General features: G+C 70.1%; 28 protein-coding genes and 1 pseudogene (2 of these 29 cut by a window edge). 14 read left to right on the top strand and 15 right to left on the bottom strand.

Annotated features, from left to right (window positions below; all coding sequences use genetic code 11):
- From OG730_RS42215 to OG730_RS42205, 3 genes are all read left to right on the top strand, one after another.
- A protein-coding gene (locus OG730_RS42215; protein ID WP_327309649.1) for a helicase-like domain-containing protein crosses the window boundary here: on the top strand, window positions 1–15,198 show its 3' portion. 11,262 nt of this gene lie to the left of the window's left edge; 15,198 of the gene's 26,460 nt are visible here — the last part of the coding sequence; the start codon falls outside the window, past its left edge; its stop codon occupies window positions 15,196–15,198.
- A 1,709-nt stretch (window positions 15,199–16,907) separates the two neighbouring features.
- Window positions 16,908–29,780 (top strand): toprim domain-containing protein, encoded by a 12,873-nt coding sequence (locus OG730_RS42210; RefSeq protein WP_327309648.1) that lies wholly within the window; start codon window positions 16,908–16,910, stop codon window positions 29,778–29,780.
- Window positions 29,781–29,792: 12 nt separating this feature from the next.
- Complete coding sequence (locus OG730_RS42205) at window positions 29,793–32,069, top strand: hypothetical protein (protein WP_327309647.1); 2,277 nt, start codon at window positions 29,793–29,795, stop codon at window positions 32,067–32,069.
- 317 nt (window positions 32,070–32,386) lie between these two features.
- Here OG730_RS42205 and OG730_RS42200 read toward each other — a convergent pair whose 3' ends face one another.
- The gene (locus OG730_RS42200) at window positions 32,387–33,697 is read right to left on the bottom strand and encodes a UDP-N-acetylglucosamine 1-carboxyvinyltransferase (protein WP_327309646.1); all 1,311 of its coding nucleotides are present in this window, start codon (window positions 33,695–33,697) and stop codon (window positions 32,387–32,389) included.
- Window positions 33,698–33,806: 109 nt separating this feature from the next.
- The gene (locus tag OG730_RS42195; RefSeq protein WP_327309881.1) at window positions 33,807–34,700 is read right to left on the bottom strand and encodes an NAD-dependent epimerase/dehydratase family protein; all 894 of its coding nucleotides are present in this window, start codon (window positions 34,698–34,700) and stop codon (window positions 33,807–33,809) included.
- 228 nt (window positions 34,701–34,928) lie between these two features.
- Between OG730_RS42195 and OG730_RS42190 the strand changes: the two genes are divergently transcribed.
- Window positions 34,929–36,215 (top strand): helix-turn-helix domain-containing protein, encoded by a 1,287-nt coding sequence (locus OG730_RS42190; RefSeq protein WP_327309645.1) that lies wholly within the window; start codon window positions 34,929–34,931, stop codon window positions 36,213–36,215.
- Between the two features lie 45 nt (window positions 36,216–36,260).
- On the opposite strand, the gene OG730_RS42185 is transcribed toward OG730_RS42190, so the two are convergent.
- Together OG730_RS42185 and OG730_RS44415 are read right to left on the bottom strand one after the other, a co-directional pair.
- Entirely contained in the window at window positions 36,261–36,743 is a 483-nt protein-coding gene (locus tag OG730_RS42185; RefSeq protein ID WP_327309644.1) for an NUDIX hydrolase, read from the bottom strand.
- Window positions 36,744–36,752: 9 nt separating this feature from the next.
- The gene (locus OG730_RS44415; protein WP_442815243.1) at window positions 36,753–37,274 is read right to left on the bottom strand and encodes a hypothetical protein; all 522 of its coding nucleotides are present in this window, start codon (window positions 37,272–37,274) and stop codon (window positions 36,753–36,755) included.
- A gap of 280 nt (window positions 37,275–37,554) precedes the next feature.
- Between OG730_RS44415 and OG730_RS42175 the strand changes: the two genes are divergently transcribed.
- Window positions 37,555–37,878 (top strand): DUF6087 family protein, encoded by a 324-nt coding sequence (locus OG730_RS42175; RefSeq protein ID WP_327309643.1) that lies wholly within the window; start codon window positions 37,555–37,557, stop codon window positions 37,876–37,878.
- Window positions 37,879–38,166: 288 nt separating this feature from the next.
- On the opposite strand, the gene OG730_RS42170 is transcribed toward OG730_RS42175, so the two are convergent.
- Window positions 38,167–38,922, bottom strand: a complete 756-nt coding sequence (locus tag OG730_RS42170; protein ID WP_327309642.1) for a DUF6875 domain-containing protein — start codon at window positions 38,920–38,922, stop codon at window positions 38,167–38,169.
- 158 nt (window positions 38,923–39,080) lie between these two features.
- The gene (locus OG730_RS42165) at window positions 39,081–39,338 is read right to left on the bottom strand and encodes a hypothetical protein (protein WP_327309641.1); all 258 of its coding nucleotides are present in this window, start codon (window positions 39,336–39,338) and stop codon (window positions 39,081–39,083) included.
- Window positions 39,339–39,727: 389 nt separating this feature from the next.
- Between OG730_RS42165 and OG730_RS42160 the strand changes: the two genes are divergently transcribed.
- Entirely contained in the window at window positions 39,728–39,970 is a 243-nt protein-coding gene (locus OG730_RS42160) for a hypothetical protein (RefSeq protein WP_327309880.1), read from the top strand.
- Between the two features lie 261 nt (window positions 39,971–40,231).
- Here OG730_RS42160 and OG730_RS42155 read toward each other — a convergent pair.
- From OG730_RS42155 to OG730_RS42115, 9 genes and pseudogenes are all read right to left on the bottom strand, one after another.
- Window positions 40,232–40,609, bottom strand: a pseudogene (locus tag OG730_RS42155) (PIG-L deacetylase family protein); the annotation flags it as partial.
- A gap of 17 nt (window positions 40,610–40,626) precedes the next feature.
- The gene (locus OG730_RS42150; protein WP_327309640.1) at window positions 40,627–41,487 is read right to left on the bottom strand and encodes a hypothetical protein; all 861 of its coding nucleotides are present in this window, start codon (window positions 41,485–41,487) and stop codon (window positions 40,627–40,629) included.
- A gap of 2 nt (window positions 41,488–41,489) precedes the next feature.
- Window positions 41,490–43,862, bottom strand: a complete 2,373-nt coding sequence (gene fxlM, locus OG730_RS42145) for a methyltransferase, FxLD system (RefSeq protein ID WP_327309639.1) — start codon at window positions 43,860–43,862, stop codon at window positions 41,490–41,492.
- 32 nt (window positions 43,863–43,894) lie between these two features.
- Window positions 43,895–44,158 (bottom strand): hypothetical protein, encoded by a 264-nt coding sequence (locus OG730_RS42140; protein ID WP_327309638.1) that lies wholly within the window; start codon window positions 44,156–44,158, stop codon window positions 43,895–43,897.
- Window positions 44,159–44,163: 5 nt separating this feature from the next.
- Window positions 44,164–45,633: an NUDIX hydrolase gene (locus tag OG730_RS42135; RefSeq protein ID WP_327309637.1), complete on the bottom strand. Its 1,470-nt coding sequence runs from the start codon at window positions 45,631–45,633 to the stop codon at window positions 44,164–44,166.
- 689 nt (window positions 45,634–46,322) lie between these two features.
- Window positions 46,323–46,862 (bottom strand): NUDIX domain-containing protein, encoded by a 540-nt coding sequence (locus tag OG730_RS42130; protein ID WP_327309636.1) that lies wholly within the window; start codon window positions 46,860–46,862, stop codon window positions 46,323–46,325.
- Between the two features lie 82 nt (window positions 46,863–46,944).
- A complete protein-coding gene (locus OG730_RS42125) occupies window positions 46,945–48,078 on the bottom strand; it encodes a YhaZ family DNA alkylation repair protein (protein WP_327309875.1) in 1,134 nt (377 codons plus the stop codon).
- 9 nt (window positions 48,079–48,087) lie between these two features.
- Window positions 48,088–49,005 (bottom strand): TauD/TfdA dioxygenase family protein, encoded by a 918-nt coding sequence (locus OG730_RS42120; protein ID WP_327309874.1) that lies wholly within the window; start codon window positions 49,003–49,005, stop codon window positions 48,088–48,090.
- A gap of 28 nt (window positions 49,006–49,033) precedes the next feature.
- Window positions 49,034–49,927 (bottom strand): amino acid--tRNA ligase-related protein, encoded by an 894-nt coding sequence (locus tag OG730_RS42115; protein WP_327309873.1) that lies wholly within the window; start codon window positions 49,925–49,927, stop codon window positions 49,034–49,036.
- A gap of 437 nt (window positions 49,928–50,364) precedes the next feature.
- Here OG730_RS42115 and OG730_RS42110 point away from each other — a divergent pair, with 437 nt between their 5' ends.
- The 8 genes from OG730_RS42110 to OG730_RS42075 form a co-directional block, all read left to right on the top strand.
- Window positions 50,365–50,505, top strand: coding sequence for a hypothetical protein (locus OG730_RS42110; RefSeq protein WP_327309872.1), 141 nt, complete (start codon window positions 50,365–50,367; stop codon window positions 50,503–50,505).
- 114 nt (window positions 50,506–50,619) lie between these two features.
- Complete coding sequence (locus OG730_RS42105; RefSeq protein ID WP_327309871.1) at window positions 50,620–51,696, top strand: fatty acid desaturase family protein; 1,077 nt, start codon at window positions 50,620–50,622, stop codon at window positions 51,694–51,696.
- A 108-nt stretch (window positions 51,697–51,804) separates the two neighbouring features.
- Window positions 51,805–52,938, top strand: a complete 1,134-nt coding sequence (locus OG730_RS42100) for an inosamine-phosphate amidinotransferase 1 (protein WP_327309870.1) — start codon at window positions 51,805–51,807, stop codon at window positions 52,936–52,938.
- 71 nt (window positions 52,939–53,009) lie between these two features.
- Window positions 53,010–54,293: a hypothetical protein gene (locus OG730_RS42095; protein WP_327309869.1), complete on the top strand. Its 1,284-nt coding sequence runs from the start codon at window positions 53,010–53,012 to the stop codon at window positions 54,291–54,293.
- Window positions 54,290–55,147, top strand: coding sequence for a DUF3865 domain-containing protein (locus OG730_RS42090; protein WP_327309868.1), 858 nt, complete (start codon window positions 54,290–54,292; stop codon window positions 55,145–55,147). Before OG730_RS42095 ends, OG730_RS42090 begins: the two co-directional genes overlap by 4 nt.
- Window positions 55,147–55,560, top strand: a complete 414-nt coding sequence (locus OG730_RS42085) for a GFA family protein (protein WP_327309867.1) — start codon at window positions 55,147–55,149, stop codon at window positions 55,558–55,560. Before OG730_RS42090 ends, OG730_RS42085 begins: the two co-directional genes overlap by 1 nt.
- A 126-nt stretch (window positions 55,561–55,686) precedes the next feature.
- Window positions 55,687–56,559 (top strand): dimethylarginine dimethylaminohydrolase family protein, encoded by an 873-nt coding sequence (locus OG730_RS42080; RefSeq protein WP_327309866.1) that lies wholly within the window; start codon window positions 55,687–55,689, stop codon window positions 56,557–56,559.
- A gap of 111 nt (window positions 56,560–56,670) precedes the next feature.
- On the top strand, window positions 56,671–57,671 hold the 5' portion of the coding sequence (locus OG730_RS42075) for a cation:proton antiporter (RefSeq protein ID WP_327309865.1). Its footprint extends 280 nt past the window's final position; 1,001 of the gene's 1,281 nt are visible here — the first part of the coding sequence; its start codon is at window positions 56,671–56,673; the stop codon falls past the right edge of the window.

The following is a 57,671-nucleotide window of genomic DNA, read 5'->3' as shown; positions in this document are numbered from 1 at the left end:
GACGAGGAGAGTGGCGCGCTCCGCCTCGCTGTCGGTGACGACCAGCTGCTCCTGGAGCCGGTCGGCGCGAACGAGTCGGCCGCGGCCTCGGGTCGGCGCAACCCGCCCGGGGTGACACTTCAGGAACTCGGCGAAGCCGTTGAGGCCATCAGCGGACCCATCACCACTCCGGAGGAGGCACGAGCGCTCGAACAGGCTCTGGAAGCGCTCCTCACGGCCACCCTGGCCCATCTGGGCAGCCACTTCGCCGACCCGCAGCACTTCCAGGCGACCCGGGACCGGCTTGCGGGGATCCGCGGCGTGGATGGATGGCAGGAGCAGGCCGCGCACGCCGAACGCCTGGCCGACACCGCCCGCGCGGTGCGCCGGGAGCTGGAGGACACGCTCGGCCGTCCCCGCACCCGCCACGCCGCAGTCCCCGCCCACCACGCACTGACGCTGCTCGCGGATGCCGCCGACTCCGTCAGCGAGAAGCTGCTCCCGAACGTTCCTCTGGCACGGGCCGGCATGCAGTACTCCGACGAATCGTTCCTCCGCGATCAGAGGCAGATCAGCGCGCTCGCGTACCTGTCCCAGCACCTCACCGCAGATGCCGAGCCGGCCGAGGAGACCCGCCTGCTGGCAGAGGCACTGCGGATCCGCGACGAGCACTATGCGGTCGGTGACTTCGCTGGTGAGCTGAACCGCCACCGCCTCCTCGCCGTCGCAGCCCAAGGTCTCGCCACTGCCGCCGAAGGCAACCGAGCCGAGTGGGCGCAGGCCCTGCACGACGCCGTCAGGCACCACACCGACCGGCTCGCCCGCCATCTGGCCTGGACGACGACCGACGGGGCAACCCGCCCGGCCCGCGTCCCCCACAAGCCCGCACCCGCGCCGTCCGCCCCCGCGGCCCAGACGCAGACAGCTGCCGCGCAGCGTGAGCTCCTCGGCCTGGTCCGCCAGGTGGTCGCGGAGTCCGACAACCCGTACCGGGTCGGTCTGGCCACTGTCGTCCTGGCCGCACTGCTCGACGCCGAGACGCGCAACGTCGCCTACAGCGACCACGCCACACTCCGCGCCTTCGCCGATGAGGCGCTCGACTTCGCGGACTCCCGCCGCCGCAACCGCGACGCGGGGGGCGCAGAAATCGCAGCGGTAGCGCACATGGCCCGCAGCCACGCGGAGAACCTCGCCGAGCTCGCCGAGGCCTCCAGCACGCTCGGGCCCGCCGTCCCGTACGACGGGCAGGAGACGGCCGCTACCGCGCGCACGGCCGCGCCGTCTGCGGCCAGCTCCGACGCGTCCGGACAGGACTCCGCGGGGGCGGGCGAAGCCCAGGGCCCGAGCGGCGATGCCGGTGTGCCCGCGGCTGGCGGGAACGGCGGGAGGGACCACACGCCGCCCCCGGCGCCGGGAGGAAACGACGAACCCGAGCAGCCCCAGGACGGCCCTGCGCCGGCCTTCACCCAGCGACGCCACATCCGTGAGCCACGGCGTGCTCTCAGCGAAGCGGTCCGCCGCTTGACCCAGGCCGCCTACTTCCGGCAGCGCTCTGACAGCCCGGGCGCCGAGGCCGAGGTGCGGACGGCTCTCGCCGCCTACTCCCGCGCGTCTCTGGAGCAGCCGCTCGCCTTCCATGACGCGGTCGAGGAGCTCACCACAGCACTGCGTGCCCTCGGCGGCGCCTGGCCGCTCCAGGACGTGCCGAAGGACGCCGCCCAGGCGCTGTCCGCAGCGGTCGGTGCGGCAGGCGAACTGCGAGACCGCTGGCTGGCCACCGCTGCGTCCGCAGCGTGGGAGGACCTCTTCGAGGGCACGCCCCGCCCCGCACTCAACTCCCAAGGAGAGGCTGCCTCCCAGAACACCCCTGCGCGCGCCGAGACCCTTGCGGCGGGCCTGCCGGGGATGCGCCTGACCGAGCTGCACGCTGTCATCCAGGAGAGCGTCGTCGGCTGGGGGGCGGACGGACAGCCGAATGCCGCCTCCAGCCCGCTCACCGCGTTCGTCCGCCTCATGGACGATCCCGCGCAGTGGCAGGCCTGGCAGGACGAACTCGTCGCGTCCGGACGAGGCTTGTGGCTCGGTGGACCTCGCCGCGCCGAAGCCCTTCGTGACGTGGAGCGGATCGACCCGGCGCCCGAGGGAATCCAGATCAGCACGAACGGGACCGCCCAGCGGCCCGCGATGAAGGCCGTGATCCGCTGGGCGGAGGTGCCCGCATGGATCGCCCTCGGCCTCACGGAAGGCCGCCGCGGGGAGCTGCTCGCCGCGGCGGCGGCCATGGAGGGCACCGCGCCCGGCACCCCTGAGCACCAGGAAGCCGGGGAGCGCCTGGACCGGGCGTCCCTTGAGGTGTGGAAGGCCATGAAGGCCGACGGCACCCCCATTGCCACGGCACTCGCCGCCGCGTGGAACCGCTACACGGCAACGCCGGCGCAGGAATCGGACTCGCTGTTCGACCTGCCTGCGGCGGAACCCGAGGGCGGCGCCTTCCCCAACGCCGCGCAGTGGACCCGTTCCACCAACGACGTCATCACCACGGCCTGGGACGCCATCGCCCACCCGCACTGGCCCGCTACCGGACAGACCCAGGCTCTCATCGAGGCCTTCGCCGCCTTCCGCTCCGCCACCACCCCGCACGACACCGTCTACTCGAGCCTCCTGCTCAAGCAGGCCGCTGAAAACGCAGGCCTCGCCGGAACGCTCCCTCCCCAACTCCAAATCATCATGGCCGCGTTCACGCGGGCAGCGGCCCGGCATGCGGACCGGATGGCCGCCACCGCATGGGGCGAACAGTGGGCCCGCGTGTTCCCCAGCTCCATCGCACTTTGGCGCGAGGACCCGTTCCTGATGCCGCGCCTGGGCTACCCCGACCCCCGGGGCCTGTCCCCGACGGCCCAGTCTCCTGAGCCGCTCGGCGAGTCCGAGGCGGGCGGCTTCGAGCCCGTCGCGACTCCCGACGGCCAGCCCGCCTACAGCGTGGACTCGGCGCCCGGCTTCCGGCTCATGGCCGAACCCTCGATCTGGCACGGACCGGCCTACACCCTGCACGCGCCCGATGACCAAGTCATCGCCACCCTCGTCGAAGAGGGCGGCGGCTGGCACACGGTGATGGGCGACACCCTGCCCGGCCAATCAGCCGACCAGGTGACCGTGCTGCCCACACAGCGCCGCGGCCACGGCAACCTCCAGGCGGCAGTGCTCAATGCCCTACGCGTATGGACGCTCGACGGCGGTCAGCCCAACCCCTGGCCCGCCACCTACCTCGACCGCGTCAGCCTCCTGCAGGCCTTCGCCGACCTGCGAGGATTTCCCGACGCCCTGCGCGCAGCGGGCCGCCGTGCATGGCCCCTGTCCTTCGAGAACCAGCCCGCTCTGGCACGCGTGCTGGACGGACTGGAGCAGCTCGATACCGGCGACCGGAACAGCCCGGAGGACACCCGGACCCAGGACCAGGCCGACGCGCTCGAGCGGCTCCTGCCCGACCTGGTGTCCCTGCGTCGGCACCTCGACCAGTCGGGTCAGTCCTCGTCCGATCTTCACGCCCTGGTCACCGTACTGGCCGGACACGCCAACGAGATGCCCGCCCGGCTTCGCGCGACGGCCGCCACGGCCCCGACCCAGCAGACCGTTCCCGCACCGGCAGCCCCTGCCCCGCAGGAGGAGGCGGCCGCCGAGGAGGCGCAGCAGAGCCCGACTCCCACCGACGAGGCTGAGGCCCCGATCGCGGAGGGCGCCGAGTGGGCGCCGGAGTTCTCGGTGCCCGCTACGGTCACCCAGCTGTGGAACACCGCCAAGGCCCGCGGATGGACCATGACCCGCGAGACCCAGGGCACCGGGTACAGCCAGAACCTCGTCGTGGACGTCGAAGCAGAAACCGACCGCGGCCGGTGGGCCTTCACACTGCGCTGGAGCATCCGCGGGGGTCGGTTCTCCGCGGACAAGATGCGCTCCCAGGCCCGGTGGGCGGACGGCCGCGCAGGCAAGCGCGGCGGGACGGTGCACCCCACCATCACCGAAGTACTGAACGTCATGAACCAGTACCCCGCCGTCGCAGAGGCCACCGAGCCCGAAGCGGCAGCCACGGGCACCGAGACCGTTCCCGGCGCCGCCGAGCAGCTGACGGCAGACACGGCGGTCGCGGCCGGGGAGACCAACGAGACCGCGCAGCAGGCAGCAGAGAGCACCGAAAGCGTTGCTCTGGAAGCCGACGAGCCGGCAGCCCCGCAGCAGTCTCCGAACGACGCGACTGAGATCCCGGGGATGCCCGGCTACTGGTGGCGGATGGATCCGCCCAGGGAGTACGACCCCTACTCCGACATGGCTCGCGACGACTCCGAGCGCATCACCGTGGGCCTGGGCGCAGACGTCATCGGCTACGGCAACAGCCCGTTCCGGAACAAGGTCAACTGGACGATTTCCGTCGGCGGGAACTACCAGCCGGGCGGGAGGACGGCGTCAGGCAGCGCCGCGCTCATCGCCGAACGCCACCAGGCCCTGCAGGAGGCCACACAGCAGACGGGTCCCCGACCTGCCGAGCAGGTCTGGATCTGGCACGAGACCACCGCCGGCGGCCGCACCCACGTCTACGGCGTCCAGGACTCGGACAGCGACGTCCTGGCTGAGCTGCGCGCCCACAACTTCAAGAAGGCACCCTCTCACGGAGCCTACGTCCAGGCCAGCAACGTCTCACCCGAGCAGCGCGCCTACCAGACGGGCCAATTCGTCCGCGGCATGCTTAGGTACAACCGCAGTGTCGCAGTCCACTACACCCAGGACGGCGGGGCGCCGGCCGATCCCACTCTGCCCGAGCTTGGTCTGGAGCAGCGCCAGGACCTCGACAGGCTCACCCGCACGACGGGGGGCCGGGAGTGGAGCCCGGTCGAGTTCAAGATCGGCGACCACGTTCTCCTCGCCGGTGACGCCTCTTGGTGGCAGCCCGTCACCGAACTGCACACCAACGACCTCAGCACCGGACTCCACACCAAGCCCTACGGTGCGATCCTGGCTCTGCGGCGCGGCCACGACCTGATCACCGCCGCCGACCCCGTCGGCGAGATCACCACAGCCAGGCCCGGTACGAGCCTCATTCGGGATGCGTCCACCGACATCCTCGACGCTGAAGCCGCCAAGCTGGACCTTCCCCTCGCTGACGAGGCGCACCGCCCGTTCGTCGAAGCGCGCAGCGCGCAGATCGAAGAGGCCCGCGAACGCCGCGCGGGCAAGCTCGCCGCGAGGGAGAGGCTGCGGCTTACCCTCCAGTCGCTTCACACCGACACCGCTGAGCTCAAGCGTCTCGGCGGGAAGCTGCTGTCCAACGAGTGGGGTGAACCGCTCGGAGCGCTCTTCAACAATGACAAGCGGTCTGAGCCCATCGAGGTGAAGCCCAAGAGCCGGAAGTGGTTCGTCGTCGACCTTGACGGCCGCGTCATCGTGGCAAGGGAGACCAAGTCCGCGGCGGAAGGCGACGCCATCCGCTTCGAAGACCGACTTCACGAGATCGCGCCCGTCGGCTGGCGTCGCGGCGCATGGGCGCAGGTCGGGCGAGGCTCCAGCATCCGCGTGCCCGAAGCAGGGGGCAGGGCTCTGACCGCTGAGACGTGGTCGCCTGCCTTCACCGTGGAGCGCGTGGAACGGCTCGCCGACGGCTCCGTGGTCATCGACGGCGCCCGCGACGGGGACGCAGTGACGTACCGGTTGAGCGCAGGTATGGCCGTAGCCGGCCCGCTGCGGGAAGCCGTCGGCCATCTGGCGCTTCCCCCGGAGGCCATCGTCACCCGGATCGCCCGTCCTGCACTCCGCGAGGCTCTGGCGCGACCGCACACCATGGTGCAGATCCCCATGTTCGGGTACGCGACTCTCCATTCCGCGATCAAGGCGGTGAGGGACGCCAGCGACGCGATCCGGAGTCGGCCCACACCTCTGGCGAAGCTGCGTGAACAGGTCGCCAGCGCGCGGAAGGCCTTGCTGTCTCTGGCCGAAGTGGCCGATCGAGACGGCCTGGAGGAGATCGCCAGTCGAGCCCGCACATCTGCGGATCTCACGGACTACTGGTATCAGCAGCTCGCGGACATCGACGCTGCGGCGGCGCGGCTGTCTGCGGTGACCGTGATCTACCCCGAGGTGACCGACAGCCAGGAACTCGAGGGCGCGGCCGCACTGACACAGGCCGCAGCAGCAGTTACCCCCGTGTCCGACGACCGGCAAGAGGCAGCGGCCGGTCGCCCGTGGACGCAGATGAGCCCTGAGGACTTCGACAGCGAGGCTGCCCCCGCCGCGCAGGAACCGACCGCTCAGGCGTCCGGCCAGATGGCGATCGACGCTCAAGGGGCCATCAGCGACAACACCCCGCCCGCAGGGGCGCCGACCGAGCTCTCGGACTACGATGCGCTCCTTCTGGGAGGACGTGCCCGCGCGGAGGGACTAGCGGCCCGGGCGTCACTTGCCGAGCACACTTCCGACGGCCCGGCCGTCACGCGGGTCCTGCTGGACGGCGAGCAGATCGGAGCCGTCACAGCTCGCCCGGACGGCAGCTACATCGCCACCGGCATCGACGGTGCATCCCGCCGCGAGCCATTCGAGTCCAAGGTCGGCGCTGCCGCTGCCGTCGTCGAGGACTTCGACATCCGTGAAGCCAACCGCGAGGAGCAAGCAGGGCTCACGCCGCAGGCCGCCGCCCTGGAACAGCAAGCCCTCACCCCGCCCGAAGAACTGCCCGCAGACGCTCAGCCGCTGCCCGACCGGCCGGGCTACCACCAGGCCATCGGCCATGAGCACACCGTGGTCTACGGGCCCGACAACGCGGTAGTAGGACAGGTCGAGAACCGGGCATTCGGCCAAGGCAAGCACCGCACCACCTACGCCGACCAGCCCGTCACCCCGCGCGACACCGTCGCCCGCTCCGTGGACCACCTCGCAGACATACACGCCACGCTCAACGGGCCGACCAAGAACTTCGAGCACCGGAAGGTGTGGATCGAACACCACCCCGACCACACACGAGTGTGGGGGGTCAGCCACGAGCACCGCTTCCTGGTCTTCGCCCTGGAAGTCGCCGGCGGGCCGCGGGGCTTCAACCGCCAGAAGACGTCACCCGACCCCCGGTCGGGCCTGTACTGCCACACCATGCCGGCCAACATGAGCCTCAAGACTCGAACGCAGCGGGTGGAGGCGCTGCGGGCTCTGGCCGCCGGCCGGGGACGCGAGCTGCCCGTCTTCGAGAGCCGAACGGCCCGCGAAGAGGCTGACGGTGTGACCGAGACACCCATGGTCGCGCCGGTCAACGCGGCTCTGCGGTTCACGGCGATTCCCCAGATCGGATCCGGTGAGCCCTTCACCCAGACCAGGGACGTGCTGGGTCTGCTCGGTGAGCTCCGCAGCGAGTACAACCGCGGCCTGCGCTACAGCCCTGAGTGGCAGCGCATGCTGTCGGCGACCCCCGACGGGCGAGCTGACGCCCGCCGGCTGGAGGCCGCCCTGGAGTCGGTGCGCGACCAAGGTCTCTTTGCGGTGGTGCAGCCCACCACCGTGGCGCTGGCCCTCGAACTCGCCAGAGCGACGACCGCCGTCCAGGACCGGCTTCTCGCGGAGGGCGAGCGCACCCTGCACGGCAGGGTCGCGAACATCGGGTTGCTGGCGACACAGCTCGCCGAACGGACCGTCGCGACCGTACAGCTCCCCGATACATGGCAGACCGTCTTCAAAACGACCGTGGCGGACGACAGCCCGCTGAGCGACTACCAGCGGGTCCGGGCCATCGCCAAGCTCCACTGGTGGACGGTGACCGGCTCGGGCTTCGAGACCATCGAAGGGACCCATGCCGCTCAGGGCTTCATGAACGTGCAGCGGATCATGCTCAACGAGCTGCCTGAGACCGTTGACAGCTTCCAGGAGGCGGGCCAGCGCCTGGACACTCTCCTGGCGGCGGTGTCATCCCTCCACCAGGTACTTCGCGACCTGCCTGCCCACTCTCACCCGGACATCGAGGCCGCCCTCCGCGAGATGTCGACCCAGGCACGCCTGGCCATCAACAACCTCCGCACGACCAGCCCCGCCACCCGCAGGGCCAAGCCGGACGACGCCATAACGGCCACCGAACGGCAGGCTCCGGAGGCACCGACTCAGGAGCAGGGACGCGGTCCCAACGACGACGTCCAGGACGCGGGGGTGGACTCTCAAGGCCGACCGCGAACCTACGAGCGGGTCCCGCTCGCCGGCGGGGGCTGGGAGATCTTCCTCTTCCAGGCCTCCGGAGGATCCTCGCTGTGCACGCTCACGCAGGACACCGACGGGTTCCGAGCCCAGTACAGCGGCGTGGAAGGAAGGGGGTCTACGTGGCGGGAGGCGGTGGCCGCCTACGTTGACGCGCAGCAGGTAGCGAACGAGCTTCGTGCTGGCGCAACGCCACAGCCACTGGACGTTACGGCTCCGGTGAATCGGGAAGCAGAGGCCGAGCAGCGCGAGGCCGACAACCTGACACCGAGGGTTGTGTTGCCTGCCGCGGCAGAGGGCGCGCCCTCGGACGACGAGTGGGCTGCCATCGACACCGCCGCCCGCGCGCAGGAGGCCTTCGCACCCACCCGGCAGCAGGAACTCATCTACGAGGCCACGGCCGGCCGAGGGCTCGATGTCGCTGTTCAGGCCCGCGCTGGCACGGGGAAGACCACGACCCTGAAGGGCATCGCCCGGCGCATGCCGGGCAAGCGGATCGTCTACCTCGCGTTCGGCCGGGCTGTAGCCGATGAGGCCAAGCAGGCGAAGGCCAAGGGCGAGTTCCCGCGCAACGTAGAGCCGATGACCGCCAATGCCATGGCCATGCGTGCGGTCGGGGACCCGTTCAAGCACCGCATGCCCAACGATGAGAAGGACAACCGCTACAAGCGGCAGCCGCCCGCCGAGGTGGCCAACCTCTTCGGAGTCCCGGACCTCAAGGTCGGGAAGGGTCGACTGCGCCGCGAACAGGGCGCCTACCGGGCGCGCGGCCTCGTCGACGCCTGGTGCCTGTCGAACGATGCCGAGATGGGTCCTGAGCACGTTGAGCTCGCGGACTGGATGGTCGAGGAGGGCTGGACCCAGAAGCAGCTGTTCGGTGTGCTCAAGCCGTGGGCCGAGCAGATGTGGGCCGACATCACCAACCCGGCAGGCCGCCTCACCTACTCGCACGACTACATCGTCAAGCAGTGGGCCCTCGCGGGCTACGCCATCGACGCGGACGTGATCTTCTTCGACGAGGCACAGGACATCAACCCCGTGATGGACGGGGTTGTGCGGGCCGCCTCCGCCTCCGGGGTTCAGACCATCGTGGTCGGCGACTCCGCCCAGGCCATCTACGGCTTCCGCGGGGCCGAGGACTCCCTCCAGAACTTCCCCGTCGATGTCACCCTGCCTCTGACCGAGTCCCACCGATTCGGCCCCGCAGTCGCCGACATCGCCAACCGGTTCCTGCACCTTGCTGGCGAGCGCCCCGACCTTGTCGGCACCGAGCGCCAGGCCTCTCGTCTCGACAAACTGCAGGTTGCGGACGCCGTCTTGGTGCGCACGAACGCCGACGTGGTAGCGGAGACACTCGCTGCACTCGACGCCGGGAAGCGAGTCGCCGTCATCGGCGGCCTGGACGACATCGCGAAGATCGTCAGGGCCGCCCGGGATCTCCAGGAGGGCAAGAAGACCTTCCACCAGGACCTTGCCGGATTCGCCACCTGGGACGAAGTCGTCAACTTCGTGGAGGAGCACAAGAAGGCCGCGGGCAGCTTCCGCACCCTCGTGCGCCTGATCGACGACGACGAGAGCGGCAAGCTCGACCGGCTCATCGCAGCGGCAGGCCTGCTTTCCCAGCGCATCCAGATCACCCGGGAAGAGGGGAGTCTCTACCTCTACGGCACCGACTGGGAAGACCTCGAGCTGCGCGATTGGCTCAAGGAGCGGCGACGCAACGGCTTCGGGAAGTTCTACTACGACAAGCCGAACACCCGCTGGCGCTTCGATCCGTCCTGGCGCAGCCACCAGGGGGTCGACCTTGATGACGTCGAGGCAGCTGTCCGCGCCTTCATCGGCGACATGGACGCCGATCTCCAGGCGGACTACAGCGACGAACCCGGAGAGATCGTCGGCCAGCACGCGTCGCCTGACGTGGTCATCGCCACGGCGCACAAGAGCAAGGGCCTGCAGTGGCAATCCGTACGCATCGCCGGCGACTGGAGGACCCCCGATTACGTAGACGGCCGCATCGACCCGGAGACCATCCCCGAGCCGGAAGAACTCCGCCTTCAGTACGTCACCGTCACCCGCGCCCAGGAGGTCCTCGACGCCGGACCCCTCAGCTACATCTTCGACGCGGTGCCCGACGAGGACCTCGCCCGCGCGCTGCCGCCCGGACACTCCCTCGTACCCGCGCCGCGCCCCACCGCCGTCACACCGTCCGCCCCTGCAGCAGATGCTGCCGCGGCGACCCCTGCGAGCCCGGATACACCGCCGGCTCAGGAGACCTTCAAGGTAGTCAAGCCCGCGGAGGCCAAGGCGCTCTCCGGCCCCGACGACACGCTGTGGTGGGGCGGCCGCGCTGCGGGCCGCGAGAAGGCGCTCAAGAAGCCCATTCGAGCACGCCTCACCATCGGCGCGCGGGGCGTCGTCGACGTCAAGAACGCTGCGACCGGCGAGCACATCGACCGCATTCGCACGGGAACCCCGTTCTTCGCGGCACCCGTCGCTCACCAGACCGACCCCGCGGCAACCCCTACCCCGGACACTCCAAGGCCGGAGTCGGCACAGCCGGCCACCACGACTACGCCGCCCGAGCCCGCCAGCAGCCCGGCATTCCAAGTTCGCGACCAGGCCACCAGTGCAGGCCGCCGATGGGCCGTGGTCGATGCCGCCACGGGCGAGGTGGTGTGGGTCAGCCAAGGAGCCACACCCACCGCATGCCTCTACGACGTCAAGGCCGACGCCGATGGCATGCTCGAAGCCCTGGTACTCGCCCCGGACCTGCGAACCGAAGCACCTGCCCGCCCGGAACTCGATACCGAAGTCAGCCGCGCAGGCGACGTGCTGCCTCCCACCCTCGGCCGAGTGATCGCCAAGGTGTCCCACGACACCAGCCTGTGGGTGAAGGTCGAAATCCCCACGGAAGCCGGAACCACGCGAGTGGTCACCCTGTGGAACCCGGCCGGAGCTGGCCTGGTGCAGGTGGGGCAGAGCGTGTACGCCTCCGGCACCCTCGGCGAGCCGGGCGTGTTCCGCGGGCGCACCGAAACCCCCGTCGAAGGGGGGACGGTCGAAGGCGAAGAGGCAGCTCACGACCGGCTGCACCGTGCTGCGGCCGCCCCCGACGGCTGGATGCCGGCCGACCCGGCCGTCCTCGCCGAACAACTGCACATCGGTGACCGCGTCCGCATCGTTGACGCGCACCACCCCGCGCACGCGGTGGGCGATGCGGACGACTACGAGCTGGAGCTCCTCTACAGCACCGTCACCATCCTCAGCACCGACGGCGACGAGTACACCGCCACCGCGGGCGACGGCCGGACCGTCACCTTCACCCTCGATGACGTCGCTGCCGTCCCCGCCACCAGCGCACCCACGACAACCCCCAAGGAGCAGGCAGAAGACGTTGCCCAAGGCCAGGACGTCACAGCTGGCCTCTTTGACGACCTCCGCAAGCTCCCCTACGCCCAGCGGTCGAACCGGTGGAGCCCCGAGGAGCTCCAGCCCAACTCAGACCGCCGGGTCGAAGTCCTGCTCCGGACCGGCGAATGGACCCAGGTCGCAGCTTGCAACCAGCACAACCTCCGTGACAGCCGAGGCCGCTTCCACGGCCTCGAAGAGGTCATGGCCTGGCGCGACGGCACCCAGCTGGTCACCCTGCTCGACCAGCCGAATATCACAGGCGAAGAGCCGCAGAACCACCCGGCGCCGAGTGCGGCCCAGCAGCCGGCACCGCGGCCGCCGCTCATCTCCCGGCCGGTCCAGAGCATGCTGGCCGAGGAGCTGGAGGAGCGAGCCAGGCTCCTCGACGAGTGGATCAACGAGCACACGCCGAGCGGTGATACCGGCCTGAGCGTCCGGGCCGTCCAGCAGCGCGACCAGATGCGAGCTGAACTCACCCACCGCCGCAACCAGGAAGCCGACGCGGCCAAGGCCAGCGACTGGAACGGGTTCAGCGACGAACTCGGCGACCTCGACCTCGAGCCGGTCGACCTCTTCGGCAGCATCCAAGAGGTCCGGCGCGACGGCACCCTGCTGGGCACGGTGACCGTAGACTCCAACGGCTACCGGTTCCAGGCCACCGGCGCCCGCGCCGCCGACAACACCCTCTACGACAGCCCCGAAGGCGCTGCTGTCGCCCTCGCTCGGCAGGTGGACACCCCGCCGTCGGCACCCGCCCCGGCACCGGCTCCGCCCGCGCGCAAGCGCAGGAAGCCGCCTGCCGGACCTGCCCCGCGGTTCCTCGTCACTGCGGAAGACGGCCCGGACGCCAGCCCCAACATGCTGCTGAAGGCACACCTTCGCAGCAGGCGGGTGGACCCCGCCGACCCGGACCAGCTCGGCCAGCGCAAGCTGACCGAGGACTGCCACCGGCACGGCGCCGAGCACGCGGGCACCCACCTCAGCAAGGGCGGGCGGCTCGCCATCCTCACCATCGGCGCCGAGAACTACGAACTGCGGGCACCCGACCGCCTCACCAAGGTCTTCGGACCCTGGGGCGTCAAGATCCGAACCCGGGAACGAGCCAACGCGATTGCAGCGGCTCTGGAAAGCATCCGCGACGAGCAGGGCCGGATCTTCCCCTGGGACGCCCCTCACGTGATCCCGCGCGGCATGCACTTCCGCGATCAAGACGGAAACGACATGGTCACCGCCATCCGCCGGGCGCTTGTGCTGCACGGCCTGGACGAGCCCGACGGACGCTATGCACGGGCCTACGAGAAGCAGACCGGCAAGCGTCTAGAAGCACCTGAGCTCCCGGCCGCCGATCCCGAACCGGCCCCCGTAGAGAGAGACCCGGCCGCGCCCGAGGACGACGTCTTTGACATCACCACTGTCAAGAGGCTCGGCGAGATCGCGGGGCCCGACGGCACCTTCTGGTGGAAGGGAGAGGTAAGCAACCCTCGCCAAGGCACCGGACCGCGCACCAACCTGCTCCCCCTCACTGTCCCGCGGCGGGTGCGGGTTGCAGAGTCCGATGATGAGAAGGGCGCCAGCATCGGCTGGTTCAAGGTGCTGGACGCCGACACCGGGGAGCACTTCGACAACATCCGCTCCACGAGCTACGTCCTGGTCGCAGCACCTCGGGACTTGGCCAATGACGACGATGAAGACAGGCGTCGCAGCGCTGGGCAGCGATTCAGCAGCGTGGGCCAGGTGCGCACCTACCTGGTCGGCCCGGCGACGATCAAGGGCATCAGCGGACAGCGCCGAAGTGAGCTGCGCCGGCTGGCCAAGAACCGGGAGCTCGTCGAACTGACCGCCGACGGACAGTTCGTCATCCGCCAGACCGGCGAAACGTACGAGGTGATCCCGGTCGGCAGCGGCCTCGACTTCGACGGCATGCTGCCCGACCTCTACCTCACCCCCCGTGTTCGAGACGCATTCGAGGTCACCCCACAACCGCTGGGGAACCTGCCGTCCCTGGAAGAAGCCCATGCGTTCGCCGCCAGAGTCGTGCAGCTCACCGACACAGCAGGCCAGCGGATCGACTGGAGCGACCCGGCCCTCGCCCTGCGCCTCACCTCCGCCGGCATTGCCCACATGGGTCACCAGCTTCTGCGCGAGCGCGCACTGTTCGACCGCGAGAACGGACGAGACGATTCTCCGAGCGATGCAATGTGGAAGCTCTTCGAGCCGCGCCCTGAGCGAGCAGCCGAACCGGAAGCCGATCACCGCTGGGCTGACCAGCTGACCGAAAGGGACTGGGCCTGGCTGTTCATCGATGACCGCAAGCCCCGGGAGATCATCTCGACCACCCCGACTGAGCTCGGGACCGTCATCCTCACCCTGGACGACGACAGCACCTGGCACTTCCCGCAGAACATGCCTGTCGAGCACCCCGGCGACAGCATCGTCCTGGACTCCACCGGGCAGCCCATCGGCCTGAGCATCGACCGAGCCTGGGTCTCCGACGACGACCTCATCGAATTCGACATCGACGCCGACCTTCTCCCCTCGTCACCCGCATCCGCGGACGCCGACCCCGCAACCGGGGTCACGCGTGTACGGGGCCGGGCCAAGGTCACCCACCAGCACCCTCACGGCGGCGGCGAGAGGACCTACCTCCTGGACGCCACGCTCGTCTCCGGTGATAACGTCCGGCCAGCTCCCGTGGACATCGTGACGGCCGCCTTCGAACTGCCTCCCACCGTCCACCGGCTCTCAGCACGCGCACCGCTGGCACCGCAGGCCGCAAGCTCTGCGACTCCCGTAGCCAGGCCCATCCCTCGCCCTCACCACGAGCCCGAAGCACCCACGGCCGCCGACCTCCAGGACCCCGCCCAGGAGACCAACGCCCCTCGATTCCACGGGCTGGCCGAGGGCGAGGCGCTGCGGCAGAGCCTGATCGACCTCATCGACGATCCTGAAGCCCCCGCGACACCTACCGAGCACGCCGTCCTCGACGGCACCCCCCTCTACGTCCGCGTCACCAACAGCCCCACGAACGGACGGATACTGCAGTTCGGGTTCGATCCCACTGCCCCGCAGGCCGCAGCGCACTTCACCCGCAGCGATCTGGGCGGAGCAACAGCCAGGCAGATTCTGCACGCCATCCTGACGCGCAGGCCCCAAGAACCTCGGCCGGAGCCGGGGCCGATCCAGGCAGAACAGATCCGTGCGGACTTCCTGCGACTCCTCGATAACCCGGCCGCGCCCGTCGAACCCACCCTCCACGGAACGCTGAACGGGGTCCTGCCGGTCTACGTGGCCGTCACCCCAGACCCCCAACACCACGAGGTGGTGCGCTTTGGCTTCGACCCCAGCGGGCCCGCGGCAGCTCAGTTCACACGAGCCGAGCTGCAAGGAACCTCGAACGACAAGATCATCGCGGGCATCGAACGGTACGGAGCGGTTCATGTCCAGCACGCCCTGCAGGCCAGCAGAGTCCTGAGCCAGTTCAAGGCCGGGGCCAAGGCACGCCAGGCAAGCCGACCCCAAGGGCCGTTCGTCCAACTCGACGGACAGGAGAACCGGGAGCACATGCGGCAGTCGACGAACGCCCAGTCCATGCGCTGACGAATCCGTAAGGAGGGATGGACTCCAAGGAATTTCGGCCCGGCTTCCCGGCAGGCGGGAAGCCGGGCACCGCACAGCCCCGACCGCATACACCCCTTCGTAGCGTCGCATCGAAACTGCCCAGCCCACAGGGATGCGGGCGGCCGCCCTGCCGCCCACGTAGTCGACGAGGTGAAGACTTGGCCATTGCTCCTGACGAGGGCTTCGAACCTGAACCGGAAGGTCCATGGGGACTGCCTGACGAAGCGCCCTCAGTCTTCGGCGATGTCGCCCACAGCTGGGGCAACCAGAGCGACGTCCCTTCCGCGCTCGAAGGCGAGGACACGGTGCCCGCCGGGGAAACCGAGCCGACCCCGGGGTGGGCGTCAGCCCCGGGCGAGGTACCGAACGCCTTCCAGCTCCCCTCCGCCTGGTCCGCCACACAGGTTCCCTCCGGTCTCGCTGATCCCGTCCCAGGTGCCGCGCGCCCGACGGCCGAACCCCTCGGTGCTAACGAGCCCGCCTCCCATGAGCCCGACCCGGCATGGGGTGAGGGATGGTCGCAGGGCGACGCCCCACGGGCTCTCGACGCCGATCAGCCGGCCCGCAGTTGGCTGCAGGATGATGCGCCCTCGGCACTTGATCTTCCGCCGCTCCTGGCCACGGGCCTTGCCCGAGAGAGCGCCGCGGACCTCCTCGCGCGCCTTGCGAGCAGCGGCACGGACCCGATCGAGCCTCTCGACGCCCCGCCCCAGCCCGATGACGCCGACGAAGATGGCGCGACCCCGACGGTGCCGTCGTGGGAAGAGGTCGACGTCACCCCTGCCGCCAACAACCCGTCCAGCCCGTTCACCGCGGGGACCGACCCCTCCGCCGCAGCGGCGCCAGCAGTGCCGTCTCCCGAAGCCTGGGGGGCTGCGGACGTACCGAATGCTCTGGTGTTCGGGGACGCCCATTATCGGAGCACGTGGGCCACCCAGGACGGGGTCCCGTCCGCCCTTGACCCCCTTACCGGCAGCATCACAGTCCCCCTCACCTCACAGTCTCTCGGCAGAGTTGCCGGCACCGAGGCAGCAACTGCCGCGGGGGCTGCCTGGGATGCCCAGGACGCACCCCAGGCAATGACGACGGGCACGGACTGGGGATCCGGCGCTGTGCCGTCGGGCCTTGCGTTGCCCGACGTGGCTCCGGGCCGCTCGGAACCCCAGGCTGCCTCAGCAGGCGAGAGGAACCACGCTCCGCCCAGAGCGGAGGAGACGCAGGACGAGCAGCAGGCCTGGGGCGCCGGCGACGCACCTTCCGCGCTGGCAGCGAACCCTGCGGGATGGGGCGCCTCCCACGACGTCCCGTCCGGACTCGCCGTTCCGGGAGCCGACCAGCAGCCCATCTCTACGCCGCCACCCTCAACAGGCCCCAGCGTCACGCTCAGCGCCGGATCTGCGCCCTTCACCACGCCGAACCGTGCAGAACTACCCTCTCCTGCCCCGCACCGGCCTTCCAGCCGCCGCTCGGAGAAGGGGGCGGGCGCAGCTTCCGAGCGCACGGACGCGGATGCGAGGGGAGACCCAGCCGAACAGGACCAGAACGACACCGGCGCCTCTCCCACCGCTGGGCCTGCCACTCAAACGCAGCAGCGCGGCAGCAGCACCCCGGCAGCCACGTTCCCCGACCCGGGCTCACCGGAGGTGTGGGACGGCGAGGGCGGCGGCAACCCGGACGTGTGGGAGTCCGTGCGCACCGCCGACTACATGGACGCGTTGAGGGCCCGCATCGACATCGAGGTGGAGACCCAGCTGCGGGCCGACACCGGTATGGACGAGCCCAACCGCGAACGCCTTGAGCGGGCCAAGGATCAGGCGAGCGATGTCGTGCCCAGGCTGGGCTGGTCCCAGCCACTGCTCGACGTGATGAAGCTGGCTGCTGCGGGCCGCCTCACCAAGGGCGACGACGGCTTGTTCCGGCAGCCGTCCGAAGGCTCGGGCGCCGGGCGGCGCGTCAGCACCCAGCGCGTGCAGCTCCTGCTGGAGGCCGGCTTCCTCGCCATGCCTCCGGAGAAGTCGGCCCTGCGCTTGATCCGTCCGACCGCGCAAGGAGAGCAAGCGCTGTTCCTCGCCGCCCTCTACCCGGAGGGAATCTACTCGGACGACGGAACTGCCTTCGACGCCCGTCTGAAGGACGTTCGCCGGCCGTGGCACAACAAGGAGGACAGCAAGTCAGCTGCGCGGCGTCTGGCCCCGCTGGACAGGTGGGCCATGCTGCGGTCCGACGACCGCCCGCAACGCCTCTCGGACGAAGAACACGAGGGTGCAGTCCGCGCCCTCGTGATGTTCGCATACGACGACCTGGAGTACGTCGTTGCACGGTTGTGGAAGCCCCACGTCCTGCCGGCGGCTCTGACGGAAGTCCGGGACGCCCTGGCTGCCGCCAACCAAGCCGCCGGTGAAGGCGACCGCAGCGCAGCGACGCAGTCTTTCAACACCGCCCATTCGCGGGTCAACTGGTTCGGCGACTCCCTGAGAACGGACCCGCGCGGCGAGGAAGCGACTGAGTGGATACGCCGCCTGCAGCAGCGCATCGCCGAGTACACAGGCGCCTGGGCGCCTACCGGAGCCGTGGCACAGGCTGAGCTCCCGGCCAACGAGATGCCCGGCCCCTCGCCCCAGTCCCGCACGACGAAGCCGACCGTGCCTGCCGTGCCCAGGAGCGAGACACCGGCCCCTACGCCCGATTCCACGCAGCCCACCGCTTCGGCTGAGCGCGCGGAGCCGACAGAAGATGGGCAGTTTGACGTGTCCGAACCCGATTCCCAGCCCTCGCACGCCGCGTCAGACGGCGAGGCACGTCGAAGCCCGGCACCAGCGGCACCGGCGGTGACGACCGCACCGCGTAGCGCCGCTCCCAGCGGTCCGGACACGACCCACCTGCTGCAGATGCAGTGGACGCTCCAACTGGGCGCCACACCGCCTCCTCTCGGAGACGAAGAGCAGGCAACCGCCGTAGCCGTCAGGGCCAGTCTCTCGGCTTACGGCTTGATCGATCTCCTCGCGGCGGCCTACGACACTGCGGCGTACTCCGAGTGGAAGCGCCGCTACCTCAGCCGCGGCAGTGGCAACAAGCAGGTGGGCTCCACTCCGGTCAGGTACGAGAGCTACTCGGACCGACTGGAGGCGACCGTCGGGGACATCTCGGTCACTGTGACCTGGGACCGGGTCCGTGCCTGGGTACGCGAGATCGCCACGCCCGAAGTGGTCAGTTTCCTCAACAAGGCCAAGACCGCGGCCAGCCGCTTCCCCCATCACCGGCAGGGGGAGGAGCGCTGGCAGGCGATGGGCGAGCTCGCTCTCGCCCGGACGCTGCGCGAGCGCGTGGAGGCGGTGACGAAGGAGGTCCTCGATCACGCGATCGGCTACCTGTCGTCGCGGAGCATCCCTGCCAACGCGCGGGGCGGCCTCCCCGCGGCCGCGCATGCCGGCGGGCAGGGGCTGTTCGACATGGACGGGCCCTTCGCGCTGCCGCCGATGAACGAGGTGAACGAGGACCTCGACCGGATCATCACGTTCCTCCCGGCCCCCACGCAGAACGCGCCGAAGCGGTTGGCGGCCCTCTCCGAGCTGTCCCCCGGCACGGTGATCGAGCTCGACGACAGCCCCATCGTCATCTCCGAGATCAACCCCCATCCAGGCCGCGTCGACATCGTCGGGGAGCACCGGGGCCCTGTGCGACCCCACCGGGTCAAACACTCCCTGGACCTCACCACGGACTCCGACCCCAGCCTCCAACTGGCTGATCTTCCTCCCTCGCTGGCGCCGCTCGTCGGGCCAGTGCCCCGCCATGAAATCGGCAACGACCCAGGCCCCTTGGTCGACGGACACCCGGATGCCAACGCACAGATCCAGCCCGCGGCAGGTGGCACCGTCCCGCAGCCTCCCGCCGCACCGCCGCTGCCGCGAATCGAGGCGTTCGTCTGGGACGCCGAGCGGCGCCGTGCCCACGGACAGGGCATCGGCCGGGCCAACGGCACGCGGCCACCTGTCTCCGAAGCCCGCCGGGAGATGGATCCGGACGACCCGTTCATCCAGTTCGTCGACAACCTTCAGCACCAGCTCCTGCAGCTGACCGAGTGGCCCGCCGAGCGTGCTGCCGTCGAGCAGGCCGCGGCAGAGATCCGCGAGGCGGTCACCGACCTTGCTGCACGGGCCAGGGCATACAGCACTGAGCGGATGCGCCAGGCCGAGCAGAACCCGGCACGGCTTCTGCAGATCACCATGGAACCGTCCTTGAGCGGCCCGTTCAGCCGCCTTGCTGTGAACTCCGTGATGAGCGCAATCGACCGCGCCGAGGCCGCGGTGCCGCAGAAGGGACAGAAGGCCCGCGTCCGGGCGGCCCTGGAAGCTGTCGTCTGCAGTAGCCCACCGCGTGATCCGCAAGGCGACGCCCTGGCGGACTTCGGCGATGCTCTCGCTCCGTTCTACGACATGGACGGGCGGACCTCCGACACCGTCGCCGAGCTCCTGGCGACCCCCGAGCAGTGGATCCACTTCAACCTCATGGCGGCGGAGGTACACCAGCTCACCTCCCAGACCACCTCCACCGCGGAGCCTGCTGCCCGCTTTGCGACCCTTGACGGCGTACGGCTCCACCTGACTTCCCTGGCGAAAGAGGAGATCAGCGCCGACAGCGGGCCTCAGCGTGAGCACGCCCAGAACCGGGCCCGCCGTGCCGCCCGCCTCGCCAACGACCCGAGCCTGGAACTCGCACCGTCCGGCCGGCTCCTCGTGCACGGTTCGGCGAGGGACGGCTGGCACGTGGTGGCCCCCGGCTCGGCCAAGGACGTCGTGCCGTGGTCCGTCAGAACCCGCAAGCACGCACTCGCCTTCGCCGACCTGCTGGTTCGGCTGACCGACGAATCCGGAGCGGCCTACCCGTGGGACGCAGATGACTTCCTGAGCATCAGCGGATCGCGGGTGCCCGGCGCCGAGAAGCTCCACGAATGGGTGACCAGCTCTCCCTCGCACACCAGGTACAGCTTCCGGGACCGGCTCCGGAGACTCCGTTGGCAGTCAGCCTCAGCCGGCTGGGTGGAGGATCTCGCGCTCTACCGGTTCAGCGACTACGGCTTCATCCACCCGGCCGGCCCGGACAGCCTGAACCCGGGCGATGAGGTCATGTTCGCCTTCGACCAGGACGAGCTGACCTACGCGCCTTCCGTGGCCGCCTACTACCCTCCGCCCTACTTCCGCAACAGGGCGATCGGCACGGCCAGTGTCGATGCCGACGGGAACCTCATCCCCGGATACTGGTGGCCCGAGCGGCGCCCAGAAGAGGCCCAGAAGCTGGACCTGGCGGTGCAGCTGCGCGAAGGGGTACGCAGAGCTCGTCCCGGCGAGTACCAGCTCCACGAAGGCATCAGCGCCCACCTGCCAGCACCGGCGCCCCAGGCCACTCCGGTGCCGGAGCCCGTCCAGGATCCTGTCGCCCAGCCCTGGGCCCAGGAAGCTCCTGCCGCCCTTGGAGGAGGCACGCCCGATCCGTTGTGGACCTTGGGTGACAACGTGCCTTCAGCCCTCGACGCTGTCACCTCATCGGCTGACTTTGCCGGAACGCCGCCCCGTGACCTGGGCGGCAGCGACGGGGCCAGCACCCCCGTCAACCGTGCCGAAAGCCCCGGAGCTGAGCCCCGCGGAGCAGGGAGAGACGCAGCGCCGGAGCCGGTTGACCACCAGGAGGCGACACCCCAGGGCAGCGCGCCGGAGTCCGGCCCGCAGCGGGAAGGCGTGCAGGTTCCGTTCCCGCGGCTCAAGAAGGCCGAGCGAACGGCTCTGGCGGACGTGACCCGCGGGGACATGACCCGGTTCGGGGGTCTGTTCATGCTGCAGACCCACCCTGTACGGCGGGCCGCAGCAGCTTCCCAGGACGCGGTGGCAAAGCTTCTCGAGTTGAAGCTGGCTGAGGTCGAGGGACAGCGGGTCCGGCCCACATCGCAGGGCCTTGCCTGGTTCGGACATCACGGCGTGGAGATGCCGAGCCGCCCTGAGGCGACCGGGGCCGACGGCGATTCGAACCTGCTGGCGACCGCGGGCGTCAGCAGCCGCTCGACACTGCTCGTCACTTCGGACTCGATCGACTACAGGCCGACGGCACCGGCGCAGGTCGGCATTGACGCGGAATGGCCCCAGCCGCCTGTACCCAGTTCGTTCCCCGACAAGTGGCATACCACCTCGCCCGACGAGGAAGCGGTCAATGCCGCCTTGGGGAAGGCAGAACGTGCCAAGGAGCGGTTCGCCCACTCCACCGCCCGTGACATCGCAGCCCTCGCGATCCCTGTCACCGACGACCGCTGGCTCTGGACCCGCCACTGGCCCTTGGCGCAGTTCGACGAGAACGCGGCGACAGCCCTGGAGCGTCTCACCGACCCAGCGACCGTGGCCTACACCGTCCAGGCCGTCCAGCACCTGCGGGAGGCCTTGGAGGAAGTAGGCCGCGGTGCCACGGAGGACTACCTGCAGCGCATTCTGGCCGCAGGAAGCGATCCATTGATCATGGACAAGGCCTGGCGCACCGATCTCGGCGTTTCCACAGACCCCACATACGTGCTTCACGTGCGTGCTGTCGTCATCAACTACTTGGTGGAGGTTGCCGCACACGCCGAGGCAGCCGGTCTAGACGGTGTCGCGGTAGCTGAGGTGCTGGAAGATGCGGCCGGCTGGGACGGCAGACTCCCACAGTTCGGCAAGACGGCCTCGGAGCAGCCGCACTTTCCAGCGGCTGAAGCGGTGGTCGAGTCGGCCCGGTTCGTGGCTGACGCCGCTCGCCACCTGGCAACCGGCTCAGGCGAGACGGTCCGAACCTGGATCGAGCTGCAGCGCACCGCGTCCGAGGTCGAGCCTCGACCCACAAGGACACAGAGCACAGCGACGGGGCCCGGAGAGGCCAGCGCCACGCAGGACGCCGCCGGTCCCGAGCCGACGGCCAGCCTGCTGCCACCCCGGAGCGCCAAGGAAGAGCCGAAGTCAGTGAGCGCAGAAGGGGTGACAGACCAGGCCGGGGCCGCGACTCCGCTGGTGCCCCCGTCGGCAGGGACAGCCGAGCCGTACACGTACCCTCGCGAGGCCACGGACGCTTGGCGGCTCGTGGTGGACACGATGGCGGTGCTGGACGCAAGTCACCAGACGTGGCCACGGACGAGTCGAAACCACGTCGCCCTGACGGACATCAAGGCTGCCGTCGCCTGGATCGCGACACGGACTCCCGCGGTGCCCTCCTCCCTGCCGGAGGTTGCCCACCAGCTGCGAGAACTCGCCTGGATGCTCAACGTGGTCCAAGGTGACCTTGATCGCTCGGGAGACGACGAGCTCAAGGCGCGGCTGGCCCCTCTGCTGAGCGCACTGATCGCAGCCCATGTCCAGGCCCACGACCGGACCCAGGCCACAACGCGCCAGCTCACCCGGAACGCGGCAGGCACCTGGCTGCACCCGTGGGTAACCGAGCTACCCGAGGGAACGCGGGCCGCCGGTGAAGCCCGGCCCGCCGGTACGTCCGAGCGCCCTCGGCGTGTCCTGCACGCCGACGGCACCGTCCTGCAGCACATCGGATCCGGGGAGGAATCCGTAGCAAGAACGGCCGTGGCCGTAGGCATCGTCGACGCTCCACGCGGCACCGGCGCCTGGCAGGTGGTCCGCTTCGAGGACGGCACGCACGAGGTCGCCCACCCCGCTCTTCTCCATGCCACTCCCGAGGACCCCTACCCGCTGCCGGCGGACATCGACATGCAGGGGGAGGCTTGGGCGTTGCGGTGGCAGGCCTTCGACCGTGCGGAAGCCGCAGGTGCGACAACCGCTTCGGTCGGGGTGGGCCTGATCATGCCCGGCGACCGGATCCAGGTGCCCGACCGGAAGGGCGAGCGCACTGTCACGAGCGTCGAGCGCGGCGTTCGCCGTCGCAGCGGGCGGAAGCAGCTGTCAGGCACCGCGGTGCACCACCGTGGCGCCGGCAAGACAAGGACTGCCGAGTACCTGGTCACCAACCCGGCGGCCGCGCTGCAGGTGACGCTGCCAGCTGAGCATCCTGCTCTGGACAACTATCCCGGCAAGGTGGCCCTGACGAAGGACCCCGTCCCGCCGGGCGACTATCACCAATTCTCCTACCGCTGGTCGGCCAAGGTCACAGGCGGCCACGAGGGGAAGTACTCCGTCACCGGGGACTGCCAGGGCAAGGTCAGAAATGGCATCCCCGACCACAAGACCTACCGCGTGCACTACGTCCACGGCGAAGGCAAAGACCTGAAGGTCTGGGCGCTGGGCTTGGCCACCACCTTGGAAGGAGCAACGGAGTACATCTCCTCCCACTGGCAGCGCTCCCAGACGGGCGATCACCGTGCCGAGGCACAACAGGACGACTACGCATCCGGCCTCTGGCTGCTTCCCGATGTCGGTGAAGGCGAGTACCTGGTGTACCAGCCGGACGGGTCCTGGCAGCTCACCAGCCGCGAGGGCGAGGTCTACGCCATCCGCGATGACCGCTCTGAGCGCGTGGGCAATCTTGAGGTGCGCCACGACGGCGAACTCGTCGGTGTGACCACCGAGCACTACGAGAAGCGATGGCCACAGATGCTGAGCATCGTCCGTGGCCACTCCGTGAGCGCGGACTCAGCAGCAGTCGGCGCTGCGGGCGTGGCGCACGAAGGCCCCGTGCGTCTCGACGCCGTGCCCCACGCAAGCGGCGCCACCGTCGACAGCCCGGCGCTCGCAGGAGGACCCGCCACACCAAGCGATCCGCTCGTGGAAGCCATGCCGTCGAACGACACGGCCCGCGCTGACGAGGAATCTCCTGCCGAAGAGGACGACCAGGGCGCCGTCGAGGGCATCGCGGGGGAGCCAGAGGCCCTCTTCGATCTGGCTGAGACCGAGGCACCTGGTCTGGGCGGGGCACCAGTCGCTCCCGGTCAAGACGGCCTTGCGCCCTCCTCAGGCCGACAGGGACCGATGGGGCGTGATGCCACGGACGCACAGCCTGGCGCCCTTGAGGCGAGCGACCGTGGGAGGCCAACGCGGGAGTCCGGGTCAGGGGATGACTTGAGGAACGGCCCGGCTGAGGCGGCGAGTCTGGAAGGACGCAGCGAGCAGTCCGGCGCCCCCGCAGACCCACGCCCTGTCCCGGGTAAAGACGCCCGACCTGGCGACGATGTCGACAGGCGAGAGCTAGGGCCTCAAGACCGGCCGGACTCCTCGCTGACGTCCCCAGCCGGCCTCGCTGATCGAAGCCTCGCGAGGCCAGCTGACGTCTCGGAGACCGGCCCGGCGACGTCCGGCCACGATGGCGGCTCTTCACGGGCGGGCGCGGTGGTCGAAGGCCCGCCAGTGACTCTGACCGATGGACAGCGGCCTTCGCCGGACCGGGCACCTGCACAGGAAGGGGAAGGGGGTACCAAGGCGATGGGCGCATCCACAGCACCAGGGTCCGATCAGCCGACTTCCGGGCCTGCACAGGTGACGCCGACCCCGGCAGAGCACGCTGGGCAAGTCGACGAAACCACGGGACCGGCGGCGGAATCTCCCGCTGGGGAGACCTCGGAGCGCCAAGAGGGCGAGCCCCATGGCAATGAAGCACCTCCGCGGCCAGCCTTGGGCGAGCTCCAGGCGTATGCCGACCCGACGGCGTACGAGGCTGCCCACCAGGATGTCCTGGCTGCTCTCGACCAGCATGAGGACTGGCTCACTGAGGACGCTGCGGCTGCGGCAGCAGCCAGCGAACTCGTCGGGACCAGTGGCGTAAATCCCCCGGCCCTAGCGGCACTCCTTGATCTCGGTCGCGCCGCTGCCGCTGCGGAAGGCCGAGGAGCCGCACTGGCCGCCTTCACCGACCAGCTCCGTCACCATGTCCGGCGCACACAGCTGACGATGGCCAGGATCGTCGTGGGTCAGGCGGCACGGACCACGGATCGTGACCTCCTGCGCAACCTGCACATCGTCGCTGTGGCAGGCCGATTCATCCGCTTCCAGCGGGCCACCGACGCGGGGGAGATGGAGGTCGGGCGGTACATCGAATATCGCGCCGATCAGCTCAACCAACTGGCCAAGGCACCTGCGGACACAGCAGAGCTGGGAGCCGATACAGCAGAGGCGGACCTCCCTGTGGACGAGCATGACGAGCTGGCACTGCCCGCCCTCGAGTTTCCCGCCGGGGGAGGCGCGTTCTTCAGCTACACCGAAGGAGCGCCCCACCTTCATGCTCGCGCTGCGCAGCTCCTCCAGGACCAGATAGGGATCAGCGGCGAGCTCGTCTTCATCGACGGCCGCCCCATCTACGCGATGGTCACCCAGCAGGCAGGGCCGGGTGACACGGCCCACAGGTCGCTTTTCCTCGGCCTGAGCCTGGGCGAAGACGCTCGGACCGTCCGCATCACGGCAGAAGAGCTCGAGGCAGCTGATCCGCAGAGGCTCATGGCCGCGGTGAACAGCTGGATCGCGGCTGACGACACCGGGGATCGTCCCCTGCTGACCTACCAGCCGACTGCACACGCTGCGCCAGCCACGCCCAATCCGGTGGGCTCGCCGATCGAGCAGACACAGCCCACGCAGGCCAGCACCACCCCCCGGACGGCACCCGCGGCAGCCCGAGATGACTCGCAGCCGGCTCCCGCTCCTGCCGGGAAGCAGGCTCAAGCAGCTGACTCCACACCAGCACCAGCGGAAGGTGCAGCGCCGATGAGCAGTGACGATCCCGGCCCCGAGCTGTCCGCGCAGCCGGCAGCGCCCACGCGCGGCCCCGCAGATCCGATCGCGGCGGGAAGCGACGCGCACGCCCCCGGCGAGGAAGAGCGGTCGGCGCGCGAAGAGCCGCGTGGTGCGACGACGGCCGCGCCACCAGCCCCTGCGGAGCAGCAGGAGGAGCCGGACGTAGCCGACCGTCTGGCCGTCCTCGCCCGCGAGGCCCTCGGCTCCATGGCGTCCAGGCGTGAGGTCACCGTCACCATGGCGGCACCCGATCACGTGGTCGTCACCGTGGAGGCAACCGGACACCCGGGCCGCGATGCGTACCTCGCCGAGAGCCTGCGGCAGGCTCTGAACAGGACGATCGGCAGCCAGTCCGACCGGAGTCTGGACCGGCTACGGATCGACGTGCAGCACGGAGCGACGGGGCAGACTCTCCTGCCTTCCAACGGTCCCGCGGTGAGCGTGCTCCGCTCGCGGCTCATCGAAGCGAACACCGCAGCAGCGCAGATCCTTGCCACCCGGCTTCGGACAGACCCGAACGCCGAGCTCGCCCGTACCTACGTCCACGAGGGCGACCCGGCCGTCGGCATCAAGGGGAGGCAAATCCCCCCGGAGGTTCAGGAGCAGTGGGGGATCGGCTACGCGCCCTCTCCGCGTGGCTCGGGAAGCTGGGACGTGCTGGCTCAGGAACTGATGGGCGCGGGCTTCTCCGAGGAGGAGCTCGTGCAGTCCGGCCTGGCCAAGTACTCGAAGAACGGCCGGCTCTACGACGCATTCAGCGACCGGATCATGTTCCCGATCCACAACCAGGTGGGAGAGATCGTCGGCTTCGGCGGCCGCCGCATCGACCGGCCCGGCGAGACCAGCGATCAAGCGAAGGAACGAGGCGGACCGAAGTACCTCAACACTGAAGACACGGTGATCTTCCGGAAGGGCGAGCTGGTCTTCGGCCTCTATCACCCGGCTCAGGCACAGGCGCGTGAGGCCAGCCTCGGACCCCGAGTCGGCCTGGAAGGCTACTTCGACGTCATCGCGACGGCGCGAGCCGCAGAAGCACTCCCGCTGGAACAGCGCCCCGTCGCCGGCGCGCCCATGGGCACCGCCCTTACCAAGGACCAGCTGACGGCGCTCCGCGGAATCCAAGAGGGAAAGCCGCGCACCCACCTCATGTTCAGCGACAACGACCCCGCAGGACGGCGAGCCCTGCTCAAGAGCTGGGACATGCTGCTGACCACGCCGGGCACCACCGAGGTCACCAGCGCCAACGACGTCAAGGATGCGGCCGACCTGTGGGAGGCGGGCGTCGCCGCCGGTACCGGCGGTGCCGAGCCGGTGCTGCGCGTGCTGGACCAGCGTCAGCCCCTGCTCGAAGCTGCCGTGGAGGCCCAGCTGATGGCCTTCGCCACCGACAGCGAACGGGCCAACCACGCATTCGATGCCGGAGCCTTCAACGCCCGCAGTCGCGCGGCCGCCACGCAGGCCGCCCAGCTCATCACCGCGGAGACCCAGTACCGCGCCCCGCAGGATGCCCGAGAGCTCCAGGCAGCAGCCCTCACCTGGGCGAAGCGCCTGCACCAGTCCTGGCAGCTGCCGGGCCACCTGGTCGCTCCCGCCGTGCTCCTCGGCCCCGGAAACCACGACGAGGACCACCAAAACGCTGTCTATCAGCAAGCACTCGATGTCCTGGCCGCCGACCCCGACGGCTACTTCACAGATGACCAGCACGTACGGTCGCGGCAGTCGGCGATCTTCGCTGATGAAGCCGAACCCGCCACCACCCCGGCGGCCCCCGCAACGACCGGAGCAACGGGTGCCGGGCACTGGCCCGTCGGAACCAACCGGCCCGCGGTCTCCGCGGCCACAGCTACCGCACCGCAAGGCGGGCCCCTGGCCTTCGCCATGAGCCTCCAAAGCCCGCCACCCGAGGCCGCGCCGACTGAACTCACTGACCGCAACGCCGGCGCCTACAGCCTCTATGTGGCCGTCCACGACCGCCTCGGCCAGCACGCGATCGAGGAGGAGAGCCCCGGACACGTTGCCCAGCCGCTTTCACTCGGCAGCGTGCACGGGATCGCCCTGGCCACATCGGGCGCTGACCAGCAGACGGACGACCCCAGCATCGTGGTGTGGCTCGGCACGGACGCCCTGCGCCTGTCGTACCAGCGCTTCACGGCTATGACGCCCCCCGAATTTCTCGCTGCCGTCGAATGGCGTGCAGCCACCGCGGCCGGAAAAATCGGCGCGCCGCTGAGCCAAGCATGGCGCGAGGCCGTACGGACCATCCTGTCGCCCTCCACGCCGCACAAGCCCGGACCGGCAGACTTCGCTTCACTGCTCGACACAGTCGCCGCATCCGATGAAGGCCGCACCGACGAAACCCGGCGCCGCGCCCAGCAGGCCGTGGACATCTACACCGCCGGGCACCCCGATCTCGCCTTGGACCACCTGGCTGCTAGCGACCACATCTGGGTCCTGCGTAACGACGGCGGCTGGGTGCAGGAGGCCGCGGGCGCCGAGTCCACCTGGGACCAGGTCAGCGAGAACCTCGCACAGGAGACGAACGTCCTCAACCAGTTGGGCCAGGAGGCAGCCGGCCACCCATCCCCGGAGCTGACCGCAGTCGAGTCTCCCATCGCGGCCGACCTCACCATCGCCCACCACAGCGCGCATGAGGCCATCGCCGCGATGCGGCCCTACTCCATCGGCCTGCCCGGAACCGTCTACGAGCAGATCACTGATCTCGTGGCCCAGATGGACGCGAGCGTGCCCGCGGTGCGCAGGCTGCGAGGATCCGATGGCGAGAGGCTCATGGGGCGGGTCAGGACCAGCCTCGTGCGTGCCCTGGAGGGACTGGCCACCGCGGCGAGCAAGATTCGCCTCCACGGTGTGGCCGACCGCCTCGAGCGTGCCGTCTTTCGACTGAGAGGCCAAAGAAGTCAGACGGAGCCGTCCAGGGCCGTGCGCGTCGACCGCCGACTGCAGGACCTCAGCCACACCGAGCGCGACCTGGAGCGCCGGATGGCCGCTCCTGGAACGACCATGGATGAGATCGGCGATCTCCAGGAACAGTGGATCGTCAATCGTGCCCGCTGGCGGGCACGGTACGAGCAGATCACAGGCCAGCCGGCTACCGCAGAGTTCCTCCCCAACAACGGGCTCATCGCCGGTGCACCTCCCGTCCCCAACCCGGTGGCCGCCCACGACATGCTCATCGCCCGGCTTCGGACCCGAGTGGCCGAGGAACGCGACGTCGACCCCCATACCGGGGAGATGAGCGATCCCTGGAACGCCACTGCCGACCTGTTCAATGGCGTGGCCTGGGCGTACCGGCAGCGCCTGATCGGCAGCATCCCCACCGGGCCCGACCCGGAAGGACCTGTACCGCCCGAGCAGCTGCGACAGGCGGCCCTCATCGTCACGGCCCGACGCGATGCCTCACCACTCACGCTGCGGCGCGGCCTGGGCATCTCAGCGGAACGCGCAGACCGCCTTCTCCACCGGCTCGAGGCACAGCAGATCCTCGGCCCGTACCGGCCCGACACCATCCGCACCGTGCTGGCGCAGAGCAGCGAGATCGACGCCCTGCTCGCCCGCCCCGCGCGGCCCCGGCCCCCCGCTCCCCGCCCGCCCGTTACACCTACCGCCCCCACACCGCCCGACACGGCTTCCCAGGAAGCAGCTCAGACGGAATTCAACGGCCGCAGGGCTGAGATCGAAGAGGTCGTCACCAAATTCCTGGCCGAGCAAACAGCGCGCACCGACGGGCAGCCAGACGTCCAGCCCCACCCAGCTCCCACAGCTGGCGCTGGACGTACCGCATCCCGCCAGGAGGCCCAAGCCAACGCGCTCACCGCCACCCAGACGACCCGGCTCACCCACAGCCAGTCCTGACGAGGAGAAACTATGACGACGCCAGCACCTCCCCAGCCCACACCAGCCATGCTCCGACTCACCCTCCCCCAGGGAGCCACAGCAGCGGAGACCGAGGCAGAGCTCGAGCGGTACGCCCGGCTGCAGAACCTCGGGGTAGGCCTGCGACGTGCCCGAGCGCTCGACAACGTTGCTGAGGCGCCCCAGGCCGGACCCCGGGACCTTGCCGGCCTCGCGACGGCGATGGCCGGTGCCCACGCGGCGCAGGCCTTCTACTTCCACCAGCCCGGCTGGAGCACCCTCAACCAGATACACCAGCGGGCATCCGAAGTCCTCCGCGAGCTGAACGAGCAGGCGGAGCGGACCCCCCAGGCAGCCATACAGGCAGCCCGGATCACCTCACTCGCCGCGAGCCTGATAGCCCGGCACGCCGCCCAGATCCAGACCTATCTCAACACCTGGAACCAGTCGAACACCCCCGGCGCCGAGGCCATGCGCTACCTGACCCGCGCCGCGGAGGACCACGCGGCCCGGGCCTCCGGCGTAGATGATGGCCAGACCCTCGACACGCCCCGCCTCCTGATGGCGCATGCCTACCAGCTCAACCGCGAACTGCAGCGAGCCGAAGCCGCCCGTCCGGGACCGCCGACCGACCCCAAGCTCGACGACCCGGACGACCCCGCCCTGGAAAGCGCGCTCAGCCTCGGAGCCCTGTACGACCGCGGCCTGGCCGAGGCGGCAAGGCTGGGCGACTCTCTGAGCGAGCTCAGCGGACGCGCACGCCGCATCGGACACCGGGCAGTCCTCGACGTCCGCCTCCACGGCATGATCGAGGCCCTGCAGATCCGCACCTACGAGATGGTCTCGGGGATCGCCCGAAGGCTGATGAACCGCTACGACGAGCTGGGATGGCAGAACGACGGCCGCCGCACAATCGCAGCGACCATCTTTCACTACGCAGAGCAGCGCCTCGAACGCATCCGCGGGGTCATCGGCCCGGACGAGCAGCGAGAGGTCGGCTACTACGAAGTCGACGCCCCGGACCGCTACCTCGACGCTCTCTGGGACGAGAATCGCACCGTCATCAACGAGCTCAAGTCCCTCTACCTCCGCCCTGAAGACCGGAGTGAACTGCAGATCCGGCATCTGCTCGTACAAAGGGAACTGGCAGCCGATGCGGGCGATGTCGAATGGGGTACCCAGCCCTTCTTCCCGCCCAAGGAATACGTTGCCGGCGTGCGAGCGGACAACCCGGTCGCAGCCCGCCTCGAGCTCGTTGACGCCCTCCGACGTCGCGTCGAGCGCAACCCTTATGACCGCGACGCCAGCTTCCTGAACCAGGTGGCCGACCGCCTCGCCAAGGAGATCGCGGGCCCCGACGAACTCACCCCCGAGGCTGCCCAAACCCTCATCACACCCGCCCAGCTCCGCACCGCCGCGCACCACCTTGTGGAGAAGGGCACCGCAGCCTCACCTCTCGCCCTGGCCAGCACCGCAGAGCTCAACCTCACCCACGCCCAGGCAGAGCGAATCCTCCACGAACTGCAGACCCTCAACGTCGTCGGGCCCCCGAACGGCCTTGAACCCCGCCAACTCCTCGCCACCACCCCGGCTCAGCTCCCCGCAGCCCTGACGGCGACCCGCCCCACCACTGCCGGGACACCGCTGCAGGCCCCTGCCCCGGTAACCGAAACCGAACAGGCCCCGGCCTCTGCCCCACCACCCGCGCAAGCGTCGACACCTACCCCTGCGCCCGCGCAGGTTACCGACGACCAGCTGAGGCGGGCCGCACTCGCTGCGGCCGCCAACCGGATTGCGTCACCTGAGCTCTTCGTGAAGACGCTGTCGGTATCCCCTGCCGAGGGGCAGGCTCTCATGGAAGCCCTTCAGGAACGCCAGCTGGTCGTGCAGGTTGGCGACGGAGCCTGGGAACCGACATTCGACCAGGAGGGGGTCGACGCGGCCCTCAAGCAGCCAACCCTGCCTCCCGAGGCGCAGCCCGCCGAGGGCGGACAGCAGGCCGCCTCACTGCCTCGACGCGACCGCACCGTAGAACGTCCGCACCCCGGCAATCTCACCAACGGTCCCAAGCCAGACCCTCGGACCCTGTCGGACGAGGAGGTGGCCCGCCTGCTGCAAGGAAGCCAGGACAAGATCCTCAGGGCGAGCCAGGCCCTCAAGGACGGCGTGCAGAACCGAGCGGCGGCTCAGAACCCGCCGGCAGCAGCCGTTGGCAATCCCCGTATGGCCGACGAAGCCCAGCAGAACTCACAGCAGGCGCGGCAGACGATCAGCGCGGGCGTCCGCTGATTCACTCAATCGAGGAGGTTCCATGGAAGGCCAGGAGCAAGCGGACAGGCTTCGACTGCTCAGGGAAGGGCTTCGACTTCTCAGGGAAGGAGAAGTGGAGCGCCGCCGACTGCGGGGAGCCGCGCTTCGGCGCGCCTCACAGGAGCGTCAGGCCCATGATGAGGCGCGCGCGACAACCAGCCAGCCCACGGAGGTTCACTACGCCGAGTTGCCCCGGCACTCACCCACTGGAATCCGCTAGTTGGACGAGATGCCGGATGCCCACTTGCCGGTGGTGCCAAGACCTGGCAGGGAGCGAGCCCAGACGGTGATCGGTCCTACTCCTGCACGACCTCCAGCTCGGCGCCCAGCGTGGCGAGCTTGGGCAACAGGCTGCCGTAGCCGCGTTGCAGGTGGTAGACGCCCTGGATGGTCGAGGTGCCTTCGGCCGCGAGGGCTGCGATCACCAGGGCAGCGACAGCTCGGATGTCCTCGCCGGCCACGCGGGCTGCGGTCAGGGAGGACGGACCGTGCACGGTGATGGTGGGTCCGTCGGCTGTGACGGCTGCGCCGAAGGCCCGCAGCGGGTTGACGTGGGTGGCGCGGGAAGCGTAGATCCGTTCCTCGATGCGGGAGGTGCCGGGGGCCTGGGTGAGGAAGGCGGTCAGCTGGGGCTGAACGTCGGTGCAGGTGGCGGAGACCGTGGCCGTCTGCACGGGCCGGGGACCGGCGGGGCATCGAGCGCGTGTGCCGTATCCCGCCGGTGTCAGTTCGATGCCGGCGTCACTGAGCATGGACATCAGAGCGGTGGGAAACGTGTCGATGGGCACGTTGGCGAGGCGGACGGATCCCCCGGTGATACCGGCGGCCAGGGCGAGTGTGGCGGCCTCAAGCCGGTCCGGCGGGACGTCGACGGTGGCCCCGGTGATGCGGTCGGTTCCGGTGATGTGGATAGCGGTGGTACCTCCCCACGAGATGCCGACGCCTCCGTCCATGAGCAGCGCGGCGGTTGCCAGGACCTCCGGCTCGGAGTTGGGGTTCAGGATGGTGGAGGTGCCGCGGGCGCGGGCAGCGAGCAGCATCGCGGTGACCGTGGCCCCCAGGCTCGGCCCCCACTTCTGAGTCATCACGTCGACGGCGAACGGCTGCGGTGTCGGGCGGGCGAGGCGGGCGTCGATGTGGGTGGCGGTGATGTTCAGCGCGGCGCCGGCGGCCTCCATGGCGGCCAGGTGCCGGTCGATGAGGCGCGGGGTGAAGGCGTCACCGCCCGGAAGGGGGAAGCGGACTCGACCGGCGCGTGCGAGGAGGCCCGCGGCCATGACGGCAGTGGTGCGGACACGCCCGCCCAGCTCGTCCGGGATGGCCGGGTGCCAGTCGACGGCGGGGGTGACCTCGAAGCGGTCACCGGTGATCGTGGCCGGAGTGCCGGTGCGGGTGAGGATGTCCGCGCAGACATGGGTGTCCAGGATGTTCGGGATGCCGGACAGGATCAGCGGGGTGTCGGCGAGCTGGGCGGCGGCGAACAGGTGGAGGGCGACGTTCTTCGAGCCCTGGACGGAGGCGGTGCCCTCCAGGCGGTGGCCGCCGGTGACGCGGATAGCGCGGGTATCGGTGTGAGGCGGCAAGAGGGTCTGGGGCAGATCATTCACGGGTACCTTCCGCGGCGGAGTGCGGTGCGGTGGAGGGCGGCTCGCGGTTTTGGCCAGAGCGTCGATACCGCGAGCCGTCCACAGGGGTCGGCGGTGTTCAGCGGCCGCCTCAGGCCGCCGTCACGGCGGGAACACGGGTCTGGAGGCTCAGGGCCAGGGCCTCATCCAGCGGCATGTGGTCGACGGCGCCGTAGGCGCGGTGGAAGAGGCCCAGGTCGGCGGTGAACGAGCTGATCTCGTTGATACGGGCGGCGGCGTGGGTGATGGTGCCGCGGCCTGCGGCGCGGATGACCGCGCGGGCGAGGTCGAGGATACAAACCGCGCGGCCCGAGCCGCAGTTGATGACCGGCAGCAGGGCGGGGGCATCCAGGACGCGGGTGAGCATGGTGACCGAGTCGTCGATGTACGTCAGGTCCCGGGCCTGCCGGCCGTCGCCCTCAATCACCAGGGGGCGGTTCTGGCCGACAGCCTCAAGGAAGGCGGGCACCACAGCGTCGGTGTTCTCGTGCGGGCCGAAGGTGTTGAAGAACCTGACGATGCCGATCTGGCGGTCGCCGTCCAGGCGGGGCCGGTAGATGCCGGCCAGTTGCTCGGTAGCGACCTTGCCCGCCGCGTACGGGGAACGGGGGGCGTATGGCGCGCTCTCGGCGAGCGGGCCCTGCTGCTCTCCGTAGACCTCGCAGGAGGAGGCCAGCAGCAGCCGTCGCGCGGTCGAGCCGACGAAGGCGTGGAGGATGTGCCGGTCGACGGCGACGTTGTGCTCGAACCCGCCGACCTCGAACGAGGCGGGGACGGACTTGAGCGCGGCCAGGTGCACGACCGTGTCGACGCCGTCAAGGTCCGGAGCGGTCAGCGACCGGACGTCGCGGACCATCAGGCCCTTGCGGCTCGGACGCCGGGAGGCGACCGAGAGGTTGTCCAGCGGGGTGACCATGTGCCCGGCGAGGCGAAGGGCGTCGGTCAGAGCCGAGCCGATGAAGCCGGCTCCGCCGGTGATCAGCACGTTCAAGGGATACCTCCGCTGAGGAGTCGAGCAGCGATCCGATCCGGGTGTGCCGGCCGTCTGCTGCCGCAACCGTCCCGCCTGCCGAGCCCGTTCGACAGGTACTCCGCCCGGTCTTGCACACGGTGTGCGGAACCGGCACACCGCGTGCGCCCGCACGCCCTGTCGCCAGCCGGGCGCAGGCAGTAGGGTCTTGGCTCTCCGTCGGTGCGCAGGAGGCAACTACCCATGGGCCCGAGCAGTGACTTAGGCAGGATCTTCCGCAGCGCGCGCAATGCCCTGGACATGACGCAGGGCGAGGTCGGACGCGCTGTCGGCTACTCGGCCTCGGCGATCTCGCGGATCGAGCGCAACAGGATGCGGGTGGACTTCGAAACCCGGCTGCGTCTGGCCCACGTGCTCCATATCCCTCCTGAGCGGGTCAGCGGGTTCCCTGTCCCAGCGGCCCCCGTGATCGCTACCGTGGGGAACGTACCGATGCCGGACGAGGAGGACGCGATGCGTCGCAGGACAGTACTGGGGGCGCTGGCGGCCGGGGCGTCGACCGTCGCCGTCGGCACGGGCACCGCGGCGGCGGGCCAGACGGCCTCGAGCTTGAGCCTGGACGACATGCTCTTCCATCTCCCGGGCGCCGAGCCTGCGCCACTGCGGGTACTGGCTTCCGGGACGGCTGGCGCGCGCGAGGCGTTCACCGCCGCCCGCTACAACGACCTCGCGAACGCTCTTCCCGCGCTGCTCTCCGCCGCCGAAGCGACGAGGGACGCCTCGGTCGGCCGAGCTCGCCAGCAGGCCAGTGCCGTCCTCGCCCGCGGCTACGTTCTGGCCGCGGAACTCGCTGCGAAGGAGCACTCGGACACTGCTTGGGTCGCCGCCGACCGCGCCCTGGCCGCGGCAAGGGCCAGCGGCATGCCCATCCCCATCGGCGAAGCCACCCGCGTCCTTGCCATCACCATGCGCCGCTCAGGCCGCGCCTCTTCCGCAGTCCGTCTCCTCACCCACGAAGCCGACCAGCTCGATCCGGCCGAAGCGCGCACCGGAGCCGTACGCACCAGCCTGCTACTCACCGCGGCCTACTCGGCCGCCGCCGGAGGCGACCGCACCACAGCCCTCGCTCTGCTCGACGAAGCCGACGAGACCGTCGAACGCCACCCGCAGGCCCCCGACGGGCTCTTCACTGTCGACGCCACTCGGACCCAGGTCGCGGTCTACCGCATCGGCGTCCACACAACCCTCGGCACGCCGGACGACGGCGTGCCGATCGTCCAGAACCTGAACATCAGGCTCATGCCGAACGCCGAACGGCGTGCTCGCGCCTGGACCGACACCGCCCGCATGTGGCACGCCCTCGGCAACGGCCAGCAAGCGTTCGCCGCACTGCGCCGCGTCGAGCAGGAGGCGGCGCAGGAAGTAAGCCGGCCAGCGCTGCGGGCCCTGACATCGAACTTGCTCTACGGCCCGTCCCGCGTGGAGGGCCTGCGCGAGTTCGCCGTCCGTACGGGAGCCGTGCCCGCCTGAGCAGTGTGGCCCAGACCCGTGACGAGGATCTGGAGTGCCGAGTGATCACTCGGCCGGCGTGAACCACGCCGCGATCTCATCCTTCTCGACCAATCCGATGATGTCCCGCATCCGCTCGCTCATCGGCGGGAGCGCCTCCAGCGAGAACCAGCCGACCTCCACCGACTCGTCGTCGCATACCCGGGGCGAAGAGTCCGGACCGGCAGGCCGACAGGCGAAGACGATCTCCAGGTACTGAGCCCTGTCACCGTTCGAGTGCTGTACCGGCGGGGAATGCGTCACTGCCGCCAGACGCTCGACCACCACCGGGACTCCGGTCTCCTCTTCTACCTCCCGGGCCACGGCCGTGGCGGGGGCCTCGCCCGGCTCGATGATCCCGCTCAGCGGCGTCCACAGTCCGGCAGCAGTCCTGCGTTGCAGCAGCACCTGCCGGTTCTCGTCGCAGACGACCGCGACTACACCCGGAAGCCAGAGGAGGCAGTCGGGGCCGACCGCCTTCCGGAGATCTGCTACGAATTCAGGAATCATGCACCCACCCTAGGGCGGCAAGGAGGCCAGCGGACGGCTTTCACACTCCCCGCGCCGCCGCCAACGTGCATACTCGAGCAGACCTGCAGTCCGGAAGTTCCAGTTCGGCCACGGTGCACGGGCGTCAGGAGCCGAACAGAACAGAGGGGCCGTCGGCCGTGCGTTGGTGTGCTGTGCGGGCAGTAGGACCGCCACGAGGTTTCCGGCCTTGGTGATGCGGCCGTCGCGGCACATGGCGACCGCTTCGTCCAGGGAGGTCCAGCACAGCAGCATGTTGTCTGCCGGAGCACGGCGCCCACACCGTCGCCGTGTGCGGCGGGTTCGGGCCCGGCGCGACGAGACGGTCCTGCACACGGTGGAAGCCGTCGGCTCCGCCACCCTCGCCTGGAGCCCGGACAACGACGCCCTCTCCCCGCACATCCATGTCGCAGTGCGCCCACCCCCGCGGAGGGCCAGCTCCCGGCGCTGGCTCTCGGTACGGCGCGGGGCGCCGCCGCGCGAGCGGAATCTGGCCCCTGCGTCTTCGAGCAGGCGGTGCGCGCCACCGTACGAGCGGCCCCGTCTCCTCGGCCAGAGCCCTGACCGACTGGTCTCCCTCGTACTTCGACTTCAGGTCGGCGGCGAGTCACGGTCCGGGCCGGGCGTGAGCTGGGCCAAGCGTCTTCTTGGACATGAGCTGATTCCCCCTGCAAGGGCGGACGATGCCCTCGTGATCGTGTGAGGGGGAGGCGCTGGCCACCGATTCGGCGAAGGCGGCGGCATGGCGTGCGCAGGGTGGCGGCACGGAGCGCGCTTGCGCCACGATGCTCCAATGAACGAGGAACCGCTGGAGGAGTGGGCACGGCGGCGCGAGGAACGCCGGGCCGCCTCGAAGGGCAGGCTACGGGCGGTGCCGCTCACCGAGGGCCGGCATCGAGCGACGCATGTCGAGCCGGACGCTCCCCGGGTCATTCAGGAGTGGAACGGCACAGAGTGGGAGACGATCGGCGTCGTCGAGAATTTGGACGCTGCGAAGGCTCTGCTGTATCCGCCGCAGCCGGTGAAGGAGAAGCCAGCTGAGTGGGATCGCCCTGCGCTCGGGCCGGGGAAGGGGCGGCACCGCCGCACGGCCCCAACGGAGGAAGGCCGCGGCTGAGAGCCTGAGTCACAGCGGCGCCTCCGCGCGGGCCGGGCCGCAGCGAGGCTGGTTTAGCACATGGTGGCGGGCGTGCGCGCCGGGAACGACGTCGCGATCCGGGCCTTGCTGCATCGGCTGGCTGGTGGCGCCAGCACCGTTGTCCGCCCGCTGCGGGCGCCGGCTCAACGGGGCCCTGCACCGCTGACCGCAGCCGACGGCTGGACGTACACGTGAAGGGGGCACGACCTTGGGTTTCACCCACGACCCGCCAGCGCCCTCGGCCGTGCTCGATCGCTTCACAGACGCCTAAGCCAGCAGCCCGTCTTCTGTATCCGGCGGAACTTCCGTTGCTCTCCTGGCCATAACCTCAAGCTGCCCCAAGAGAATTTTGGCCATCTCTTGGACTTTTTCGCTGGGAGGAGGCTCCATCGAGCTAAAGGCATCAGTATATGCTTGGAGATCCTTCAGATCCTCCATAGGGTTCCCGGTTCCTTTGGTGAGGAAAACATGGTCTAGCGCGACCATGAACCTGATTGCCATAGCCGGGACGGGGCTTCTCAGCGGAAAGAAAGCGGGGTTGTGGCTTCCACGCTTCTGGCTATCTGCGTGAAATTCGCCAAGCATCAATGCGTCTGCCTTGTATTCGCCGGATGCTCGTGCATGGGTGCCATCGATGAACTGCGGAGCCATTTGTTGGGTTACCGCAGGAAACACTACGATGATCGTCTTGTATTTCGCGTCACTTCCAGACGTTGGCTCCAACGCGCTAAGCGGCGCCTTGTAGGCGTCGACGACTCTGATCACATCGTCTGGGGCGGCTATCGGGCCCTTGGCTACTGTGAACCAGGTGAGCCCCATGGTGAGAGATTTCGGCATAAACCGGCAGACCGCAGTGGGTGAGTCTGGGTTTTCCCTATCGCGCTCCGGGTTCGGCTTCGCGATGAAATCCCTGACCCATGCCAGCATCTTCTTCAAAGCATCCGCATCAGGACTCGCCGGAAGTTCGTCTATCTCTGCGGGGGTCAGCAGGTCGAAACTCTGAGCTGTCGGAGATCTGGTCATCCCGTCATCCTTGCCGTCAGGTTCCGATGACTGGATCTATCCTCGCATCCAATGCCATTACTGGCACTTCGGGAGGGTTCGGGGTGCACCCAAGAGAAACAACCGGAATTGCGGCGTCACCTTTCTTGCTCAGGTGGGCCGTCTGTCAGGGCGAGCGCTCAAGAATCGGGCAGAAGAGCCTTAGCCACGCCGGGGAGTCCCAGGTCCTCCGCGTGCTTGTGGGCCTCAGTGATCAGGTTGTTCATCTCGTCCGCGAACTCCGGCTTATTTTGGCGATCATTCGCCAGTTGCTGCGCCGTCCTGCGCATCGCTGCAGCAAGTACCGTCACGTCGGCTTCTGAGGGGGAGAGCATCTCATCCGTCGGCTCAACGGTGTGTGCTGACTGTGACTGATCCTGTACGGGGTGGTGCACCATGGTGGGTCCTAACATTGTGTTTCAGGGGTACCCGCTTGAGTGACCATGAAAGTGGCCCGTCCCGGCGAATGGCCGCCCAGGTTCAAGTATCACTCTGGCGAGTTCCCACGCGACCCGGTGAGGAAGCGCCGGGAGTGCGAGCGATGCTCCCCGAGACCCAAGCTCCCTGGCAAGACCCAGGAGAAGGGCTCGACGACGAGGCCGCCGGCATCCTCTGGGAAGCCGGCGCCAGCGCGTCGTCGACCTCGACCGCGAGGAACTCGGCACCGACCTGAGGGGCAAGCGGATCACCACCTGGGAGCCGCCTTCAAGCCTGAGACCGACGACATCCGCGACTCGCCCCCCTCGCCGTCGCCCAGACCCTCCACGACCTCGGCGCCACCTTCACCATCACCGACCCCAATGCCCGCATGCTTCATCCCGAGCTCGACTGCGTCGAGGACCTGATCGCCGCCTTCGAGGACGCCGACCTGCTGCTGCACCTGCCCGAGTGGCCGCAGTTCTCCCACGCCGACCCCAAGCGCCTCGTCGCCCGAACCACCAGCCCCAAGGTCATCGACGCCCGTGGCGCTCTCAACACTGCCCAGTGGCGCGACGCCGGCTGGATCACTCGAACGCTCAGCTGTCGTTGAAGCACACCGGGCCCACGGCCACAGGGACGCTCGGGGCCATACTTCCGGCATTACATGCGATCCGGAACGAGTCGAGAGCAGCGGGGCCGGCGGGACCGAATTCTCGACAGAACGAACTCCGATTCCGGGCGCAGCGCTGCCTCTCCTTGGACGGAGCGAGCCACACGTTAAAGGCAAGACCACACCCTCAGACCCCCGGGCGACTCGGTCACGTCGACGCCTCCGCCTGCCCGCCCCCAAACCTGAACACATCTACTTGACAGGGAACCCGGTGAGCTGGCCGAGGGCGTCGTGACCGATCACGATGTCGGGCCGGACCTCGCGAATGTGTCTGACCAGGCGGCCGACGGCGTCGTCGAGGGGCGTATCGACAAGGCGAACGGCGCCGACGCCGGGTGCCGAGGCGGAGTTGCGGGCATCGGCGTACCCGAGCAGCCGCGGGGCCCCGGCGCCCAAGACGTTCAAGGCCTCGGCGAGTTCGGGGGCTCGGTGACTGTCGGCAGTCCAGGTGGCGGTGACGACCGCGCTGCGGGCGCCGGCGGCGGCATGCTGGGCGAGCACACCGCCCGCGAGGAGGGATTCGTCGTCCGGATGTGCGAAGACTCCGAGCAGGGAGAGAACGGGGGTCGGTTGCGTCACGGAGACCTCCGGGCCGGTCAGTGTGTAGGGACGGGGGTGTGGGTCAGCTCTTGGGCCCGGCGCGCGATCAGCGGGGCGAGGGTGGGATGGACGCCGCGGGAGCATGCCTGGAGCAGCTGGGCGAGCGCGACAAGTTCTCCGGTCCGGCCGGCGTCCGTGTCCAGGACGTGAGCGAACTCGCGCCGGATCCGGGCGGCGGTCGCCGGTGCGGCAAGCGAGTACGCGTGGAGCAGCCCTGGGTCGTAGCCGACAGGGAGACGCCCCCAGTTCTCCCAGTCCAACACGACCAGGGGCGCGCGAGTGAGGTTCGCCCAGTGCAGATCGGCGTGTCCGGTCGTCGTCTCACGGATCCGGACGGGGTCGATGCCGAGGAAGCGGCGGAAGTTCCGGTCGACCCAGTTCTGGCGTACGGACTCCCGGTCGGTGGGCACCGTCGCGAGCGCGCCGAGCGCGGACTTCAGCTCCGCCCACCAGGAGTCGGGCAGCGCGATGTCCTGGTCGAGGGCGGGAGTTCCGCTGGTGACCGGCGGGACGGACACGTACTCGGTGAGCTCAGCCCGGTAGGCGACGTCCGGTGAGGTCCAGTCGAGGACGCCGCGAAGCCGCGGCCGCGGTACCGACCGGGGCACGTGCGTGTCCGCGGTCGCCGTCCCCTCCCACAGTCGTCCACCCGCCTTGTCCACCTCAGCGGCGACGATGCGCAGCCAGCAGTCCCCGGCCCGGCGACCCAGGGTGCGGCCCTGCCACCCCCATACCTCGGGACCCGACGCGGCCACCTGGAACTGGCGGGCGGCGGCCGCGTGCGCGCGCCGCATGCGTTCTCGATCACCACCCTCTGTAGGTGCGACGAACACCGCCTCGCGTACCGCGCGTTCCACCGTCACACCCCTTCTGTCACGACGTCGGCCGCGGGGCGCCCAACAGGCCGGGGCGGCGGCACGTCACGCCCGGGCCAGCGGATCACCAGGCGGCAGAGGTCCTTGTCTAGGACGTCGCCGGCGGGCAGTGCGTCGTTGGGCGTGCCGGCCGGGTGGACCGTCAGGACGGGGTCGGCGTGCTGGTCGTTGTCGTCTGCGCGAACGTGGCGGTCCCAGGCCCGGACCGTGCCCGCCAGCCGCTCGGCGAGCGCGGGTCCCTGCTGGCCGAAGGCGTGGACGGTCCACTCCCACTCTTTGTCCTGTGGGCGGTCGCCGTCCTTGGTCTGGACGTGGATCAGGTAGGCGAGCGAGGCGTCGCCGACGATCGCGGGGGCGTCGCGGTCCTTCGCGATGCCGGTCACACGCTCGTCCGGTTCCTGGTGGGCGGCCAGGCGGCAGAAGCCGGACAGGGTGGTGGCCGCGTACAGCTGCAGGGATCCGAAGTAGGCGTTCGCTCCCATGGTCACGCCTGTGGGGACCTCGTGCCGCGGTCCGCGCAGCGCCTCCTCCACGCCCGTCGTTTCGGCGGCGGTGCCGTGCTCGAAACGGAGCGTTAGCCCGCCGTCGAGGAGGGAGAGGACCGGGATGGTGCGGGTCTGCTGACCTTGGTCGCGGACGAAACCGCAGTGCGTGAAGTGGCGGGAGTGCAGCACCTCGCCGCGCCGTTCGAAGGTGACCGCCCGGGTGTAGCCGCCCATCTCCAGCGGCAGGATCAGACGGCCGCCCTCGGCCAGCTGCTCCCGCCAGGCCGGGGCCATGTCCCAGCAGTTGTAGGTGATCATGCTGGCGTCGAAGCCGCCGCGCGGCACGAGGTGCCCGGGCGCGCCGAGGGCCGCGTCGGCTTCGACGGCGGTGACGCGTCCGCTGCCGGCCTCTGTGAGGAACCGGCGGGTGCGGCGCACGACCCACGGGTCGATGTCGACGGTGACCACGCGTCCGCCGAGTCCGGTGACGTGGGCGATCAGCTCGGCGTTGTAGCCGCCGGAACCCGCCTCGAACACGACCGCGCCCGGCTCCAAGCCCAGGCACTCGATCATGTCGGCCTGAAGCCAAGCCGCGGACACCGAGCTGATCGCTGTCCCAGCCTTGTCGCGTCGGGTGATGACGGCCCGGTCGCGGCCGTCATACGCGGCCAGGAGGTTCGCCTCCGGGGCGAAGCGGTGCCGGGGCACGGTCCGCAGCGCATCCTGGACCCGCTCCGAGGGGGCCCAGCCGCCGTCGATGACCATCTGGGTCATTGCCGCGCGCAGCCTGGCGGCCTCGGCCGGTTCCCCCGGCACGGGCGGCTGGTTGGCGGCGATGGGGTAGGAGGTGGTCGGCGGCAGGCCGGGAAGGATGCCGGGCCACACGGCGTCGATCGCGAGAGCGGCCGGGGCGAACACGTCCCCGACGCAGGCGAGGGCGTGGAGGTCAAAGAACTCCCAGCGGTCGAACAACTGCGGTTCCGGGTTGGCCAGAGTGCCCGTCCACGCGGCGATACGGACGACGGCGGTGAGCCGCGGGACCCCGTGGCTGTCGTCGACCAGCATCGTCACCACGTGCGCGTCGGCCGGATCGGCGACCAGCCCGGTCTCCTCGGCGAGTTCGCGCACCGCGGCGGCGGCGAAGTTCTCCGGGCCCGCGGTCTTGCCGCCGGGCAGCTCCAGCACGCCGCGCCGGGAGCGGCCGAGCAGGACCCGGCCAGCGCCGTCGGTGACGACGGCAAGCGCTCCGATCATGGCGTGGCCGGTGGTCGGCCGCTTCTCGACAGCCCGGGTGTCGAGGTGGCACAGCCCGCGCAGGACCAGGAAGGCCAGACCGTCTGCGTCCAGCCGCTCCACCGTCTCCCAGCCCGCGCCGAGCAGCGTGATCTCGTCCTCGTCCAGGGCGATCCCGCGCCGCTCCTCCGGCGTGTTCTCCACGACCGGGGTGATGACGACGAGCGCGCCGCCGTCGCGCAGCCGCTCCCCGAGCCCGTGAACGATCCGGCCGCGGTCCCTAATGAAGGGATACACCAGCCGCATCACGATCAGGTCGTACCCGCCCTCGTGCAGCAGGGCCGGGTCGTCGCGCTCGATGTCCAGCTGCAGCCAGCGCACTCCCTCGACGTCGGAGTGCTCCTCGCGGGCCCGTGCGATCGCGCTCTCCGCGAAGTCGACGGCGTCCACGCTGTAGCCGAGACGGGCCAGGTGGGCGGCCAGCTCCCCGGTGCCGCAGCCCACCTCCAGGGCCCGGCCCCCGCCCTCGGGAAGGGAGGTGTGCTCGGTGAGGAGTTCCCGCTCGCGCTCACCGAGGTGGCGCCACCCCTTCCCCTCCTCGTAGTGCTGCTGCCACTCGTCGCGGGCGGTGTACGTCAACGTGCTGCTCCTCGTGTCGGGCGGGATGGAGGTCAGGGGCGCTGCGCGGTGCGCAGCCGGGCCAGGGTGTGCAGGCCGCGCTCCACCAGCTCGGGATCACTGTGGGCGGTGCCGTAGGAGATGCCGGAGACGGCGTCAAAGACGGACAGGACCGTGAGCTGGGCCTCTTCTGCCTGGGTGAAGGGGCGGCCGTAGCCGTCCATCACGGCCTGGAGGAGGTCGGGTCGGCACCATATGGCGTGCGTGGGCTCGGTCTGGGCCCGCCGGCCGGGTCCGCTACTGGGGGGTGTGCTCACCCTGCTCACCAGCCCAGCTGGGAATAGGGGATGCCTTCGGAGATTGCGGTGATGGCCGTGCGGGTGTAGGAGACGAGGCGGTCCGGGAGCTCGTGCCGCGGCCACCACTGCCAGGTCAGACACTTGTCGGGCTCGCGAACCTCGGGGGTGCCCTCCCACCGGCATGCTCGGAAAACGAGCTGTATCAGAGGCAGGCTGCCCGGGGTGTCGACGACGTGGACGACGTGCGCGAGCTCCACGTCCGCGGGGTCGATGACCAGCCCTGCCTCCTCCCACGCCTCGCGGACCAAGCACGTGAGGGCGGACTCCTGCTCGCACCGCCCGGCGAGGTAGTGCCAGGTGTCGCCCGCGTACTTCGATTCGGGGTGACGCAGGCCTAGAAGCACCCGGCCTTCGGCGTCTTCGAGGTGGAGGTGGACTCCGACGCCGTTCAACACCACCCGGCTGCCCCCGTCCCACACGGGAGGAGCCACGGCCGGCTCGCTGCCCGGGGGGTTCTCGGCCGCGTGCCGGCGAATCAGGTCCCGGGTGGCGGGGCTCAGGCGCAGCCGGTCCAGTTCGTCGGGCGCGAACCAGCGCAGCAGCACACCCTCGTGTAGCGCGAGACGTTCGGGGTTGCCGCGCCACCGGCCAGCGAAGACCCGGACCGGGACGCTGAGGCCGTCGATGCTGGTGGCGGCCTCCACGGCGTAGGGCTTCAAATCCTCGAGGTGGAGGTCGGGCACCTCCTCGGACAGCTCCCGCAGCAGGGTGCCCTCAAGGCTCTCGTCGTCGTGCGTGCGACCGCCGCCGAGAAGGGCGAACGCCCCCGACTGCCAGATGACGCCGGGCTTGTGGTCGCGCAGATGAAGCAGGTAGCGGCCGGCCGCGTCGTGGATCAGCGCGGACGCGTTCACCGGTTCAGGCCGGCCGTCCAGCCGCGCTGCGAGCAGCTTCGCGCGCAGCGTCGGCGAGGTGACTCCCGGCTGCGGGAGCCACTGGGCGCCGGACACCTCCTCGTCCTGCAGCGCGATTGCCGGCGGATCCTCGCCGGCGAGGTAGAAGACGTACCGGACGTCGTAGTGGAGGTGGGCCGGTTCGCCCTTGGACGGGCTGGCGTCGATGTCGTGGACGTCGATGTCGATCGGCGAGCCGAGCAACTGCCGGGTCAGGCACAGGGCGCCCGGCGCGATCCCGGCCTCCTCCGACACCTCGCGCAGCGCCGCGGCGAGCAGCGTGCGGTCCCCGGGCTCGATGTGGCCGCCGGGAGCGAGCATGAGGCCGCCGGTGGCCCGGTGCCGGATGTGCAGGACCCGGCCCTCCCGGTCGATGACGACGGCGCTGCACGTGACGTGCCCGGGCAGTGTGGTCCGGGCGGTCGCGTCGACGGGCCGGTCCAGGGCGGCGAGGAGCCCGGCCAGGGCGTCATGCTCGCCGGGGTGCCGGCCTAGGTACGCCTCGACGGTCCTGCGGATCGCGGTGGGGCTGGGTGGCATGTGCGTCGTCTCGCCTTCGATGTCGTGGGGGTCGGGGTTGACGTGGTGGTGGCTTCGGCGTGTTCAACGACGCCACGCGATTTCGAGCACCTGTTCCTTTCAGACGCGTTATGCGCCCTGTGATTCAGCGGATTTCCGAAGGTGCCCAGTGCACCGACCCTTGCCTCGCAAGAGCCCCGGTCGAGGGCGGGTTGGCCGAAACGCCGACGTTCAGTCGCTCCAGCGGCACGTGCGTGGACATCGAGGCCCTTGGTGTGGTCGGTGCGGCCGACCGCGGCGATGACCGGCAGACCGGCGGTGGTGCCAAGGGCACGCACTATGCGCTCGGCTTTGGTCCTGGTCGGTGGGGTGAGATCGGCCGAGGTGAGGTGAAGCCCGGACGGCCAAGACCGGAGGCTGACCGGGCCGAGTCCGTACTGGTCCTGAAGGTGGCGGTAGAGGAAGTCGCCGATGTCGGCGCCCCAGACACGCGCGTGGATGCTGGCGGCGGCGATGGCCTCTTCCTCCCAGGCGACCCGGCCGGAGTCGGGATCGGGCCGTTCGGTGATGCGGGCGGTGGAGAACAAGGCCAGCAGGACCTCCACGCCCGGGTGGGCGCTGGCGTGGTGGGCGAGTCCGGCGAAGGGGGTATCGACGCCGATTGGTCTTGGTCCGCGCCGCCACAGGTCCAGCGCGTCCGGGCGCTTGGGCTAGGTGGCGGTTCGCTGCGTGGTCAGCAAGACCGCCGCGAGGGTGCCGGCTTCGGTGATCCGCCCGTCACTGCACATCGCTGCCGCTTCTTCCAGCGCGACCCAGCGCAGCTCCATGTCGGCCTCGCTCGCGTCCCGGTGGTGCTCACCGATGCTCAGACCCCTGGCGAGGTACAGATGCTCACGGGTTCGCGCGCCGGCGGGCATCCTCCACATGGTCGTGAGCAACTCGAACTCGGCAGCGCGGATGCCGGCTTCCTCGGCCAGTTCCCGGCGCGCGGCGGCCAGTGGGTCCTCGCCGGGCTCGCATCCGCCACCGGGGCACATGAGCAGCCGCTGTCCGCACACGTAGACGTTCTCCTCCACCAGGGCGATTCGGCCCCGGTGGTCGAGGGCTGCGACGCGCACGCCGTCGACTGATTCGATGTACTCGTAGGTCCCCACACTCTGGTCGGCACGCCGGACCGAGTCGCGGCGCACCACCACCCGGACTCCCGTGTACTGGATGCTCGACGAGACCGTGCTCCAGCCTTCGATCATGCCGATACCTCTCTCGGGCTGCGATGTGTCGCGGGAGCGGCAAGGCCGCTGGGAGCGCGCTCGCCTGGCGGCGCTGTAGAGGTCAGGTCTGGCCGTTGGTGATGAGGAAGAGCGTCGGGGGGTAGCGGCGGCCGTTGACCTGGAGGGCTAGGTGATAGTTGCCCGGGGCGAGGGCGGCGGTCCCGGCGGACTTCAGGCGGTGGGTCTTGGCCAGGTTCAGTGGGATGCCTGCTCTGATGGTGGCCCGGGTCAGGTGGGCGACCTTCTCCGCAGCCCTGGTGCCGGGTTCGGTGCGGGTCAGGACGTACATGACGTGCACCGGAGTGTCGGCTGGGGCGGTGAGGTCGGCTTCGAAGGCGAGGCCGTCGCCGAGCCGGTACTCGGTGTGGGCCAGGCGGAGCGGGCTGACGCTGACGGCCGCCTGCGGGTCGTAGCCGGTCAGGGCGTAGGCGGGGGCCCAGCCGTCCTTGAGCCGGGATTTGAGTGCCTCGCGCGTGATGAAGGCGAGTTCGGCGTCCGTGGCGCGCCCTTCGGTACGCCACCTGGTCAGGGTGGCGAGGACGAGGTCAGGGAGGGTGCGGGCGATGTCGCGCAGGTGATTGGCGACCGACGTGGTCACGAAGCGGCTGCTGTCGGCGTACAGGATGTCGAGCAGCGGAAGAGCGGTGTCGACGGGCAGGCCGGCGCCGACGGACCAGGGCAGGTGGGGGCGGAGCGCCTCACTGGCCAGGCGCCGCACCCGGTGGTCGGAGGCGGCAGCCCACGTTGCCGCGACCGCCAGAGTCTGCTGGGGGTAGGCGGTGAGGAAGGTGCGGACGGCGTCCTCGGCGGAGAAGTACGGCGTGAGGGCGGCGAGCGCGGCGAAGGACCGGTCGAGGTGATCCGGGTGGAGGTGGTGGGCGGCTACGTAGGCGGAGTGCGGGGCGTAGATGTACAGGCCGAAGTCGGAATCCGCTCCGGCGGCCTCCGGAGTGGGCGGCAGGGAGCACAGCAGGGTGTCGAGGGCGGCCGGCCCGGTGACGGTCAGGTGCTGGTGGAGGCCCTCGGCGGTGCGGGCGATGCGGGCCTTGAGTTCCAGGCGGGGGAGGTCGGCGGAGACCTGGGCGGTGAACGAGGCGGCGTCGAAGCCGGGGCAGGCTGCCTGCATCTCGCGCCCGATCCGGGCGATCCTGTCCGGGCTCAATGCCCGGTCCTTCATGGGCACTTGGGAACTCATTTGACCACTCTAGTGCCGGTTCGATCCGGAGGCGGGCCGTTCGGCGGTGATTCCCCCGTCGGGGGTACCGGCGCGGCGTGCCTGCTGCCGGACGGCGGCGCGTACCAGCAGCCGTGGGTGATGTGAGCTGTCGCAGGGGGAGGCGGTGTGCAGGACGGCGAGGTTGTCCCAGACGATCAGGTCACCCTGTGTCCAGCGGTGGGTGTAGAGGTATCGGGAGCTGGTGGTGTGGGCGAGCAGGTCGGCCAGCAGCGCACGACCGTCGGGCTCGGGCAGGCCCTCGACGCGGGGGATGACCATGGAGCCGAGCAGGAGCGCTCGGGCGCCGGTGGCGGGGTGGACGGGGGCGAGCGGGTGAGTGACCTCGGGCAGCAGCGCGAGTGTTCCGGCTTGAGTGGAGGAGCGGCCGCCGGCGGCGTCGGCTTGCCGGGCGGCGAGGTGCTGGATGGAGTGGACCGCGCTCAGGCCGTCGACCCGGGCCCGGAGGCCGGCTGGTAGGTCGGCGTAGGCGCGGGTGGCGTCGGCGAAGCGGGTCTCACCGCCTTCACCGGGGGTGATGACCGAGTAGAGCAAGGTGGCGGCGGTCAGCTCGGGCTTGAAGGAACCGTCGGCGTGCCACTCCTCCTCGTGGTCGCCGTCGTAGATGCCGATCGGCGTGCCTTCCTGGTGGATGTTGGAGACGACGGTGAGGCCGGGGAAGCCTGGGACGGTATAGCGGCGGTCTGTGGCGGTGTCGACCTCGCCGAACAGGGAGGCGACGGCGAGCAGGTCGGCGTGATTGAGGTGCTGGCCAGGCAGGATCAGCACGCGGTAGCGGTGCAGGGCGTCGGTGAGGGCGCCCGTCGCGGCGGAGCCGGCCGTTCGGGCCAGGTCGGTCTCGACACGGGCGCCGAATCCGCCGGGCAGCGGGGTGACCGCAAGGTTCATCGTGCCTCCAGGGGCCGGGAGCGGGATGTCAGAACTGGGGGGACTGGAGGAACGGGGTGATGTCGCGCAGTCCGGCGGAGGCGGCGCACAGCCGCTCGATGCCGATGCCGAGCCCTGCAGTGTCCGCAGGCACGCGTCCGGCCTCGACGGCTTCCTGGGCGAGCCGCTGCTCGTCGTCGTAAAGGCCAGCTTCCTTGGCCCGTTCGGTAAACGCAGTGCGGTTCGTCTCGTCGGTGTAGCCGTGGACGAGCTCGATGCCGTCGACGATCAGCTCGAACCGCTCCAGAACGGCGGTGGTCCCGGGGGCCAGGCGGGCGCACGGCTCGTCGCCGCCTGCGGGGTAGTCGGTCAGGAACACCGCCCGGCCCGTAGCGCTGGCCTCCAGCTCGAGGGCGATGTAGCGGCCGAGGACGTCACGGAACGGCTCGCCCGGATCGGCGCCGATCCGGGCGGCCAAGAGCGGGTGCAGGCCGCTGACGGACTCGGTACGCAGGTCGATGCCGAACTCGTTGCGGATGTGGTCGGCGACGGATAGGCGCTCGGGGGCGTAGGCGGGCAGGTGGGGGCCGACCAGGCGCCAGGCGAGGTCGATCAGGTCCTCGAAGCCGAGGTGCGCGGCGTACAGGTCGAGCATCGTGAACTCGGCGGCGTGGAGAGCGTCCGGAGGCTCGGGCCGGAAGCACGGCCCGATCTCGTACACCCGCGGGAGGTCGGTGCTCACGTTGACGCGCAGGGCCGGGCCGATCATCGCGCGCAGGTGCCGGCCCCCGTGGAGGCTGGCGGACGCGCGGCGGCCGGGCCCGAGGTCGGCGCGGCGGGCGACGGGGGTGACCACTTCGGTGAAGTCCTCGTCGTGCAGCAGGGCCCTCAGTCCGTACAGCACGTGGGCCTTGGCGCGGATGGCGCCGGACAGCGCGGACATGCGCTTCCCCTCTCAAGTCGACGTCAAAAAAGGGATGTTGGCGACCGCAGCTGCACTCTGAGTGGCGCGGCCCCCCGTGGAGCGCCTCAACGTAGCCGGACGCCACCGGGGCGTAGAAGACCGCGCGCACCGGCCAAGCGGTCCTGTGCGCGGCAGGTAACGAGATTCCAGCGGCCTTCTAGAGCGTTTGGCCAGGTCAGAAGCGGGTTGGACGCAACGGACACGCAACACCCCGGCGCACCTGACGCAACGCCACAACCCGTTGCCGTGGCCCTCGGCGCGGCCCTAGCGTGATGGCACGGCCACTCGGCGCGATGGCTCACAAGCGCCTTCGGCGTAGCGCCTGGCCGGTTCCTTCGAGCCGCGATCATCCCTGGCTCGACCTTCCGATTCACCACGCGTGGCCGCGGCATGTCCGCGGCCCGAGAGGAGAACCCATGGACCAGACCCTGAAGCTCGGCATGCGCCCCGGCCCGGGCGTCAAGCTGGGCATGCGCCCCGGCGCGGGCACCGTCAAGCTCGGCATGCGCCCGGGCGAGGGCGTCAAGCTCGGTATGCGCCCGGGCGCCGCCGCCTGACCCCGATCGTCCTGATCGGCTGACGTGCTGCTGCCGGTGGTCGGGGCGCCCCGACCACCGGCAGCAGTTCACCGAAGGCCAATGCCCCGTCCAGTGATGTCCCGAGGAGAGCAGATGGGCAGGACCAACCGGTGGTCGGTACGCCGGCGCGAGAAGACACCAGGGCGCAGCAAGTACTCGACCGGCGCGTCCGGTCCCGTCCGAAAGTCCCTGGGCCCGCAGTTGGTCGCCGAGTTGGAGGGCCTGTGCGGCGCTCCGAGCGTCGGGCTGCGAGACGTCGTGGGCGACATCGGGGCGATCGCCGCGGCGGCGTTCGTCGGCTCCGTGGTCGGGCACGTCGTCGGGCCGCTGCTCGCGGTGCTGTACATCGGGGTGCGCCAGCGGCACCTGTCGAACCTGGCACACGAGTGCGTCCACGCGAAGCTGTTCATCACCTCGCGCGGCAACCGTCTGGCGGGGTACCTGCTGACGGGGCTGCTCGGGGAGGGGCTCGTGCCCTACCGGGTCACCCACGGTGTGCACCACGCACAGCTGGGCACCGGAAGCGACCCGATGTTCCAGTCGTACCAGGCCGGGCGCCTCCACTCTGTCCGGGCGCCGATGAGCCGGAACGCCTTCCTGCTGCGGGTGATCGTCAAGGCCGCGCTGTGGCGGCTGCCCACGTCGGCGCTGCGGGTGCTGGTGACCCGCGGCCCGCGGGAGAGCCGCTGGGCGCCGGCCGCCCGTGCGGTGGTGTGGGCGGGCGTCGCCGCCGTGTGCTGGTCCTTCGGCGTCCTCGGCGACCTGCTGCTGTACTGGCTGGTCCCGCTGGTGTTCGTGCGGCCGGTGGTCACCTGGATCACCGACCTCGGCAACCACGCCGGGCTGATCGAGAACCGCGACGATGTGCTGCTGCAGACCCGCGGTTGGTCCTCGCACTGGCTCACCCGGCACCTGCTCGGTGGCCACCTCGACGACATGTTCCACCCGGTACACCACTGGTGCCCCAAGATCCCCTGGCGGCGCCTGCCCGAGGCCACCGCCCTCATCTCTGAGCGCCTGGAGCGCTGGGACGAGGTGCCGTGGTGCTCCGGCTACTTCTTCCGCCGTCGCTCCACCCCCGACGTGCCGTGCGTCATCGACGACGTCATCGCGCGCCTCACCGCCCACCCCGCACGCCAGGCCGTGGCCGCCGAGCGTACGGCCGCCTGACCGATCCCCCTCTCCCTGTCCAAGACCGGCCTGCCGCAGCGCCGTCCGGGCGGCACCCCGTGCCTGCCCGCGCCGCGCCGGAACCCGCCGCCGAGGAGGCGGCTACCCATGACCCACTCCCATCTCACCCCGCCCGCCACAGGCGTGCACAGCTTCGACGACTTCACCCGCTTGCGCGAGGTTGTTGTCGGCCGCGCTGACCACTACACCGCCCACGACGCCGACAGCAGCTGGAGGCTGTTCTACTTCGAGAACGTCGCCCCCCACCTGGCCGACGGACAGCGGCAGCTGCCCATCCCGCAGCAGATCGTCGACGAGCTCAACGAGGACGTCGCCGCCTTCGCCGACGCCCTGGCGGGCTGCGGGGTGCGCGTGCTGCGCCCCTCCGTCCCGGGCAAGGACATCCAGGTGTCCTCCCCGTGGTGGACCAGTGGCGCGACGCCGCCGCTGAACGTCCGGGACAACGCGATCATCCTCGGCGAGACGATCGTGGAGACCGCCCCACACATCCGCGGCCGGATCTTCGAGAACGACCACCTCAAGCCCCACTTCAACCGCTACTTCGAGCAGGGCGCGAACTGGCTGTCCATGCCGCGCCCCGCGCTCGCCGCTGGCTCCCTCGACACCGGCTACTTCGACCAACAGGGCATCGACGTCACCGCGGCGACCGCCGGCGAGGACGCCCTTCCGATCGACGGCCTGGGCCTGGAGATGGTCTTCGACGGTGCGCAGTGCATCCGCTTGGGCCGCGACGTGCTGGTCAACGTTGCCAACCACAACCATCAGCTCGCCTACCGGTGGCTGGCCCGCAACTTCCCCGGCTTGCGCCTGCACCGGCTCCCGGGGATCGCCGACAACCACATCGACTCCATCGTCAGCGTGCTGCGCCCGGGCCTGATGCTGCTGCGCTCCCCGCACTACCTGCAGTTCCTGCCGGAAGCGATGCGCGGCTGGGAGGCGATCTACCCGCCGCCGAGCACGGTCCCGGAGCCCGACTACGACGAGTTCGGGTTCGTGATCCCCACCGCGTCCCGATACATCGACATCAACGTCCTGTCGATCGACGAGAACACGGTGGTCGTCAACTCCCTCTACCCGGAGCTGATCGAGGTGCTGGAGCAGCGCAACTTCAACGTCGTCCGGGTCCGCCACCGCCACCGCAGGCTCGCTGGCGGCGGGCACCACTGTTTCACCCTCGACACCGTCCGCGACGGCGGCCTCGAGGACTACCTGTCCGCCTGACGCCCGGCCTGCACCCGTACAAGCCCGTCCGGCCGCACCCGCGCGGCCCGAACCGAAGGAGTACCCCGGCCATGAGCAGCAGCACCGGAGATTGGCCCCCGCCCCGCGCGTTCTGGACCGACACCCTGCCCGAGAAGACCGCAGGCATGACCAGCCCGTACCTGTTCAAGGGCGTCGTCCCCGCCTCGGCGGCGAGCGCGGCCGCCGTCCTGGACGGCTTCGCCGCAATCCGCCGCGCCCACGCCACCGGGGTGGAGATCACCGCGAACGCCCGGGTGTACGTGGGCGAGGAGGAACGCCCCGAGCTGGTCGACACGGTGCTGGCCGCCGACGGATGGCCGGAGGGCGGCTTTCCCGCGTGGATGCAGGAGCAGGTCGGCGCGGAGCGGTTCAGCCTGGTCGTCAACACCCTGGAGAGCGTTAGCCCGCCGCTGGCCGAGGGCCTGGGCGAGTTCGTCGGCGCGCTGATCGACGGATGGGGCGTCCCGGCCGGCGGCGCGGAGCTGGTCGCCTTTGTCGGCAATTACAGCGGCACCGCGTTCGGCGTCCACGAAGGCTACGAGAACGCCTTCCTCACCCACTACGGGCCCGGCACCAAGGACTTCTACTGCTGGCCGGCCGAGGAGTACCGCAAGCTCACCGGCGGCGACGCCCCGCTGTACGGCGATTACACGTGGCTGCTGGAGCACGGCGAGCACTTCGCCCTGGAGCCCGGCGACGCGTTGTTCCTGCCCGAGCGCGTCTTCCACGTCGGCCGGCAGAGCGAGTTCTCGGTCTCCGTTGCCATCCCTCTCTACACTCTCCCCGACGCCGCGATCGCCCGGGCCTGGATCGCCCCCGAACTGCTGGAAACCCTGCTGGCCAGCGCCCCCGACACCGACGCCGGCCAGCCGTCCCCGATGCAGCCGCTGACCGCCGGCCCCGGCGACCTCGCCCGCCGCCTGGCCGCTGTGTCCGCCGCCGCGCTCACCGCCGCCGCCCAGCAGGCCCCGGCCGTCGCCGAGCAGCACGCCCACCAGCGCTGGCACACCGTCCTCAGCAACGGCGGCTGGCAGCAGACCGAGAACGACCTCGCCCGCGACGAGGCCGTCACGGCGTTCGCGGCCGCCACTCTCACGCCCGGCACGAACGTCACGGTCCGCGCCCCCTACCAGCTGATGATCACCGGAGATCAGGCGTTCCTCCGCGGCCTTGAGGCGCCGGCCGATCCCGCCGTCCTCACCCCCGACCTGGTCCAGCGCCTCAACACCGGCCCGACCCCCCTGCCCGACGACCCGCAGGTGATCGCCGCGATCCGCACGCTCGGCGCCACCGGCGGCATCACCGTCACCACCACGCCCGAGGAGTCCGAGTGACCATCACCGCACCCACGCTCGATGCCCTGCGCGGCACCAGCCTCGTCGAGGCGTACCTGAACGCGAACCCGGAGACCCGCGGCTACATCCACGCCACCCTCCAGGGCAACCGCGACAACGGCGACGACCTCGTCGACAAGCACCTCAAGCCCATGATCGACGCGATCTACCGGCAGATCCGCTCCCTGGTCGACCCCGGCACCCTCAACGTCGCCCAGGCCCGCATGTACATCGCCGAACTCGCGGTCTTCGCCCGGCACAACGCTCAGTTCCTGCGTCTGGCCGCCGCGCAGGTCTACAGCTCTTGCCCGGCGCTGGGTCACGAGTTCGACCGGAACTTCCTGGAAGAGGGTGGCGAGCCCGGCAAGGTCCCCGCCCACTACATCCTCTACACCCGCGCGCTGCTCGCCGACCTCGGTCTGCTCGTCAACGGCCACGTCCCCGCCGACGAGACCGCCAAGCTCGTTCTCCAGCACCAGGTCCTGGTCAACTCGCACATGACCGGACTCATCGCCGGCGGCTACTACGCCACCGAGGGCGTTGCTGTCGCCGAGACTGAGATCCTGCGGGACATCACCGACCGGTACGGCGAGCTGACCATCGGGGCGAGCGGCGCGGAGCTGGAGAACCTGGACTACTACTACCGGCTCCACCTCGACGAGGGCCATGAGGCCGCGCAGATCGGCGGCATGAGTGTGGAGGAGGCCCACGTCGAGGGCCTGGCCCGGTTCATCCGTCAGAGTGACCTCTTCCACCTCGATCTGCCGCAGGCCCTGGAGGGCTTCCTGCAGATCTTCAAGGCGATGGCACACTGGTGGACCCAACTGGCCTACCGTGCAAGGGAATTGAACTAATGTCCGAGACTGCCGCCGTCACCGGCTCCGGCCCCGAGGTCCGCTCTGGCGGCTGCCTGTGCGGGAAGGTCCGCTTCACCGTCACCGGCCCGGTGGACGACCCGCACATCTGCGCCTGCACGGACTGCGCCAAGCGCTCCGGCGCGCCGTTCCAGTGGTGGGTCGGATTTCCGATGGCCGGCCTGGAATGGACCGGCGCCGAGCCGACCTGGTTCGACACCCACCCCGGCAAGACCGCCCGCGGCTTCTGCCCCGACTGCGGCAGCCACATCGCGGCCCTCGACTACGGCGGCGCGACGATCATCGGAATCCTGGCCACCGCTCTCGACGGCCACGAATCCGATCAGGCCCTGGTCCCCACCAACCTCAACCGGCTCTCCGAGGCCGCACCCTGGCTCGCCCAGGTCGGCTGACCCCGGACTCCTGCGGGGGCGGGCGCACCTGACAATGCCCGTCCCCGCAGGCACCCCCGCCATGGGGCCGTGCCGGGACGACCTCCACCCCGCACACCACCGCGCCCCACGACACCGGGAGAACCCGTGCCCGCGCATACCCACGTCGCCACCGAGTACGGAACTCTCCGCCGCGTCGCCATGCGCCACGCCGGCGACTTCACCCGCCCCCTGACCGGCCCCGACCTCCACCCGGTTCTTGCACGCCAGCAGGCCACCAGCACCTGGGCCCCCTACGACCCCGCCGCCGTCCGCGCCCAGCAGGACCAGCTCATCGCCCTGCTGCGCGACCGCGGAACCGACGTGGTGCTTCTCCCCGCGGCACCGGGCTGCTCAGCCCAGCACTACCCCCGCGACATCGCCTTCGCCGTCGACCACGTTCTGTTCCGGGCCCGCCTGAACTCGACACACCGCCTCCCCGAAGCCGATGCCCTCACCGACCCCGAACTTGGCGTGCAACCCGCAGACCTCGCGCGCGGAACGATCGAAGGCGGCGACGTCCTGCTCCCCGACACCGGCCGCGTCCTCATCGGCCTGAGCGAGGAAACCAACCCCGAGGGGGCGGCCGCCCTCGAGGAGGCCCTCACCCGGCACAACATCGACCGTGAGGTCGTCCCCGTGCACTTCGCGGGCAAGGGGATCGTCCACCTCGACGACCACCTTGCCATCGTCGCACCCGGCACCGCCCTCATCCACCGCGAAGCGTTCACCGCAGACCAGAACCGCTGGTTCAACAGCTACTTCGACGACCTCATCCCGGTCACCGACGCCGAGGCCCGCGCCGTCCAGGTCAACGTCCTGGCCATCGCGCCCACCACGATCGTGGTTGGCGCCAGCAGCGACCGGATCGCCGCCGCCCTGGCCGCCCGCGGGCTCGAGGTCCTGACCGTCGACTACAGCGAGGTCACCCGCATCCCCGGCTCCCTGCGCTGCACCACCCTGCCCCTGCTGCGCACCTGACTCCCGCCCACCTTCCCAGAGCTGCCTGCGCCAGGCCCACCCTGTCCAAGGCTGGCCGCACGCTCGCCCACGCCCACCGGCCCCTCGCGCCGACCTCGGAGGATCCCTGCGATGTCCAGCCCCCTCTCGCTCGTCCTTGTAGCCGTCCCCACCGTGGTGCTGGCCTGTCAGGCCGGCGGCTGGGCCGCCCGCCGCCTCGGCCAGCCCCCCATCATCGGCGAGATAGCCGTCGGTATCCTCCTCGGCCCCTCCCTCCTCGGCTGGCTCGCCCCCGGCGTCCAGCACCTCCTGCTGCCGCCCTCCGTCCTGCCCTACACCTCGGTACTCGGCAACCTCGCCCTGCTCGTCTTCCTCTTCCTCATTGGCCTCGAACTCGACCTGCCCTCCTTGCGCGCCAGCCGCCGCGCCGTCGCCTCCGTCGCCGCCGGCAGCATCCTGCTGCCCCTCGCGCTCGGCACCGCCCTCGCGCTGGCGATGTACCCGGCCCTCGCACCGCCCGGAGTACAACGCCTCCCATTCGTCTTGTTCATCGGCACCGCGCTGTCCATCACTGCCTTCCCCGTCCTCGCTCGGATCCTCACCGACCGCGGCCTGGCCACCACCCGCCTGGGCACCTTCGCGCTCGCGTGCGCCGCCGCCGACGACGCCGTGGCGTGGTGCCTGCTCATCGCCGTCACCTCCCTGGCAACTGCTGGCCCCCCGCTGGCCGCACTCACTGCCCTCGCCCTGGCCAGCGCATTCACCGCCGCACTCGCGGCGGCGCGCCCGATCGTGAAGCGGTTACTGGAGCGTGCCGCCCGCACCTCTGACGACCTTGTGACGGTGCTTCTGGTCGCCGGGCTCCTCCTGGCCGCCTGGGCCACCGACCGGATCGGCGTCCACCCCGCAATCGGCGCATTCCTGGCCGGTGCTGCCGTGCCGCGCGGGGTGCCGGCCGTCGAACGCAGCGCCGCCCGCCTCCAGGCGGTGCTCGTCCCGCTGCTGCTGCCGCTCTTCTTCGTCGACATTGGCCTGCACACCGACCTCGCTGCTCTCCCGGCGGGTCAATGGGGCTGGGCGGCGCTCATCCTGGCTGTGGCCGTGACGGGCAAGTGGGCCGGCGCCGCTGGTGC

This window comes from Streptomyces sp. NBC_01298 (assembly GCF_035978755.1).
Lineage (GTDB): Bacteria > Actinomycetota > Actinomycetes > Streptomycetales > Streptomycetaceae > Streptomyces.
This window is presented reverse-complemented; position numbering and strand designations above follow the sequence as displayed.

What these genes read in the sequence shown, in the direction of transcription:
- OG730_RS42190 (WP_327309645.1), top strand. Translation starts at nt 34,929, where the DNA reads ATGGGCCCGAGCAGTGACTTAGGCAGGATCTTCCGCAGCGCGCGCAAT.
- OG730_RS42165 (WP_327309641.1), bottom strand. Translation starts at nt 39,338, where the DNA reads ATGGTGCACCACCCCGTACAGGATCAGTCACAGTCAGCACACACCGTT.
- OG730_RS42115 (WP_327309873.1), bottom strand. Translation starts at nt 49,927, where the DNA reads ATGTCCGCGCTGTCCGGCGCCATCCGCGCCAAGGCCCACGTGCTGTAC.
- OG730_RS42175 (WP_327309643.1), top strand. Translation starts at nt 37,555, where the DNA reads ATGAACGAGGAACCGCTGGAGGAGTGGGCACGGCGGCGCGAGGAACGC.
- OG730_RS42110 (WP_327309872.1), top strand. Translation starts at nt 50,365, where the DNA reads ATGGACCAGACCCTGAAGCTCGGCATGCGCCCCGGCCCGGGCGTCAAG.
- OG730_RS42205 (WP_327309647.1), top strand. Translation starts at nt 29,793, where the DNA reads ATGACGACGCCAGCACCTCCCCAGCCCACACCAGCCATGCTCCGACTC.
- OG730_RS42125 (WP_327309875.1), bottom strand. Translation starts at nt 48,078, where the DNA reads ATGAGTTCCCAAGTGCCCATGAAGGACCGGGCATTGAGCCCGGACAGG.
- OG730_RS42100 (WP_327309870.1), top strand. Translation starts at nt 51,805, where the DNA reads ATGACCCACTCCCATCTCACCCCGCCCGCCACAGGCGTGCACAGCTTC.
- OG730_RS42185 (WP_327309644.1), bottom strand. Translation starts at nt 36,743, where the DNA reads ATGATTCCTGAATTCGTAGCAGATCTCCGGAAGGCGGTCGGCCCCGAC.
- OG730_RS42130 (WP_327309636.1), bottom strand. Translation starts at nt 46,862, where the DNA reads ATGATCGAAGGCTGGAGCACGGTCTCGTCGAGCATCCAGTACACGGGA.
- OG730_RS42170 (WP_327309642.1), bottom strand. Translation starts at nt 38,922, where the DNA reads ATGACCAGATCTCCGACAGCTCAGAGTTTCGACCTGCTGACCCCCGCA.
- OG730_RS42095 (WP_327309869.1), top strand. Translation starts at nt 53,010, where the DNA reads ATGAGCAGCAGCACCGGAGATTGGCCCCCGCCCCGCGCGTTCTGGACC.
- OG730_RS42085 (WP_327309867.1), top strand. Translation starts at nt 55,147, where the DNA reads ATGTCCGAGACTGCCGCCGTCACCGGCTCCGGCCCCGAGGTCCGCTCT.
- OG730_RS42120 (WP_327309874.1), bottom strand. Translation starts at nt 49,005, where the DNA reads ATGAACCTTGCGGTCACCCCGCTGCCCGGCGGATTCGGCGCCCGTGTC.
- OG730_RS42135 (WP_327309637.1), bottom strand. Translation starts at nt 45,633, where the DNA reads ATGCCACCCAGCCCCACCGCGATCCGCAGGACCGTCGAGGCGTACCTA.
- OG730_RS42105 (WP_327309871.1), top strand. Translation starts at nt 50,620, where the DNA reads ATGGGCAGGACCAACCGGTGGTCGGTACGCCGGCGCGAGAAGACACCA.